Here is a 57,671-nt window from a genome sequence, read left to right as displayed (position 1 = left end):
ACTTTATGATAGTGAAATTGCTAGTATGTGCGGAATTAGTAACCCCAAACGGCTGTATTTCCTTAAGCAGGAGGTTAAGGAAGTATCTGCTAACTGTTTAAGTCGATCGCTCTCCATTTTGTTTGATTTAGAAATTGCCCTCAAAACCGGAGAAAAGTCTGACTCGATGTTGCCTGCTTTGCTCAGAATCACTCAACTCACTAAATAACAGAAAAGGCTGCCGAATTAAATTGGCAGCCTTTTACAGCGTATCCCAGATTTCTGGAGTGCAGTAGGGACACGGCAATGCCCATTGGTGTCAACTTAAGCTATCAGCCCGCCAAGTTCGTTAGTCATCCCGCCAGTCCGCCAGGGAATGAATTCCTGTCTAATAGCAAAAGTCCTCTCAAGAGGACTAATGAGTTCTTCAGTCCTCTTGAGAGGACTTTGGCTTTGAGGCAGGGGTTTCAACCCTTGCCGGACTATGGGTTTTACCTTAAGTTGACACCAATGGGCAATGCCGTGTCCCTACGTGGATTTATCGATCCGGGATGTACTTCATCAACGTGGAATCTGCTGTATTAGTCCTATTTTTTTTGTTTTGGGGTAACGTTCGCCACTCTAACATTCTTCCTTTCCTTCTGCTATATTTTTATGGATTTAATCCCAAACTTAACCTCACTTATTGCCGGACTTCTTTGCAAAATTTTAATGCTTGACGTGCTCCTTATCAGCAGAAGCCCCTGGATAACGATAAGCAACCGCAAAAGCAGTTAACGCTAAAAGTTTCTGGCGAAAAATATTATAATTAGGTTCAACAGGTAAAAGTAAATCCAATAAAAATGTCAAATTATGAGTTTTACTAAAACTAATTCCCGCTTCTTGTAAACGCCCTTTTAGATATTTCTCAACACATTGTTGAGCGTGAAAACACGCCGCATCATAGTTGGGAGATTTCCTCGCTCGTAATTCCCGCAAAGCCGTAGTAAAATCTCCTTCAGCTTTATCAACCCATTCAACTGTTAGCGGATTCATAAATCACCTTTCCTTTTTCTATAATTTCTCGCAAAAAAAAATCATTCCAGGCTAGGCGTTGCTCAATCTCTACAGGAGTTCGCACTAACAAATCTATGGCAAACTTTGGTTGAACTTTATTTAAAATTTCCCAAGTTTTGCGAAAATTGCTCCCTTTGTATGGCAAAATCACTAGCAGATCTACATCCGAGTCATTTTGAGGGTTTCCATAAGCATAGGAGCCAAATAAAATAATTTTTTCTGGCTGAGATTCATTGACAATAGCCTGACTTAATTGCATGATGTTCTCCCTTTCTATCATACTCAATCAATGCTCCTTTATTAATTTTTTTGTAATTAAGACCAGTCTCAAATAGGAATAAATTGCATTTGGTTTAATCAATTAAATTTATTCTAGCATAATTGTAAAGTCTGTCAAGATAGTCTTAAGTCTAAAAGGTTGTAACTCCTACCAAAAGCAGTCCGACTCCCAGTTGGTTTTTTGGGAATTTCCTTTCTCGTTCTTTTTTCTACCTATCGGTAGTAAGAGAGAAAAAATTCATTCATAGAGTGACCAATGCCTCCCAATTATATCAACCTTCTTTCCCAACTAATAGCCAGACATGATTTTCACCAAAATAACTTCCCAGAAGCAAGCCACTTGCAGCCAACTGCAACAGCCGATTTGTGTGAATTTTTAGGCGAAGAGGTTATTTATCAGACAATCGCTACTGCTACAACTCCTAAGCTCTACAAAATTCCTCAAGACTTGCCGCCTTCAATAATTTATGCTTTGCACCGCCAAGGCATTCAACAGCTTTATTCGCACCAAATTAAAACACTCAAAGCTGTGCGCCAGGGCAAAGATGTCATCCTCAGCACAGCAACAGCTTCTGGCAAATCTTTAAGTGCGTACTTGCCTATTTTAGAGGGCATTCTCCAACATCAATTTACTGCACTCTCTATTTATGGCTTGAAAGCTTTAACAGCCGACCAAAGTCAAAAACTTGCCGATTTGCTCCAACTGATTCCTGAGCCTGCGCGCCCGCGCCTTGCCCTTCTAACTGGGGATACTCCTCCACAAACCAGAGAACAATTATTAGCTGCAAATCCTAGCATAATCAGCGCAACACCAGAGTTAATTCACTATGCGCTGAAAGGGGTTCACTGGAGTCAGCCTTGGCAGCATTTTTTAAGTCGCCTCCGCTATATTGTCCTAGATGAAGCTCACACTTTTAACGGAGTTTATGGAGCTAACATGGCTAGCTTAATTCGCCGATTAAAATTGGCAGTAGACGAGCGCGGAGGTTGTTCTCAAAAACTGCAATTCCTGATGTTGAGTGCTACCGTTGGCAATCCAGTTCAATTAGCGAAGTTACTATCTGGTAGAAGTCGAAAGCGAAATATCAATAAACCCGAGCGGTTAGTTTGGATTAACTCTAGCGGAGCTGCTGTTCCAGAACGGCAATTAATTGTTACTAAACCGACTCATGATGCTAATTCCGATGTTGCTCGCATCATTATGTTTTTGTTGCAGCAAGGGAAAAGCGGAATTTGCTTCGGTAACGGCAGACAAGCAATTAAGAACTTGTGGGCAACTTTTAAGCAAGAAGCTATAGCTCAAACTAACTGTGGAATTGAGTCGCAAGTAGCAATTTTCTACGGCAGTTTAACAAGCGAGCGCCGCATGGGAATTATTAACTCTTTGAAGTCAGGAACAGTTAAGTGTATCCTCAGCACTAGCGCTCTCGAAGCGGGAATTGATTTGCCTCAACTTGATTTTGCTATTATTAGGGGATGGCCGGGAAGCTTGCAAGCTTTCAGGCAGAGGGCTGGCAGGGCCGGTCGGACCAAATCCGGTTTAATTATCTTCATTCCCATTGCACAATCACCTTTGGATAACTATTTTGCCGATCGCCCTGAATTGTTGCTGTCGGCCGAATCTGAATTGGTGAGCTTTAATGCCAATTATCCCATAGATATTGCCAAACATTTGATGTGCGCGGCTGTCGAAACAGGCATTCCTGCCAATAAGCTCAAGCACTACTTTGGCAAGAGCGCTCCTCAAATTGCAACGGCTTTAATTGAGCAAGGTGTTCTTCACAGAAGCCGGGAGAAATTATGGGCTAAGGGCTTTCCCCATAAAGATGTAAACTTTCGAGGGGGAACGGGTGCTAGTACGATACAACTGGTGGATGCGGAGACTCAAGAAGAGATTGAACTCCTCAGTGCGGAGATTGCTTATCGAGAGGTATTTCCTGGTGCTATTTACCGCACGCAAAACTCAGACGGCTGTTTGGTGACTTATACTTCGCGCTCACTCTTGAATGGCAAAGCTATTTTACAAAACATCCCTGAAACTCGACTGTTTACTGTAGCGATTAGCCACACTGATACCAGCCTCAAGCAGAATTTGAGTTTGCCTCAACAAATCCCGTTGGTCATTCCAGAAGTTGAAGGAAATGTTCAAACCAATTCAACGGATAGTAATGCAATTCCAGCTCAAGCTATTCTGGAACTGGTTTGGGGAGAAATTAGCCAACTCGTCACTGGTTATCAATTATTAACTCGCAATTACGAGTTAACTTGTCTCAATAGAAAGTGTGTCAATTACAAAGAGCATTTACCAAAATGTACTGCCTGTCCTGTTTGTGGCAAGAGAACTCGCTCTGCTGAGCTAACATCGGTTCTTAATGAGGTAAACTTTGAGCAACCTTACGAAATAAAATTTGCGACTCCTGTACTGCAAATTAGTTTTAATTCCCCGGTTGAATGTTATCTGCAACAGGTAGTAACAGCTACTCGCCAGGAATTGCTTCAATCTCAACAGGAGATGGAGCCCGGATATCAGCAGTTGTGGGAGTACCCCGCGAATTTGTTGGCTATTCACAGTTTCGGCCATCAAATTTTAGCAGCTTTACCTCTGACTATTTTGGCTTCACCTAATGATGTGAATTTTCTGGTAGAGAAGAGAGGTGCAAATGACTATGCAGGACTCTTTTACGATTTAGCAGAAGGAGGTTCGGGAACCTCGGAAGCTATTTTTCGTTCTCTCCCTCAATTAGCTCATGCGGCTGCTGAGTTAGCCCGCAGTTGTTCTTGCAGTTCTGGCTGTCCTAAATGTTTGATTCAGTCGGGATGCCCTGATGGGAATAAAGCTTTACTTAAGCAGGTGGGGATGTTGCTGTGTGAAGCATTTTAAGAAGGGGAAGGGTCGAAAAAGCTAATTATTTAGGGAGGAGAAAGGGGAGGGGAAAGGCTTCGCCGTGAACTCTGCTAAACGGAAAATTATCGGGTTTTTTTTCAATAAGGTTTAGTTAAGATTGACAGCATGATTGATGATCCGAATTTTTGGGCTTTTTAACTGAACCTTGTTGAGTCTTAACTGAACCGAATCTTATTGGGTTATTGTTAGCTTTTATTGATGAACAAATAAAAGCAAAAATTTATCCTTCTTCCCCTCCGCCTTCCCCCTCCCCTTCTTAAAATGTATGAACCGCGACTGCGGTTTTTAGGGGCGCATTTTTCATAATTACGCCCATGAAAAACACACTTGTGTTACCAATTATTGACTCACAAACTAGAGAGTCAATGCTGCTACATTTCAGAAAGCAACCATACAAACCCAAGAAAAAGCAAGCTCTAATTCCCAACCTTGAACGAGATTTAAAGCATGGTTGGCTGCTGAAAATACTCGCACAAATAGACCGATATTTATGGGGAAGATGGGATTATTGGGCTTTGTGTCAAGCTATTCCCGCTCATGCTTGGATGCGGTGGAAAATGGAGCCAATGTTAGCGATTCTGGAGAATAGAAAACCAGAAAAACTACCCAAGTTTGTAATTGAGGAAACTTTGCCAGCAGAACCGATTCCCCAAATTGAATGGCAGCATTCTCCTGCCGCAGAAGCCATGCTAGATAACACTCTCAATTGCATTCCTCAACATGGAGAATGGAAAACTTGGTCAGCTTGGGACTATTTGGAGTTTTTCTTGGACTGGGTTTTGTTCGCATTCGGACATCCAGCTTACAAGATTTTACCCAAAGAACCCGCCGGCTGTGAAGGTGCATCAATACGTCTTTATCAGATGTTTGACCTGTCAATTCTCATGCTGTATCCTGAAGATTATATGGGCAGACTGCTACCCCAAATTTGTGGAAAGACTGCTCAAAAAAGTTCAGGATTTTATCCGACACCCTTAGCTTTGTGCCAGTTGATATCTAAGTTGGTCAGTGGTGATAAGACAGAGCGAATTTCCAGCTTCAATGAACCTGCGTGCGGTACGGGTGCTTTAATGTTAACACAGTCGAATTACTGTCTGAGCGGTATCGGTCAAGATATAGACCCTACTCTGTTAAAATGCGCTTTGTTTCAGTTTTATCTGTTTTCACCTTGGCTGGCTGTTCCGATTTGGTGGTTGGTTGACACTCCCCGACCTGAAGGTGCGGGGATTCTAGTTTCACAGTCGTTGCTTGCCTTTGCAGGTCTTACGACCAACAGAGGTAGAGGCTACAACTCCACTAGCGTTACTTCCCGGATGCCCTCCGGTAGCGTTTGCACGACTTAAAATTACTTTGGCTGCATTCACATCTCTTTGCTCGATGTGTCCGCAGTGTGGACAGGAGTGGGTACGGGTACTCAAAGATTTTTGCACTCTAACACCACAGTTCGAGCATTCCTGACTTGTGAAATGTGGAGGGACTGCAATTATTTCCCTCCCAAATTTCGCCCCAAAGTATTCGAGCCATTGGCGGAAGTTGTACCAAGACGCATCAGAAATACTCTTGGCTAGTTTGTGGTTTCTTACCAAGCCGGAAATATTTAAATCTTCCAAGACGACAAGAGCGTTAGCTAGGCATAAGTTACGTGCGAGTCTCTTCGCATGTTCATTCCTTTGTCTTGTTACTTTCAAATGTTTCCGAGCATAAATACCACGTGCTTTTTTTCTGCCAGATGACCCCTTTTTCTTTTTGTATATTTTGCGTTGCACCCGTTTGATATCTTTCTCAGATGAGCGGAGATATCGCGGGTTCTCTTCATGATTGCCGTTGCTGTCGGAATAGAAATATTCCAAGCCAACATCAATCCCGACTTTAGATGTAGTTACGGGGCAAGATTGCTGGTTATCAACCTTGACGCAAAATTGCACGTAGTACCCATCAGCACGACGCACAATACGAACCCGTTTGATTAACTCAACTGGGTAGGTGTGAATATCCCATTTCCCCAGCAATTTAACCTCACCAATACCTTTTTTATCGATGAAGTTAATACGACGTTTTGATGGGTTCAACTTCCATCCCGATTGCTTGTACTCAACAGAACGACAATTCTTTTTGAACCTTGGATAACCTTTCTTTCCAGGTTTTTTCTTTTTGCAGTTATCTAAAAACCTGTTAATTGCGCGTTCTACATTCTCAACCGATGCTTGACAGGCATGGCTGTTTAAGTCCTTAACAAAGTCGAATTCTGCTCGTAGTTGAGTGTTGTACTGGTACAGTTCTTTTTTGCCAACACCGCGATTATCCATCCAATAACGCAATACCTTGTTACGCACAAACTGACTTGTACGAATAGCTTCGTCTATGAACTTGGATTGACTGGGTTTAACCACTGCTTTGTACTCCAGCACTAACACTCTTGAATCACCTCCTGAGAGTTTGATAGCATATATCTAGTATATACGGCATATCTAAATAGGGCAAGCAAAAAACGATTAAAAAATATACCTATTTTGCATGATGAGGTGAAAAAAAAACACAGTAGTATTAACCCCTACGGCTTGGAGACCATGAAAGTAGAAGCCCGCATTAGAGGTATTAGCATTAGTGAGTTGATAGAGGAGTTTGGGCGCAGTTTAATAAATAAAAAGCCGTCCTAAGACGGGGCTTGTATCCCATTATCTGGGTCAAACTGATTTGCTCCTCGGCAATACTTTAAGTAGCGATCGACCTCAATCAATGAACGCCACTTATTGGTACAATGAGTGGTTTGAGCCTGTCGAGTCTCCGGCTAAAAATCATACTGATTGTCCAGTCGAACATGAAATAAGTTCAGGAGAAAGCTCAGAAGTTATTGACTTGAATGATCAGACATCAATTCACTCAAATTCAGTAGTGCAAGAAGTTGTTAAGGGCAAACGCCGACCCAGAAAGACGACGATATCGCCTCACCAATTTACGCTATTTAATTTGGACGATTTCTAGTCCAATACTACTTACCAACTGCTGCTTGAAGGATTTGTGCTGCCCAATCTACTACAGCCAGCCCTTGAGTTTTAGCCACATCTTGCATCTGGGCTTGCAGGTGTATCGGGAGCTGTATAGTTAAAGTAAAAGTATCTCGTTGGGCTCGTTTTGCCTTTTTGACTAACTCTGGCTCGATCCATCGATCGAGCCACAATTTACATTTAGCTCCTCGTTCGTTACCATCTTTCTCAATAAAGCTTAGTTTGCCTAGCTTTTGACAATAAAAACTGTGAGGGTCGTCTTGAACAGGCTCAAAACTGCAATGATAGCAATTCCAGCAGCTTCGGCATGGAGTTTCTGTCTGACTGGATGTTGCTCCCAATTCCCCAGCATTCTTTTGAGTGGATGCTGAAATTTCACGGTTTGACGGATGATTGGCTGTTTGAGTTCGTTGGTTTTTGGAACTGTTCTCGTTGTTAGACTTATTCCTCGAAATTTTTTTCTGGTGTTCTTCAACAACTTGGGCAACGTGAAAAGCCGTAAGTTTGCCGTTCGGAGCAGTAGAAACGGCTTGGGCCCAAGCCCTAGGCTGCTCTTGGGAGGGTAGTGCTGTTAGAGGGCGAACTTGGCGCTCATTGGCGGGAAGGATTTGTGCGCCATGGCGCACATTTTCGTACACGGTTGCCGCCTCGATAAATTGGTAAGCTGAGCGACGAGACATTTCCCACCGATTAGTGCAATAGTCTTCAAAAGTCGAGAAGTCTTGTCGGTAGAGACGTCGATCCCGGATATGGCGCAAAGCTTGCCCTATTTCCCAAAAAGCTTTCAAGCTCCGTTCGACTGTAGCTTCCAAGCTGCTTAATTCTAATGCTTCAGCATCAGTGAGCGTGCTCTGGGCAGACAAATCTTTAGCGTCGGCTTTGTTTAGCTGGCAGTCCTGTGCAACTCTCGCAGTGAGTTCAGCGCTGCGAACAACAGAGAAGTTATGTGCATCAGAACCGCGAACTGTGTTGGAGGATGACATTGATGTTCCGTCCTTCTTGCGCGGTGCAATATTAAGTATTGCATAATGCAAGAATAGTTGTGTAATCGATTAAGGCCTTGATTGCTCAAAGTTTGTAGAAAGGGGGTAAAATAGCGAAAAACTATCGGTTTCAACGCAGCAAAAAGTAAAATAGTGTACGGTAAAAGCGTCAGTTGACATCCTCCGGGTGCGTTCGCGCACGGGGATTCCAAAGACCGCTCTTTAGGCTTCGTCTTTCCACGACTCGGCTTACACTCGGAGGAGTCTCCTCAGCCAAACTCTTGTCGATGTCTCGCAAGGGCGTTAGTTCCCGTGTGCCCCAGGACTTTAAACCTAAATTTTCGGTAAGCAATTGTGACTGTTAGCTCTGTATCTTCTCTTATACTCGATCGCCAAAAGCGGCTGACTCAGTTGATCGAGCTGCTGCTGAAAGAAGGCTGGACTCAAAGCGCTTTAGCGTCCGCTATCGGAGTAGATTTTTCAACTGTATATCGGTGGTTAAAGGGGAAAACGATACCCGAATCCGATTCTAAGAACTTTCGGCAACTGGCAAAGTTAAGCGGTGGCAGTACCAAGACTCTGCAACTTTATTTGGATGGAGAAATATCCCTATCAGTTTATCAACGCGGTTTGGATGAGGTGGCGATCGGTCAAGTGAGTGGCAGCAAGAGGATAGGCTCTGAAAAAATTAAAAAAGAAGTTTTAGCAAAGATTTATTCCCTCGATCCAGATGATATTGCCGATATCATTTCTTCATCAGTAGCATTTTTAGCCAAACTTGTATAGTTAAGTAACGAGCAGCCTGCACCCTTACGGTTTTCTGTTGAGAAACCGGAAAAATCACCGTCTCATTCCCCACTCCCCCCAATTGGTGACAACTTAAGTTAAGGAAGCATTTGTCAATCAGCAATTACGATCTGAATTGACTCGGATTTTGACTAGAAAACTCAAATCGGAGCGATCAAAAAATCGTTAAGTATCCGAATCCTGACTCCTGACTCCAGCGATCGGTCTTAAGTTGTCAGCAAAGACTCTCCCTGACTTCTGGCGATCGCCGCTATTGCTCAGTCTTTTATGCTCTGAGCAATGTACCTCCTTACTCTATCAGACCTCAATCAAACTATTCATACTAGCCCACTACAAGAGCCGCCTCTTGTTCCTTCCTATCTGCAAGAACGCTTGCAACTGCTTGTCAAGCAAAATTTAATGGGATTACCTGTCGAGCCAATTCTCAACAGTCACCCCCACTTCCAGCAGTGGGTTTTCCAACTTAAAGAACTATCGCCATCACTGTTTTTACCGCAGCGAAAACTGTTTGTTGACATTCCAATTCAAACAAAACTAGACCGAATAAAAAGGGGAGTGACAGAAGAAAACTCTTCCCCTTATCCTCCATTTAAAGTGATACAAGTCCGTACAAATGTGGGTTTAGTCAAAGGAACACCCAGACTATTTGAGTGGGCGATTCGCCATCCTGTACTGACTTGGCAAGACCGAGTTAAGTTATGGGTAGCTACCGAATTTTTCGAGATCGAGCCTCACAAGCTGCAACTGATTGTTTTGGCACTGCACCCGACTCAACCAGCAAAAAAAGTTCAGTTTGCTTGGGATAGCAAACAACACCGAAAAACTCAAAATTGGCTTTTGACTACCATTGAACGAGAGACAGAACAAACAGTTGTCAAACTCAAAGGTTATCTAACATCTCAACCGAAGGAAGTAGTAACAGCTATCAATTTGGATGAAATTAATTTGGATGAAATCAACGAAGTGTCGATCTAATTCGTTCAGACTGTATGGGTCTCCTGAATTTGTGGTGAAAACGGTAGTGTGAGGCACTCACGCGGGCTTTCCGGCCCGCATCACGAAAAATTTTATTATCACCTAAAACTCAGGAAAACGGACTTTATTGCCATCCTCCTATCGAGAGACCTCCACTCTATTCCAGACGAAATTGCCCAGAAGTTAATACTTTTATTCTCTCGATAGGAGGATGACACTCTTTAATATGAGGAAAAACAATATAGTATGGATAAAATGTAGTAGGAATGTTAGCCGTGACTGCAATTACCGCGACACAACCAAAAACAAGCCAACTAAAAACCATCCTGATAGTTGAAGATGACCCGATGATGCAGCTCGGTCTAAAGCATATCCTCAATCAGCAACCCCATTTAACAGTTGTCGCCCAAGCTGTTAACGGTAACGAAGCCGTCAGTGTCGCACTGCAACACCAACCAGACATTGTGCTGATGGACATTGACTTGCCCGGAATCGACGGTATTGCAGCCGCGCAGCAAATCAGAGCCGCACTGCCGCATACTCGCATCCTGATGCTCACCCACCACAGCAATCCAACTCAAGTTATGGCTGCTTTGTCAAGCGGCGCTCACGGTTACTGCGTTAAAGGCACTAACGCAGAACAACTTCTACTAGCGATTGCGACTGTGCAAGAAGGTGGCAGCTACCTGGACTCTAAGATTGCCGACTGCGTGCTGCAAAATCTCAAAACGCTGCCCGATAACTGTGCGAATGACGACATCAAGCTGACAGAAAGAGAAATGCAGGTTTTGCAGCAGCTAGTTGAGGGTAGAAGCAATAAACAAATCGCTGCTCAACTAGGAATGAGCGTCCACACCGCCAAAGGTCATCTAGAGATGATTCTAGCTAAATTTGAAGCGAGCGATCGCACCCAGGCAGCCATTAAAGCACTGCGCTTGGGGCTGGTTTAACCGTTAGAATAGAGAAAGTGACATTTTCCTACACCTGTAACCGAGTTACTAAACGGTTCAAAGATTACTGTTGCGGTTGCCATTTTTCCGAAAACTCCCAAGGTTTCTGCATATTCTGGAGTGACAGTCGGACTGAAGTAAACGTTAATTTCGCGTATTTAAGAAGTGATATCAATTCCGTTTATACCGGAATGATATCATTTCAGATTTGATAGAAATATGTCATTGCGAGCTCTTAGCGAAGCAATCGCAATCGCGATGTCATATCATTCCGATGCTGCCGGAAGTGATATGACATCGCGATCGACATTAACTGTTCCTAGTGGAGACAGCAGTTATTAGAGATATTCTTTGGCTTGCACGATAGTGAATAATAATACCAAATCCGGTTGGCTCGGAATGATTTAACCGCGAAGGCGCTAAGGATGCAGAGGAAGAGAGAGAGGAATAATTTCGAGGTCAACGGATTTGATATAAATCGGGTCAGTAATTTTTTTTTTATTGTTCTCAAATAGGCGTTCGTATTTTATAAATTTTAGTCGCAAAACAATTATAGTTTATGATATCTTGTCACTCTTCACACTTTGGCAATGTCAACCAAAACATCGCTCCTTTTCCCAATTCGCTATCAACGCCAATCTCTCCGCCGTGAGCCTCAACAATTTGCCTGCAAATGTAAAGTCCCAATCCCAATCCTTGCCTTAAACTAACTCCAACTCCCCTCGTATAAGGCTCGAATAATCTTGCACATTGCTGAGGAGAAATTCCGGCCCCATTGTCTGCAACCGTACAGCGAACCATCTTACCTTCCTTGTTAGCTTCTACAGTCAAAATAAACCCAGACTGATTGTATTTAACAGCATTGTCGATCAGATTGCCAAACACCCGCCATAGCTGCTGGGCATCAGCATTGACTAAAGGCAAATCTGCTGCAAAAAGCTGCTTAACCTTGACTCGATGCTGGTTGAGAATTGGTAATCTTTCAATAAGAATATTTTGGACTAAAGTAGCCAGTGACAGCGGCTTGATTGCTAAAGAATCACTTTTTATATCAAACTGTTGTGTTGCTGTTAATGACTCAATCAACTGGAGTTGGCGCGAACAACTTTGCACCATAACCTCCACAGTCCGCCTATCAATAGCAATGTTGCTGGCAGCATCATTCAGGCGACTTCGCAGCAGCAGCGACATTCCCGATAGAGGCGATCGCAAATCGTGAGAAACAGCGTGCAACAGCATTTTTAAATTAGCTTCTGCTTGCTGTCTTTCTTGAATTTCCTGGCTTAGCTGAACATTTTGTGCAGCCAATTGCACGTTAGCGCAGCGAAGTTGCTGCTGTAAACGCTGCATTTTAAGTTGAGCAGATACCCGCGCTAAGACTTCAACAGGCTCAAAAGGTTTTATAATGTAGTCAGCACCGCCCGCCTCAAACCCTTTTACTTTGTCAAATACGTCATCTAAAGCGCTGATGAAAATTACAGGAATAGCACAAGTAGCTTCAGATGCTTTAAGTTGACGGCAAACTTCATAGCCATCCATACCGGGCATTTTTATGTCGAGCAAAATCAAGTCTGGCACTTGCAACTCTACTGCTTTTAAAGCTCGCTCTCCACTAATCAGCTTCCTGACTTTGTACCCATGTTCAATGAGCACTTGAGACAGCAGTTGAATGTTGGCTGGAATATCGTCAACAATCAAAATGTCAGCCAAAAATTGTTCAGTTTGCTCCATTATCGATCGCCAAATGACAGATTTTTAAGTTTTTTCCGAATATTGTCAACCGCTATTTTTTCAGCCGCGCTGTTCGCACCAGCAGCATTAACAGGCGACTTAACATCAGCCACAGTCACGGGTTCTTCTGGATCATTCGGATGTGGCAGCAATTGGTAAGCGAATTGAATCCGCTGATCCAGCTCTTCATCTATATTGAGCAGTTTACCTGTCTGCTGCTCTACTGACAAAGCTTTCGCCCGCCTTTCAAGTTGCGGTCTGATGCTGCTGTCCCACAGTTCTTCAGACTCTTTGGCTCGCTTGATGTCGCCGGGCCGCACCGGAATCTTGAGAGGGTAGGGAAATAAAGCTTCCGTCCCCGTTGCGTAGGCCGGTGAAGTGATGACGCACTTGCCTTGAGGAAACCTCAGAATTTCGTCAGGACTAATCAGCGGTTTCTTTTGCAACTGTTCGCTCCAGTTGACAGAACGGCTCGTTTGCTGCCCCGTCGAGCTGCCGGTCGATCGATTTTTTACCAGCACTTCCACTTCCCCGTACCGCTTAGAATATTTCTCGGCTGTCTCAAAATCGCCGGGGTTGAAAAGGACATGAGTTGACAGAGCACTGGCGATCGCCGCCCCTTTTTTATCCCCATAGAGATTATAGAGTTGATTGAGCGATTGAATGCCAACAATCGGCACGCCGCCAGCAGAACGATATTCGTTAGCCCACTGATCCATTCTGTCAAACTTGAGAGACGGAAACTCGTCTAAGCAGTACAAAAATGGGTCAGAACGTACCCGACTCAAATTAGACACCACACATAAATGAATAGCAGCAGCTAACAGCGGCCCCACTACAGTGCGTCACTTGTTATTTAATTTGAAAATAATGCACTTTTTGCCTTCTAAAGCAATCGGAATGGTGCTGCGACCAATAAATGCCCGCAGCAAATCTTTTTGAATGAAACTGGAGTAGGTTGCCTCTGCGGTTGCCTTAATGCCCGCCACTGTTTTTTCAGCATCTTTTGAACTTAATAACTGCGAAAAACTAGAGGCAATCCACCTGTCCATTTTGAGGGGATGACCGTCGGGCCGATGAACGGCGTGGTCGATGCGCTTGACCAAATCTGGGAGTTGAATAATTGCGTACACAAAAGCTAAATCCGGGTAAGGACTGCTTTTTGCCAACTGCACTAAACCCTTCGCCATCAACTCGCCTGCTTTCTCGAAAAACTCATTGCCTTTGCTCTCCCCCGGACTAGCATTTCGAGCAATAACTTGTCCAATTTCTGCAATCGAATTATTCCTGAACTTTCCTAAGCAGATCCAATGCCGATTGGTATTTAGCCATATCCCCTTGTTCACGGAAAAGTTGTGCAGCTTTTTCTAAGTCTGCAACGGCCCCTTGACGATTTCCCAGTTGAGATTGAGCAATCCCCCTTATTTTGTAAGCGCAGGCAGTACAGATATTATCAGAACTAGGGCGCTCAATTGCCTGAGTCAAATCATTAATTGCTCCTGAATAATCATTCAAGCTAAATCTGGTTATCCCACGGTGCAAATAGGCTTCAGTTAAAAGTGAGTAAGCTGCAAACAAGTTGCGATTCAGGCTAATAGCCTTCGTCAAGCTAGTAATTGCCGCTTCTAGGTTTTCTGAGTCGAAGTAGTAACTACCTAGTGCTAAGTACGCCTCTGCATAGTTAGGCTTAAGTTTAATAGCTTTTTCATAATCAGCTAATGCTTCTTTCTTATTTTTTAGTTTAAAATGGACTGCACCTCGCCATACATAAACCTCTGCATAGTCAGGTTTAAGTTTAATAGCTTTTTCATAATCTTCTAATGCTCCTTGTGTATCTCCTAACTCAGAACGAATAACCCCTCGCCGATTATAAGCTTCAACCAAATCAGGGTCAAGTTTAATTGCTTCTGTATAGTCAGATAGCGCTCTTTTCTGATCTTTCTCTTTCTTGTAATCATATAGCAATCCTCGGATGAAATAAGCATACGAATTAGGCTGAAGTTCTATGGAGCGAGTGTAGGCAGCAATTGCTTTTTCATACTGCTTGATTTTTGTCAATAAATCACCTTTTAGCTGATGAAGTCTACTATCTTTAGAGTCTAAACTAATCCCTTCATTGATAGATTCTATTGCTTCTTCATATCGTTCTAATTCTTGTAAAAATATACCTTGCCATCGCCAAGCTGGGGAAAACTTAGGTTCAATAGAAGTTGCCCTAGAAAAAGATGCCAATATTTCTTGATTTGTTGGCTTTGATTTTTGTTTGTTAAACAGGGAACTCTGTTGTGCGTGAAGCACTAATCCTCGTAAATACCATGCTTGATATAGTTTGGGCTGTATTGAGATAGCTCTATTTAAAACTGCTAAGGCATCCTCATATTGCCCTATTCTCCACAGCCTATTTGCATAATTTGTCAATTCAATTGGATCGTTAAAAGTATCTAAGTGTTTTATTTTAAAAACAGCTATAACTAAGTTTAGTATATTTCGCGTACTCTTTTCTTGAGATAGAACACTCTTTTCGTCGGACAGCCGGTTTGGCAATACAGGATAATCAATTTTTAATTCACCAACTTTTACTCCTATTTGTGAGGTCATTCCTAAAAATTTATTAATTGGAACACCAAAACTATAACCTAACTGAATGGGACGGCGTTCACCAGCCTGATCTATTGTCTCTTCCCCATCAGCTCTTCCGTGAATTCCAACTACTTGTCCGTCAATGTCCAAGATTGGCCCACCACTAACTCCACCTGCTGTTATGTTGTAATAAACCATTTCATACCCGTCAGTCAAAGAGCTGGAATTCTTTCTGACCAGCTCTATCGAGTTGGGTCCAATAATTTCACCAACTGAAAATAAGCGACTAGGTTTATCTGCATTATTGTTTGAAACTGGCCATCCAGACACACAGACGAAAGTATTATTTTCTTTAAAGACGGAGTTACTAGCCAAACTTGCCACTCTGTAATTTTGATTGCTAGTAAACTGTAACACTGCCAAGTCCACTCCAGGTAAACGTTTCACAGTGCTATAATCTACTGAATGTCGCCTGCCATCCCGCGTAACAACCTGATATTTTACTGCTTCATCCACGACATGATAAGCAGTCAAAATGTAATAATTATTAGTAAAAAGTCCATTTTGTTTGGCAATAATTGCCCCAGAACCATTGCCATTAGGAAAATCAATACGAACCGTAATCTCTTCCGCAATCCTGTCTAATTCTTTCACTTGATTGGTTTCGACCAACTCAGGCGATAGCTCAACAGCACTCTTAATTGCTATTCCCCAGCTATAACGGCTCATCTTCTCACGTTCACTGCTATTAGGTTTTGAACCATCTTCAAACACATAAGGATCGCCCCAAATAGGATTGGCAATAATACCATTAATGCCTATTACTTCACCTCGCTGATTTAGAATCGGCCCCCCGCTCATTCCTTTTTGAACATTATTGGTATAACCAATTTGATAGCCATCCTGAAATGCCTTATCTGGCAACAGAGAAACTTCGCCACTTGTAAAAACCAGCTTCTTAATGTCAGAGACAAATCCAGCGGCAAATACTTGCTGATTCACAGCCAGTGTCGATACACTCATCAACTCAGCTAAAGTGTAATCTTGAGCCGAATTAAACTGTAGCAAAGCCAAATCGCTACCTTTAAAGTTAACATCCTTAACCACATTAGCTTGATGAATTTTACCGTCTGGTGTCTGGATGCGATAGGGTTCACCAGGAACCAAGACGTGCCGATTGGTTAAGACACTATAAATGTCTTCTTTTTGGCCATTCGCTCCTTTTTTGCCAACCAATATTCCCGACCCGCTAGTCTTGTTTGATAGGACTTTGACAGTAATCGAGCGAGCGATTTGCTGTACTTCTTCTGGAGAAAGTTGGTTTGTCAATGGTTGAACGCTCTCACTACGTCCAAAAACAGGAATATCCCAGATCCTTTTTCCTGTCATTCCCATTGTCACTGCGCCACCAATACAAGCAGTGGCGAACAATAGACTCACGGTAGTTAAGGTAAGATAACGACGATTGACTGACATTTGAGTACCCAGAGTTTTAGTTTTTCTCAGCAGGGATTTCCTCAGCAGGGAGTTTGCTAAGAAACTTTTTCACATCAATATAGATTTCAGAGTCATTAGAACCTTTTTCTGGCAGTGGTCCTGTTCCTAAATGGTCTGATAATAACTGGTTGACAACAAGTTTAGGGTTTGTTCCTGGCTTTAGCGTCCAGAGTAAAAGACAAGGGCGACCATGTTCTTTATCTTTAGCTACACAGATGGTGTCGAAACCCTTCTCTTTACCAGTTGTTATGTAATCCAGGAGTCCCTGATTACTATAATCTTGAAAACGGTTCGATACTTCTTCACAGCGTTGTTGCTGTGTATAGCCCACTTTATCACCAAAGTCAGAAACCCAGCGAATCACTGACTTTCTCTTTGGAATGCCCCCGTTTGTGAGCTCTCGTGCAAACGTAGTGGGTACATTGTCACGGCTCACACCGCAAATGAAAGTTACCGATTGAGGTTTGATAAGCGTGATACCACAGAACTGTAATATAGCGACTATGCCTGCTAAAGCACCTATAGTCGCTCCTAAAGCAACTAATACCGGGATGAGCTTGACCTTGATATTGCCTGGATTGTTCGTCATCATACTGTTTTGCTAAACTTTAGCTGCACAAAGGATCTGGATAACCCTACGCTTCCGATGAAATATCTGCTATTTACAGCCACACAACGCAGCCTAACCATTCCGCAAATCCGAGTTAGTTTGCTAACGCCTCCCCTAATGAAGCCACATCCACACCGTTTACGTAAGTCGCTGGGCGCGCGCACTCTCGCTTTGATTCAGGTACCGGCTGAGTTGGTAAAGCGTTTTTTTTAGCTTGATTTGAACTCAGCGGCTTTGAAGGTTTTGTTTCAGATGCGACGCCTTTGGAGCGAGAAATACTGTTAGAAGAACCGCCCTCCAATCGACCGACAAACATAGGCGAATTAACGCTGTAACTGAGAAACGGAACCGGGCCAATAATGTAAGGCGATTTGCCGCAGGGCAAACTAAACCTGAAGTACAGAGCCGTGTCAACAGTATCGCTGGTTTCTGACGGTTCCATTACCACTACTTTAAACACTTCCCCAAAAGGATGCCGGCCCGTCGGTTCCCAACCGCTCAAACAGCCAGAACCGCCTCGCACTTCCTGATATTTGCCGCTAATCCACTGCTTGCCTTCTAGCGGCCCTGTGGCGCGGCGACCGGCGTTTTCCATATCGTCGAGTTCGATATAAGCGCAATCTTTCTCGCAGGCTACCGCAAATCCTTCTACATCAGAACCGGAAATTGTGTTAGAGCGTTTGCTTTCGTACCGACTGTAGATCGTGTCAATTCGCATGATTGTGCTGCCAATGGACGCAATAGGAACAGGAAAATTAGAAAGCGGGACTTGATTGAGCAGGGGAATATTGCTGATGAGTTCCTCTGACCAGCCAGAGAACTGTTCTAAATTTACGCTGTTAAGGTTGGGGATTTGGGCGATCGCAAACTCAGATAGATCAATTTGGTTAAGTTTTGCCTGTGCTAGTTGAGGTACTTGTTTTACAGCTTGACCAATTGGCAATTGGCTGATGTTAGAGTTCACTCCAGCTATTTGAGAAGATAAAGAAGCAATTGGAGGAACATCGCTCAATCGAAATTGGCCCAGATTCGGAACAATTTCAGCCAAGTGACCAACTGTTTGCTTCCCAGCTAAGGGAAATGCTGATAAGCTAATATTCTCTAAATTGATACCCCCTAATGCCAATTGTTCAATTGCTTGCAAAGACAGAATTTCAGGTTTTACGTCGTTAATGTCACCCAGTTTCAAGATGTTGTCAACAGAAGTGCCGGCTTGCCAGCTTCGACCGCCAGAACTTCCAGAACTAGCAACGGCCGGCAGGGAACTAAAGGTGATCTGGCTCCAATCTGGTAGCAAAACTCTAGATTGTTCTTTTTCCCAAATTTTAGTAGGTAAGGAACTGGCGCTAGCAATTGATGGAAAGCTGAAGAAAGTAATGCAGATGAAAACAAAAATTAGGCAGAGTTTACTGGCAGCTATTAAAGCATATCCTACCTGATTTAATTTTTTTAACTGCTTTGGACTGTTCATTGGAATCCTATTTATGTTAACTAAAATCCGGTCAAAAAAGCTGCTCTATTGCCGATTTAAAAAACATTTTTACTGTCTTTAAAACATTACCAAAACTAGAGCAGCCTTGCAGAAATAACCAATCAGCTAAACCTCCCTATACCTCTCTCCCTTTCCTGCTCTCCCCTCTCCATTTTAGGACTTACCCAAAAACCCGGTTTTTGAGGGTAAGTTCGTCATTTTAGGTTGAGAATGAGAACAACAAACCGGGTTTTTTAGGTTGATGCGTCCAGGACTACATTTCTTTAATCAAGCTCCAGCTCCAACTGTGGATTCGGGCGGACTGCTGAATCTGTCCAAGGAGTATCTGCTAGGTTGGACAAGTCATAGACATTTTCTTGGTAAGCGTTGTCAAAATTACCTTGACGAACTTCTGTGGATGATGAGTAACCAACTGTCAAATCAGGTTCGGACTCGTAACCCGATTTGCTATAGCCAGAATTAGGTTCAGTCCATGAATTGTGCATGGTTTTTGTTATTTTATGTGGTAAACAATTCCAATTTAAATCGTATCTAGTTCCTGCAACTTCATTCCTGTGAGCGATTTTGTTCCGTAAAAATTACCCCCTCCACATGGAGGAGGCAGCTCTATGAAAGTTACCTAACGGCTCTCAGCACTGGGCAATTCTACGAAGTTGGTAAAAATGTCTTTTAAGAAAAACGATCGTTGCCATTACTGAGGTTTCCTCTGTCGGCGCTGCCGCGATGCGGCCTTGATTGCTGACATATCCAGCGGAGTTGCTTCACCACTGTCTAGCCCTACCTGAATTTCCTGCCGCAATTCCTGTAAGCGAGTTTGTTGGAATTGTTCCCGTTCTTTCAGCAGGCGCAACCCTTCACGGATTACCTCGCTAGCAGAATAATACAGTCCGCTTGAGACTTTCTCCTGGACATACTGCTCTAACTCCGGTGTCAAAGACACGTTCATGCCTGAGTCCTCCTGTAATTTGGGCTATTCCATTTTCGCTTTAATAACAGGGAATAGCAATTGTTGTTATTATTGCACTAAAAAACTCGCTCTTGTGTATAAGCGAGTTGAGCAATTGCTAAAGTAAATCTCGCGATCGGTCGAAATGAACCAATAGACATCTCCAAAAATGAATCTAAAACCCTTATCCTGCTTAGACTTATCTGTAATTTATGGAGATGTATAATCATGCCCCAAGTGGGTTTCCAACTAATCCGAATCTACAATGATTACCTACAGTTGACCTGGAGAGAGCGATCGTACCCAACATTTTGAGCAAGTTCATTTTTCCAACCGCGATCGCGCTCGCATCGCTGAAAACTTTTTGCGATCGTGCAATGAAACTGCTAACTGCACAAGACATCTTCCAGCGTTACTCAGAATACCGGACATATTCTGCATTTTTTATTAATTGTTCATTAAGTCCAAACAAATCACTTGGTTTGGTGCGAGAACACCTCCGACTTTTATTACTTGCAACTCTCCCGTTTCGTGGGAATATTGTGCTTTAACTTGGGCAATTGCTGCATCTAAACTAGATGCCTGAGCAATATACACCTTCTCAAGAGCACTTAGTACCCAAATAGGTTTGGGCCACTTATGTCGAGGTTGGAGAATTGAATAGTGAATCACTTGACCAGTATACTGAACAATTTGCTCGATCGCAGTTTCCGAACAAAACTCCCCCAATTCTGACTCAATACATTGTTTGAGTTCTTTCGCAGGAATTTGCTCAAAAACTGATTCTAAGAGCATTAATGCCGGTCTTGTCTGCTGTAATTGAGTGTGTTCCTGCACGACTAATGACTCTACGAAATGACTTACCTGATTGATTATTGAGTCAAAATCTAGCTCCATCAATAAATGACCTAAATACTCCCTTAACAAATTTCTTAGCTTTTCATCAGAGATATTGATACCGCAGGTTTTCATATAAACTGAAGGTTTATTACACAAATTCCAACCGCAGCCAACTTCTCCATTAGCTGCATCTTCTGCTTCTATCAGTTCCATCAAGTGCGGATAACTGGTTGTATCATCTATTGTGGATTGGGGCTGGGAGGGAATTGAGTTACTCATAAAAAAGCTCGGTAAGTGGGAAACTTAGTTACATTATAGTCATAATCTTTAAATTTAAATTCAAGCAGTATTTTCCCACCCACCTCCCTCTAAAAATGTTTTTCAAAATCTAATCGTTCCGAATTAAAGTCGCACTTAACAGTGCTGCATCGGTGAAGTTCATACATCTGAGCTAACCGTTATGAAAAAACTGCTCGCTATCGCTCTAACAAGCCTTTTGCTCTTAATGACAACAGATGCTAACGCAGCCGTTTGTAAAAAGATTACAGATGGCAAACCAGGCTGCGACCTTTTAGGCGGCACTTGGGATAGCCAAAACAACTGTTGCCGACTCTAAAGTTGGCAACTATTTTAAATCAAAACCAGGCAACAACTGGTTTTTTTTAGACCAACCGCCATCCTTTATGTCTCTTACCTTATTCCTAAAGTTCAGGACTTAAATTGATTTACAAAAAATAGACTTATAACTCGTATATTTCCCAAATAAAACTCATCATCCTCAAGCTACCTAATGTCTAAAACTTCTTAAGAATAGTAATATTTCGTGCATTATGGACACATTGATATTCTTGTACTATTTTTATAGACGGAACTAATTATGAAACCTAATCCGCTAAACAAGCAGAAAATGTCAACCGCTATCCCAACTTTTTTGACCCCCAATAAACTTAAAATAGCTCAGTTGCAACTTACACTTAAAACTCCTTACCAACTGATTGATACTGCTTTCAATCTTGAAACAGCCCTTCAACCATTTCAACAAGCAAAAATAATCGGTATAGACTGCGAAACGACAGGGCTTGACCCCTACCAAGCCAAAATTAGATTGTTACAACTTGCCATTCCCGGCCATCCAGCGATCGTTGTAGATTTATGGGCCATTGAACCGAGTTCCCTCGAACCATTACGCTTGCTCCTAGCCAGTCCTGCACTCAAAGTAGGTCACAACCTCAAATTTGAATGGCAAATGCTCGCTTCTGCCGGACTGGAACCATCCAAACCTTTTTTCGATACCTATCTGGCTTACCGAGTGCTGACGGCTGGACTAAAATGCCATTTGTCTCTAGAGGCTGTCACTGAGAATTTGTTGAAAGTAAAGCTAGACAAAACGCAGCAAGTTAGCGATTGGTCGGGAAATTTAACACTCGTTCAACTGCAATATGCTGCTACCGATGCTGCAATTTTACTCCCGCTGGCTGCTGCTTTGCAACAAAAATTGAAAGCTTCTAAGCTTTGGAAAACTGCTTTACTAGAGTTTTCCTGTCTGCCTGCGGTGGCTTCTATGGAACTCAACGGAATGCTTTTAGATAGAGAACAGTGGAGAGTTTTTGGAGTGAAACTCTGTCATCAACGCGACTCTCTTTTAAAACAAATTAATTTGCAACTCCATCGACCTAACCCTCATCAACAAATCTCTCTGCTGCCGGAATTTACGGATACAATTAATCCTCGCTCTCCCAAGCAAGTCTTAGCGGCTTTGCAAGAAAAAGGCATTCCTGTTACTTCCACTAACTCTCAACATTTAATTCCTTTGCAAAGCGAGTATCCCGTTATTCAAGCACTGTTAGAATATCGCAGCTTATCTACTCGTATCGACACTTTTACTCTGGGTTTACCAGAACACATTCACCCGATTACAGGACGCATTCATCCCAATTGGTTTCAGATTGGTGCTAGATCAGGACGGTTTAGTTGTCGAGAGCCAAATTTAACGAATATCCCCAGAGACAAGAAAACCCGACAGTGTTTTAAAGCTGCACCCGGTTACGTCCTGCTGAAAGCCGATTACAGCCAGATTGAACTGCGAATCATGGCGAAGGTTTCCGGCGACCGCACGATGGTGAAAGCCTATTCTCAAGGGGAAGATTTGCACTCTCTGACCGCTTCTTTGGTGCTGGCAAAACCCTTATCGGAAATTACTCTCGAAGACAGACAGCTCGGTAAAATTATTAACTTCGGTTTAATTTATGGCATGGGAGCACAGAAATTTAAGAATATGGCTCAAGCACAGCATGGAGTCACTTTAACGCTGCAACAAGCTTCACACTTTCGTAAGAAGTTCTTTGAATCCTATACAGGTATCAAACAATTTCACGGCAAAGTTCGGAACGCCTGGAGCCGAGGTATTCGAGAGAGTCGGACAGTCTTAGGCAGAAGGAGATTATGGTCAAAAGATACTAAACCGCTGCTTAATGAGATGCTAAATAACCCAATTCAAGGGATGAGTGCTGACATTACTAAACTCGCTCTTGCTCTACTTTTTCTGCCTCTGAGCAGCACTGGTGGTAAACTGATTTGTGTCGTTCACGATGAAATTTTAATAGAGTGTCCTCTTGAAGAAGTGAGGCCAGTTAAAGCCTTGCTTAAAAAATGTATGGTGAGAGCCGGGAATAAATTTCTCTCTCCGATTCCTTGCGAGGTAGAAATTAAGGTCATGGAAAGTTGGGGAGGGTAAGAGATTAACGGAGAAAGATTGGGAGTGGGGAGGGGAGAAGCCGCACCGCAGGCATTGCTGTGAAAATTCCACTTCCTCACCACTCCCCATTCCTCACTTCCCTAACAGTCGCGGCACGATTCTTTATCAATAAGAACAATTTGATATCCAAAAAATACCTGTATGTCCCATAAAATCATGAGATAAAATTTGTCGGAGAGCGTTAAATAAACCGTATTGGTTTATCATGCACTCAAGTTTTATCGTAAGCAGGTGGCTGATACTCGAATAATTCTTGCTCTCCCGCCGCAAATTTAGATCGATCGCCCCCAGAAGCAGGTCGAGCAAAGGACGCTTTGTTGCGAATCCCCTGGATATCTTCAGAAGAACGCTCAGACGACAGCACAAACTGAGTTCTCTGATAACGCAAATGGGCCAATTCAATTGAACCGGGTCGTCCTTCACAATAGGCTCGTTCAGCACAGCGTTTAACTGCGATCGCAATTTCAGCACTCGTTGCTCCGGCATAATCAGATAGTAGCGAATACCACTGCCGATCGGTCCAAAGGTTCTCTTTTCCTTCCCCAAACTGCTCTGGGAAATACTTAGCTAAGTGCAAATTGAAAATCTCATAGCGAGCGCCGCTGTGTGGCAAATCCACAAACCAAATTCCGCCGTCGTCAAATCTGCGGATAAGTTCAGCCGGCAGCATTTCTAAGCGGTTAACAGTAGCTAACATTAACACGGGGCTCTCATGTTCCTGCATCCAGGTGAGCAATTTCTGCGACAGTCGCCTAGCTACACCGCCATCAGCATTTGATTCCCAGCCAGAAAAACCCTTGTCAAAATCGTCAAAGAACAACACGCAGCCGCCCAAATTATCTGCTGTATCCAGCATTTTGTTGAGAGCGCGATCGGGATTAGAGGAACCTAGAATATTGCCCCAACTTGCTGCTAAAAGCGCATAACCTAGCTTCTTAGCAGCTAGCTTTGCACTCAAACTTTTGCCCGTCCCCGGCGGCCCCCACAGCAGCATTCCTTTGGGAGGTCTGAGGTGATATTTCTTGGCATCAGCTTCTGACAGCTTTACGACTTCGCTCAAATAAGCGTCTAATAAATCTAAACCGCCAGCATGAGGCACGTCTGGAGAAGCAATGAACTCCAACCCCTGGTCTCGAAGTTGCGATATCTTATGCTCTAATACCAACTCAGCGATATGGACAACTGAAGTAGTCACCGATAGCGATCGATCTAACACTAATTCAATTTCAGCCTGTGGCAGCCCTAGACTAGAAACAGCCAGCCGTTTTTTAGCAGCTACCGCATCTGAACCCCAATCAAGGGAACAATTGCGATCGCAAAACTTATTTACAAGAACTTCGACTTCAAAGCGATCGGGTAACGGACATTTTAGCAGAGGAATTAGTGGACTTAGCCTTGATGGCAATTGAATGTACTCGCCCAAAAGTATCCAATATTGGTTGGCCCAACGCCCTTTCAGCTCGGCTGAACGCCCTTTCAGCTCAAAAAATGCGTTAGCCAATTGAGAATAACGGCGGACAAGAGGCTGTTCGCTACTGCCTGACTCCAAAATGTCCTCTAACAAAAAGATACCGGGGCAGTCATTTTCCAGCAGAAATTGCAGGACATCATTCTCCACAGATAGCTCAGTTTTGCAGAGGACGCATTCACTATTATACATCTTTGAAAAAGCATCTGAAATGCTTGTCATGTTTGAGTGAAAACCTAAATTTGGGAGATGTTTATCGAAACACTGCACCTGTTGAAGAGTTGACTGCACCTGTTGAAGAGTTGACTGCACCTGTTGAAGAGTTGCATAGCCAGGATTCCAATAATAAACAGGTAAACAACACTCATTAGCGTACTGATGAAATGATGACAAGATTGTTTGGCGATCGGCACTGTAATATTCGAGGGCAATAATGGGAGTTTGAATAACTCTTAAGTTAGACCAGTTATTGAAAATCTTCATGCGTTATACACCACTACTTACAGGAGATTTAACATAAAATTTAACTAATGTAATTAAAATTTAACTTCCTGCTAATGAGCGAAATTCTCCCCCTCAACTGGAGGGGGTCATTGTGCCTAACGGCACTCATAAATTGATGTTATGTAAGTTAAATTGTCAATCATGGCCACAACTAAAAAACAAACAGCAGCCACTCCAAATCGCTCTCAGTCACCAGTGCCTGCTCAATCAAAACCGCCCGAAAAACAGAACAGTCAAACAGTCGGCAGTAACAATGGAGCTAAATCAAAACCTCAACCTAACCTCAGCTCCGAGCAACTTGCTGTCGAGCTAGTCAAACAGATTCGCAATACAATTCATAAGAAGTACGGTGTGACAATTCAGCGTCGCGATAGCCGTATTTCGACAAAGGTTGGCCACGCAATTCGCGAAAAACTGGGATTGGATATTCAAGCTCAGTTGAACAAGCGCAACGGCAATGGCAATGGTAAAAAGTTCGACTGGCAAGAGTGGAACAATACTGTGTTTCCCAAGCTAGTTGGCCGGCCCGATGAACTCAAGTATGATGTCGAAGTTGTTGCTTTAGCGATGAGCCAACTTTACGATACAATTGCTGACAATCCACAAGCTGCCATTGCCGATTTAATGGAGTTCAATGCTCAAAGCTTAAAGCGTCGCAACGAGTTAGCTAAATCCTCTGAAGAAGATACTGAAGAACTCGATGAGGATGACGATGATGACGATGAAGATGATGACATACTCGATGAAATTGATGAGGATGACGATGATGACGATGAAGATGAGGAAAGCGATGAGGATGACGATGAGGAGGATGATTTTAGTCTAGACGAAGACGAGGAATTTGAGGAAGACGACGAATAATCGCTAAAGTTTGATTAGAATGCTCTGCTGAAAAAGCAGAGCATTTTTTTGCCTCTATCGAGGCCTTTTCCACGAATTGCGATTGAGGGTAATGATTGTCGCCACCGTCCGAATCAGGACGCTCTGGGAAGCAGACCCAACAAATTCACAATCAAGGAAGTTTTGACCTTGATTGTGAATTTAATTTTACCCACTCACCCACCCACTAATTTTTTTGAATTAATTGTAATTAGCAGACTGCCGTCGCTTTAGTTGTGAAGAAAAAACACGCTTGAGGGTTAATCATGGCTAATCGCAAATCAGCTCCAACTCCGATGCAAAAGCAATTTGCAGAAACTCTTGAAGAACAGCGCTTCGAGATGTTTTTGCACGTTGCCCGCGAGTTAACGGGACGTGCCAAACAACGACAGTTGCAGAAAGGTAAAGCTCTTGACTGGGAAGCGTTCAATACTTGGTTTAACAAGCAATATGAAGGCTACTCGGCTGACGAGATGCTTGAAGAAATCTTGAGCAACGTTTACTGGCTTTCATCTGAGCAAGCAGTGATTGACTTGCACTTCCGTTATATCGAATCGGCAGTCAAAGCTTCTCACAAGAAAAAGGCAACTGACGATAATGAAGAGATTGATGATTTTGTCAAGTAATCAATGATGACCCCCCATAAAGGGGATAAAATCCTGCTCAGAGCAGGATTTTATTTGCCCGCCCACCCACCGCATCAGTTCGATTTGCGACATTTATGATCGCATTCTCAGAAGGATTTAGTTAACAATACTCCGGACAGTTTTGGAATAGAGACGCGAGCGACCGTCCACAAAAAAGTCAGTGGAATTTAAATCCTCAAAGCAGAAAAAAAGACACTCTTTAAGTTAAGCTTAAAAAAAGTGAGCTTAACAGACTGCCTAATGAATATTATTGAATCCATCTTACAACAAATGTCAGGGGTTAGTCAAGCCCAAAAGAAGTTTATGGTGATTTTATTTTCCACCATTTTACTTGTTTATGGTAAAGTGAATTTTACCAATCTGGCCCGTTACAGCTCATTGAGTGAAAAGACCTATCGCCGCCACTTTTTGAAAAACTTTGATTTTCCCGAATTTCACAAATAGTTTATCAAGAAAGCCTTGAATCCTGAACGAACAATTATTGCTGTAATCGATTGTTCATTTATCAAAAAAAGTGGCAAAAAAACCGAAGGAAAAGCTACTTTTTATAATGGTGTGGCTGGCAGACCAGAAGAGGGATTAGAAATTTCCGTAATTTCTGTGGTCGAAGTTGAAACTCATTTATCTTATAGTGTGAGTGTCAAACAAACACCCTGGCGTCCACCCACAGAACTACCCAAAAATCCCCTCACTGTTAGAGGAAAAAACAACTCAAAAAAACCGACTAAAAAAGAGGCGTCCCAAAGCTCAACGCCTGAATTAACAAGAGTTGACGACTATGTTCAGCATTTAAAAGAAACTCGTTCTTTATTGCCAGAATCTGTACGTTATTTGGTAGCTGACGGTTATTATTACCGCGCTAAGTTCTGGGATGCTGTCAGAAGTTCTAATTTAAATTTTATTAGCAAATTACGGTCTGACGCTAACTTAAATTACCTCTATACAGGTGAAAGAAATAAACGGGGTGCTCCTCGCAAATATGATGGGAAAGTAGACTGTAAAAACTTAAAAGATTTAACTTTTATCAAAGAAGTTAAGCCGGGGGTTAAGCTTTATTCATTAGTAGTATGGAGTGTTTGTTTAAAATGTAAAATACGTTTAGCTTGCCTTGGAGAAGTTCAACCTAACGGTAAAACTAAAAATATTTTATTGTTTAGCACTGATCTTGAGCTGACAGGTGAGCAAATACTTGAGTATGATCAGGCTCGTTTTCAAATTGAGTTTATTTTTCGTGACGCCAAACAATTTACGGGTTTATCCTCTGCTCAATGTCGTAGTAGTCAACGGCTTGATTTTCATTTTAATGCCAGTCTAATTGCTTTGAATTTAGCCAAATATGAAGCTTATAATCGTCACTCGTCTCCGGCTCCCTTCGTGTTTTCAATGGCCTCTTATAAACGCCGGGAATTCAATATACATCTACTTTACACCTTTATTAACAAGTTAGATTTAGACCCTAACTTAATTTTAAATCACCCTAACCTCCCCTCCGTCCTATCCTATGGTACTCTCGCTGCTTAAAAACTGTCCGAAGTATTGAGTTAATAGCGCTTGGAGTAATAACTTAAATGTCATTCTGAACCATTGACGGAGTTTACCATCGAGCGTAGGAAAGCTTCCGCAAGTAAGGCGAATAATCTCAAACCTTTGCAACACAGTTACAAAGCGTAAGTTATGGTTAATTGGTTTTATCCGAGAATGTAGGTTGCTCAATAAGTCAGCGTAAAACCGTTTGGCAATAAATTAAATGACTGTTTTTGTTAAAAGGCTTTGATATTAAACGCGAGCGCGTTTGAGAGATGTTCCACTTGCAAATTATCATCATCAGAAATTTGGGTTTGAAACCCCGTCCTTCGCTTGACGGCTTTACAAAGATTTTACATTGAGTCTAGCACAATATCACAATCGAAGTGTTAGACTGTGAGCATGACACTCAAAGCCTTCAGCTATCGATTCTACCCAACTCCGGAACAAGAGAGTTTGTTGCGACGGACAATGGGTTGCGCTCGTTTAGTATACAACCTTGCCTTAGCCGTAAGAACCGAGGCATGGTACAAAGACCAAAAACGGGTAGGGTATGCTGAAACCTCTTCAATGCTAACCGAATGGAAGAAAACAGAAGAGTTAGATTTTCTGTCGGAAGTTAGCTGCGTACCGTTACAGCAATGCTTGCGACATTTACAAACGGCTTACACCAATTTTTTTGATGGGCGGGCGAAATATCCCAATTTCAAGAAAAAACGCAATGGTGGTAGCGCAGAGTTTACCAAATCTGCTTTCAAGTTTAAGGATGGACAAGTTTACTTAGCAAAGTGTGCCGACCCGTTGCCAATTCGTTGGAGCCGGATGCTACCTGTCGGTTGCCGACCATCAACCATTACGGTGAAGCTTTCACCCTCTGGTAGGTGGTCAGTTTCCCTGTTGGTGAATGTTGAAATTGAAGCATTACCTCAGTCAGGCAGTCAAGTTGGTATTGACTTGGGCATTACAACTTTACTCGCTCTTAGCACTGGTGAAAAGATTGCCAATCCCAAAGGATTCAAGGCAAAATATCGCAAATTTAGAAGAGCGCAGAAAGCTTTAAGCCGGAAACAGAAAGGGTCAAACAACCGTTACAAAGCACGACTCAAAGTAGCGAAAGTACATCAAGAAATTGCTGATGCAAGAAAAGATAACCTTCACAAGTTAACAACGCGGTTGGTGCGCGAAAACCAAACCATCGCCGTCGAGAATTTGGCTGTGAAAAACATGATTAAAAATCCCAAACTTGCCCTTGCCATAAGTGATGCAAGTTGGGGCGAATTGGTCAGGCAACTTGAATACAAGTGTGAGTGGTACGGTCGTACTTTAATTAAGATTGACCGATGGTTTCCGAGTTCAAAACGGTGTGGTAATTGCGGACACATCGTTGACAAGATGCCGTTGAATATCCGGGAATGGGATTGTCCTAATTGCGGGACACACCATGACCGAGACATCAACGCGGCAAAGAATATTTTGGCGGCAGGGCTTGCCGTGTCAGTCTGTGGAGCGACCGTAAGACCTGAACAGAGTAAATCTGTTAAGGCAGGTGCGAAACCCCGTAAGGGACAGAAGCAGAAACCTAAATCGTGAGGTTTGGGAATCCTCGCCGTTCTACGGCGGGGTGGATGTCAAGTACGAACGTATTCAGCATTTTCTCACCCTCACAATTGAAACTGTGGTAATTTTTGGTTACGGTGGCTTAATTGTTCACTATCTCGCTACGCTGTTAGCATCGAAGCGGATGAATCCTTCTGAAAAACTCTCAGCAGAACTTGCCCCAGATTTTGTGCCTCTTCTCAATGAAATTGTTTCCTTTCCTGCTGTTGCCGAATGTGGAGCAACTCCAGAACCCACAGAAGAACAGCGCCTCACCTCTTCGCTACAAGTTCAAGCCGAATTTGCTTCTAATATTCAACTCGATACCGACACATTAAATCTACCCTTCATTCAAGTCGATAGCCTGACTCTTCGACAATGCCGCACCGTTATTCGAGCGCTCAATTCCACTCTCCCACGAAGTGAGCATATTCGCATTAAACTCAACAAAAAAGATGTGCCAGCAGATTCGTTAAAATTTCAAATTAAGAAGCACTTTGAGCATCGACCGCAGCAAGTTGTCTCCCTAATTGAGCAAATTTTGAGAGTTAGTTAGCACGCTCGGAGAATCAACGACTAAATTAGTGTTCTTTTTCAAAAAAACTTCTGGTAACGAGTTGATAGAAAGTTTTTTTGAATGCACCCTCCTTTTCCTGACCAAGCTATTAGTTACTTTCTTCAGCGCCAATGGGAATCAGACCCTTGCCAATCTGTTCGCTCAACTCGTTGAGACTCAATCCCCGTTCAATTGTGAGCGCACGAATTTCCTCCATCCTACCGACATTACCTAGATATAAGCTACATAGCAGCATATCTGCCGGCAGCGAAGATTTTTTGTGCGGTTAATTGCAAGTCAGGAAAGATTGATGAAATAAGCCGATCGTCATTTTGAAACAACTGTTTTTGATACTCGTCCTCTCGCAACGTACAAATTGTAAGTGTCGGCTGTTTTGGTTTGCCAATATATTCTCTGCCACCAATACCCAGATAGTCAACAATCCAATACTCAGGCACTCCTAGCAAAGCGTAATCTTCAACGAAAGCGGGCGTAATCGTTCTGCCAGTTGGTGCTAACGACTTCAGCAATCAGTTTAATTGAAGAACCTGATGTAATTACAGGTTCTTGTTGCCACAAAGGTTCATTAATTAGTCGAGTTTCATCTAATACCAGCACATCGGGGCGAAAAGCTGTTGCTGTTCCTAATAATTTGATGAGACAGCGAGGGGGGATAAAGTAGGGTAGATCCAGTCTGTCAATTTCTACATTCAGTTTTCGTCCCAAAAACCCGGATACTTGTTCGTGTGGCCCTGTTGGTTCCATTTCGGTTAATTCACCATCAATCAGTTCGTAGCAATCGCTGTCGCCGTAGTTTTTAATAAATTCATCAACAGTTATAGGTTTTGGAGGTGATTGAACCATTGTGTTTGTTCCTCATCCGACGGCAATGTACATCTTTATTCAAAGCCTCGCTATACCTGAAAGGTTGGCTGTGGGTTGTTTGCGACTTTGTTCCTCAGCATCAGTCAAAGTAATCGTGCGCCTGCCAATCTGCTCGATCAACTCGCTCAAACTCAATCCGCGCTCTCTGGCAATAGCGCGAAAACCTTCCCACCCCGCAGATGTTACTTGAATGTTCCTTTGCTTCTTTGGCTCCTCATATCGAGGTTCGCCTCCGCCTAACTTCAAATTAGCCAGAGAGTTGGGGTGGAGCTGCGTTCCTTTTCTTGGGGGCATTTGGCAACATTATCCTTTCGACTTTTTTTTTATTATCCCACATTATTAATTTGTTTCCATGTTACTATATAAAGTATGGAATAAACCTATACCAGCAAAACCCTTCAAGCTGGTGTCTGGCTTTATTGCTGGCAAGTTAAGGGCTGACTTATTTCAGGAGGCACAAGGAAATGCACCCAACTCAGGAGACATCGGACAACGAGCAGCGTCAACCGTTCGTAGTTTTGCTCGGCCCTACTTCCAAGCGCCGCCACACTGTTGCGGATTCGCTGCGGATTGACCCAGAATTTAAAGCGCTTATCCCTCCTTTGAGTGCGATCGAGTTTTCTACCTTAGAAGCCAGCATTCAAGAGAAAGGATGTCGGGACCCGTTAGTAGTCTGGACTGAGGAAAAAATTCTCATCGACGGTCATCACCGCTATGCTATTTGTACGGCGCGCGACATCCCCTACCAAACCGTAGAGATGTCTTTCGAGGACCGGAATGCAGTCAAAGCCTGGATGCTCCTCAATCAACTGGGCCGTCGCAATCTCACGTCTGAGTCAGTCAGCTATTTGCGCGGCACTTGGTACGAGCTCGCCAAACAGTCCCGCGGCGGAGACAGAAAATCAAGTGGTCATTTTGACCACTTGAAAACAGAAGAAAAGTTGGGGGCGCTTTTCTTGGCATCCCCAAAGACAATTCGCAGGGACGCTGAGTTTGCTAAAGCAGTAGACACCCTGAGTTTTATTGGAGGAGAGGATATGAAGCGGAAAATACTGACTCGCTCTGCGGGGATGACCAAGAAGCAGGTCATCGCTTTGGCAAATGACGCTCGCAGCCGTCCGGCTAAGGTTGCCAAAACTTTACAGGAGTTTGAGAACAGGCGCGACCGACAAGTAAAACCTGAAGGCGAACCCGCCATCGCCCACCACCTGACGCTCAAAATTGGTTCTTTAGTCGAAGTGTACGCGCCAGATCGCGAAGATGTTAACGGCAGGTTAGGCCGCATTCAGTCAGTCGGGGAGAAAACTGCCACTGTGTGGATGCGACACATCCCTACCATTACCATGCAGTTATACACCTTCAAGCACTCGGCTCTCACTGCTGTACCGCTAGACAATCAACCGGGACTTCAAGAAATTTGCGATCGCACTGACCGACTTCACAAATTAGGAAATCTAGATCCGTTTGAAGTCTAAATTTTGAACTTGTTAGAAAGAGCAACGGTTCTTACTCCCACCGAATTGCAGTATTTAGAACAGATTGAGGATAGACACAAACTTGATTGAGTGCCTCATGGTGTTGCTGAATCAAATATTCGGGGAGATTTGCAGGCGGGGCTTCGTCGTAATAGTAGATAAATAGATAACCGATGATGCTGTCGCTGTGTTCTAATAACCAGCAGAAAGAAAGGGGTTTTTTGATTTAATTGATGACGTATTTTTCAAATTCAAAGTTAGGTTTGACTAGCATTGAGGGGTCGATCGATTCGCGTTCAGCAGCGAATGCTTGCCAGAGGGGGGCGAGATCCTTTGCGTCGGTTGCGGTGGCTCTTCCGGTGGCTGTAAGGGGCGATCTGGCGATCGGCATAGTTGTGGCTGTCATAGTTTTTGGGGAGTGAATTTGCTCCGAAGGTGAAAGCCTTCTATTGTGTATTGGGATTTTGCAGGGTATTTTTACGCAAAATCGGAGTTTTTGTAATAAAAGTTAATATATAGGACTCAAAGAGGAGGGCCCAGAAACCGGGGTTTTTACGAAAATACTGAATTACAGTGTTGAATCTGCTGAAAAACCCGGTTTCTTTAGTTGGCGGGTGCAGGAGTGGAAAGCAGGCTATCTCCTCAATCAAGGAGAGGATGGAGGAATAGAATCAATATTTGCCAAAGCAAAGTTGAGCATTTCTTCTGCCCGATCTATTGTTTGCACTGCGTCTGTTTGTGAGATTTGTATATCAGCGTTATAATCAGCTTCTAATCGAGTTTTTTGAGCATCTATTAGGTAACGATGGAACTGCACCGGAACCCGCCCCGAACGAGCAAATTTTTGACCGAAACCGGCGATGACAGCGGAGTGGTGAGAATAAGATAATTTCTCTGACTCTAAAAATGCAGTGACTGTGTAAAACATCACATAATAAGCGCGGGAAGCGGCAGAATCAAAAAAGCCTTGCTCACATAAAACCCGTGCAGCCTGCAAAGTTCTATCAGCTTTATCAAGTAACCTTTGTTGCTCTGGGTTCATATTGGGACTCCTTCGCGACGGATATTGCGAAAGAAACCGCTTTCATAGTCTTGGTACTTCTGAAGGGTGGCAAACATACAGCTAATCACGACGGTATGTTCTAAGCATATATCGGCAATCAAAACAGAAATACGCTCGCTTTCTTGGGAGTAATTGAAGGGTTCTTTGAGAAGGATTAATATATCAATATCGGAGTCCGGTCTAGCATCGCCTCTGGCTTGGGAACCATAGAGAATGATTCGGATTAACTGTTCGCCATAAAGATTTTCTAATCCCTGGCGGATTTGGGCAATAATTTCTTTGAGTTGAACATTGATCGTTGAAGTTGGCATAGTTGTTTATAAGCCAATCGATGATTTTTTTAGCTAAGATGTTGGCAATATACCAATTATACTGGCAAATGATGCTCGCAGTCGTCCGGCTCAAGTTACCAAAACTTTACAGGGGCGGTGCCGTTCGGTAAAACCTGAAAAGCAAGCTGCCATCGCCCACCACCTGACGCTCAAAATTGGTTCCTTAGTAGAGGTGTACGCGCCAGATCGCGAAGATGTTAACGGCAGGTTGGGGCGCATTCAGTCAGTGGGCGAGAAAACGGCTACCGTGTGGATGCGGCACATCCCTACTCTTGCCATGAATTTGCATACCTTCAAACACTCAGCTCTCACTGTTGTACCGCTCGAAAATCAACCGGGACTTCAAGAAATTTGCGATCGCATCTCCCTGCTCTTTGAATCAGGGAACCTCGACCCATTTGAAGTAGAAATTCTGAATTTGCTCGAACAGCGCGTTGTTCACACACCTTGTGAAATGCAATATTTGGAACAGATTGAAAAAAAAATTTGATATCAAATGGTTAGATTTGATTAGATGAGGCATAACACAATTCTAAAATAACTCAATGACTCTAAAAGTTTACAGCTCAGCAATCGTTTCTCTCCCCTGACATTGGCAGTTTTCCCGACCCTATAAAAAAAGCGCGGAAAACGCATTTTGCTTTGACCGGAACTCGGCAATAATTGTTACCAATAAAAGCAATTACTCAGGGAGCGAAAACTCGCTCTTTCGGATTTCTAGTCCACAAAGTACAAAATCCTTTTTGTGCAGGTTTACCCTCTACTGTCAGCGTCACCCCCAATCGATTTATCTCAGTTTCACACAGTTTTTTGCCACCTTTCTCGCTCAACAAAGCTTGATTCCAGCTCATAAATTGGCGAGCATATTTCCCTTCATTGCTTGTTGCCCACTGAATTGTATCCGCGTTCTTGCGAGCAAACTGACCCTCTTTGCTCAGCCCCCATTCGAGCGCTACGGCTTGTTCTAAAGTGAGCTGGCGCGGCCCTTTTGGGTCGAGTTCAGGCGCTGGAATGAACCGGGGCAGCGCTAACCCGATAAACGCGCCAATCGCCATTGCCCCTAACACTACCCCGCTTCCAAAAATCACCGACCAAATATCATGAGCAACTTTCTCTAAAGCTGCTTGTCGCACTAGGGTGTAAACTGAGTTGGAAATGTGGCGATGTTGCACCTTAACAGCCGCTTTTCCCTGCCGTTCTAAAAACTCTCTGCTTTCTTTTTCCCAATTTTCAGTAAGTTGGCGAACTTGTTCCAATTCTTGAGAGATGACAGCTTGAGAATCTTTCAAATCACCTTGCCATTTAGATTGCCAATTCTTAAAAAACTGATCAATCTCTTGCGGTTTTTTTTCTAGCAGCAGTTCGAGTTGACCTGTCGCCAGCAATACGATAAAAAGTGGGTCATTTTTATTCAGGCCGTATCGGTAAGCTGTCTGAATGACGTGAGAGCGAAATTTGGAGTCTTTGCCCTTGAGTACCTGGCTGATTAGTGACTCAGTATCTCTCTCGTACATGGGAGGGGCAGATAAAGGATCTCTGTTCAGAGCTTCTCTTTCCCTCGAATCATCGTCTATGAGTTCCCAAAACTCCTCTTCATTTAGCTTACTCCCATCTGATTTCAACTTTTCTTCTACTGCATCTTCTGGGAATGTATCTGGAGAATCTGACAAACTTTGCGAATTTTCAGCGGATTGTATGGAGTTATTTTTGGTATTATTAAGTCTGCCCTCTTCCGTTGGCGTTTCCAATATCTCGCCAAACTCTTCAGAGTCAACTTCGGAAAGTTCTTCTAAAAGTCGATCGGACATTTAACCTCCTACCTAATCAAAATCCTAATCTTTATGCTGTTCTGCATCGCGCATTCTCTAGTCTAATAGGCTTGGGATAAGAACAATCTGACTTCCTTTCACAAGTCTCTATCTCCTAAAAATTAGTGAAATTCGTCTGAAAGCGCTAACCCAAGCGTATTGTTTTATAGTCTGAATTCACATTCTGTCCCTCCCATAACGAGTTCATTACACATCGACTGTAAAATTTACCGTCCAAGACGTAAATTATCGGTTTAGACACTACCTGTAGTATTAAGATCTGTTTCCGCACACCCTATCAATAGAGTCTGTGTGTAAGTCCTAATTTAGATTCTTAAAAGCTTACGATATAGCCTTTCTTACCCTAGTGAAGTATGCTGAATCCCTCGATTGTCAAGCTTTTGAGCTTCAAGGATATACCTCACCTGACCAAGAACCGCTATACCTTTTTTTAAATTACAGCCTCCTGAGACTTTACAACCTGTTGCTTATTTTGTTACTCATTTGGTTGTTCATTTTCTGTCTGCATTTCCTCATTTATTTTTCGTTCGTAGGCACCGATAACCTCTTTTTTATTGCGATTGGGTGCGTTGTTAAACAAGCCTACATCTTCTATCAGACGGAAACAGTCTTCCAGAAAAGTATGCAATCGCTGCTGACTAATCAAGAAAAATTCAGAGTGTTTCATTGCTTGAGAAAATGACAACCGCTTCGTATCAATAAACTTGCGCTCTCTTGCACTCAGCGCCGGCAAGTCTACGACAGGAATTCGATAATTATTAATGAGCTTGTTCATTTCCTTATGGCTTTGTACGTGCGACCAATCTTTGCAAACTCCAAAATTACGAACAAAAATGTGATTGAGCTTACCTTCAAAGTAGTTGAAAGAGTCAATAAACATTTCAATGCTGTCAGTCGTGCCGCCGCAAATAAACCACTTGCAAACATCAACTCCTGACTGCTCTTTAAAATCAGGAGAAGTTAAATTAGCTTCGTCAATCCATTTGTTGATAATGCCGTAAACCCGAGCTGGTAAATTGACAATAACAGGAGTCTCCACTGCCGTTTCAAAAATAATGTCGATCTCGAAAAACTTCTCTTCATCCTCAACTAAAGCTACAATTTTTGCATTGTGTTCAGGATAGCGCTGCTGCACGTCAGGATTTTGAAAATCGCCATCAATTAAGGTGTACAGTAGTTCATACTTCTGATTGAATTCAACCAGAAGCCGAGTTAGCATCGACTTGCCAACGCCACCTTTCTCGCCGTCAACCAAGTGAATCATGTTAGTCATTTCATTCCTCCTTGCTGGATGCCTATTAAAGACTTAATAATTTTTAACTAAAGCTAGGCCCGACCATTGCGGGATCGAAACCAGCTAAGTTAAATGCGCTGTTTTCAAACTCAAGTTCTCCCGAAAAGTCCTCTGGTTCTTTTTCTTCGGATAAACTTGCTGGCTTTGAACACTCAGTGGTAGTTAATTCCGTAGCAATAGATGCACCTGGATTCGACAATTGAGAGAAAGTAGCTAAAGGAATTAAACCCGAAGAAATACCAGGGGCAATTGCTCCTAACTCGGTACAGTTAAATCCCACATCTCGGCAAACTTCATCTATCTGTCTGAGCAAAAAATTAATGCTTTCTCGCCTCAAATACTCTAAGTCTGTACTAGAATGATTACCGCTATTGCGTAGAGCTGCTAACAACCACCGCGCTTTTATAAGAGGTAAAATCGTTTCCTTTAAACTAAAAAAAGGATGATTTTGCAGATAAGAGAGCAAGATAGCGTCTTCGGAATCTGGCAAAATTTGACAGCGCCAGCAAAATTCCTTGTAGCGTTTTCTAGGCATAATTCCTCACCTTCTTTCCAGAACCTCGGTAGGGCCCTCCCAATAAGAGAGCTGCATCTAAGTTTGCTTCAGATTCCTCTAATGAAGGTTCTGTATTCGACTCATCACTCAATTTATTAGAATCATCTAAGCAGCTATCTTTGATACTTGAATCAGCCTTTTGTTTAGCACATTGTTCAGTGTTTAGTTCAGTAATATCTTCAGTCTTTTGTTCAGCGGGTTCCTCAATTTTTTGTTGAGTAATATCTTCAGTCTTTTGTTCAGTAGATTCCTCAATTTTTTGTTCAGTAGATTGCTCGGATTTAGCGTGAGTAAATTGCTCAAATTTTAATTTAGTAGGTTGCTCGGATTTTGGGTGAGTAGGTTGTTCAGATTTTGGCTTGGTAGATTGTTCAGATTTTGGCTTGGTAGATTGTTCAGCACATTCTTTTACACTCTGTATATCAGTCGTAGGGACTGGAGCTTCTCCTGAACTGGAAGTTGTATCTTCTGCCCTCTGAGAAGTTGTCGCAACAGACCTTTGCCTCAGTACCTCAAACTGAGATTTGAAGTAAGAAAATAGTCCGTAAACATCAGCTATGCGACAACCTAAGCCATCAGGGTCAAGTGTTTTTGGCACTGTTATACCTGCGTGCCAAGACAGTGAATAATGAGAAAACTGATTTCGCAGTTCGGGCTTCATATATTCAGAAGTACCCCCGCAAAATACAATTTCATCTAAATCGGGCGGCAGCACTTCATTAATCCAATGAGATAACATTCGAGCGTAGTCAAAGCGAGACAGCTTGACTGCTTCAATCAATTGGTCAACTTCTCGATCTTTCGCTGCATCCTCTCGATTTCGAGCAATTCGGTAAAAGTAAGGGCGGTTGTAGCTTACACCTGAAGAAGCGATCGATAAAGCCAAACGGGAAGCATCGTAGTTAGAGGTTCGCTCTTGAACTAGATCCACCAACTTTACCATTCCTAAGTCTGAAGTTTTGCCTTTACCGACAGCACCGCGTGCCGAAACTATTATCGAAGCATTGCGAAATCCTACCATCACAAAGGCAGTTACCCGCTGCTTGAAGGCTGAACCTAAATTGCTGTTGTGGATCAAAGCAATGCCGCCGCCTTCTTGCAAAGCTTGGGTTTTGTCCAGGGTGACGGATAGCTTACCGGTGGGTGTTTCAAATGAAGCAGAGTATTGACTTAATAGCTCAAAAAATTGTTTGGAGTCATTAAATTCACCTGGGGGCAAGAAAACGGAGATCGCAGCATTGAATTGATTGCCTAAATCTAACTTCCGCGACACTACCCACAAAGCTGCTAGAGCTTTGTACAAAGCACTACTGTACTTCAGTCCTGTCAAACCGATATGAGCATTGAATTGTGCTGCTGCTAGGTAGCCAACGGCTCGGCATTCATTACCAATTGCCACCCAAGCAATATTTTCGGGAGATGCCGATGCAAGGTTAGGTTTGGTGAAACAATTGGCTATGTCTTGGCTCACCGGCCCCACCTGCGATTCCATTACAAAGGAGCTTGCTTTACTGCCTGCTTGCGAGCCAATGCAAAAAACTCTAGTAGATAAGCCGCCAAAATCTATAGCCAGAATTGCATCTGGTATTGATGGTTTTTTCTTCATAAACGCTGGCTTTTATTACGTTATAAAATGATAGTATTGGCTTCGATTTAAGTTTGACCTCACCAATTTCGGTGGTTTAGGATAGTTAAAATAGCCCCCTCCAAATGGCGGGGGACAGACTGCCTTTCAAGGAAAACATCTCGTTTGTGTTGGTTGCTTTGCGCTTCCTACAAAGAGCAACTATGTCAAGGTTGCGCTAAGATGAAAGGCCAAGGATTAATTTTGATAACTATCCTGTCTTCGTTTAACTCAAGTTGAGCCGGGATTTCTGGAGCTTCAAAGAAATAAATTGGGTACGGTAATCTTCGGGTAGCTTGATTTGATGTTTCCGCTCGAAACTCTGCAACTCTGCTTCCGCAAGCGTTTGCCTCAGTTTGTATTGGTGAGAATCTGCGCGTGTTCCGTGCAGATTTTTATCTTCTTGCTGCAAGGGTTGAAGCAGGTCTGCTAATTCTTTAATATTCTTTGATATTTTCAATTGCCGATTCCAGAGAGCAATCCATCATATCCCAGTCAATGCCATCATCGGGGAACAGCGATAATTGTCCAGGCGAGACGTTTGATTGGCCGCGATTGTGATAAGAAAGGTGGCAGGCGGTACAAAGAGCAATTAAGTTTTCTGGGCGATTATCCTCTGGTATCCGATTGCGGTGGTGCACTGTTAAAGTTAAGGAACAACGTTCGGATTTGGTTAAGCCGCTTTGTTTACCGGGTCTGAGGCATTGTTGGTTGCACTTAGCGCAGCGCCAGAGCGCACTTTCTTTCACGGATAACGCAATCTCTCGCCAATTCTTTGGATACCTTTTGGGTTTTACCATAAACGTCAAAGCTCATCTTTCTATAGGGCGATCGCTTTTGTTGCCATTACTCAGAATACTGCCTTATCCGAGCATAAAAGCGATCTCATTTTCGGAGTTAGATAGATTTTCAAGAGTATTGTATTTTGAAAAAATAACTCTGTTTATGAAATTTACTCGCTGCGCGAGTAAAAAAAAATGATAAAAGAGCGATAATCAAAAATAAATACCTTCATAGCAATGTTTACCCGCACCACCGCTCTTACCCCATCCGAACTGAAGTCGGCGATCGTGCGCGACCCTCTCATCGTTAAACCAGATACGACGGTGATAGAAGCGATCGCCCAAATGAGCGGTATGCGAGCTATCTGTGACACTACTAAAACTACAAACGGGCAACTGGACGAACTGCATCTAGAAGCGCGGTCAAGCTGCGTGTTGGTCGTAGAAAATGGTCATTTGGTAGGTATTTTGACTGAGCGGGATGTGGTGCGCCTGAGTGCCCAGCAGCGTTCTTTGGAGACTTTGGCAATGCGAGAGGTGATGGCACATCCAGTCATCACCATGTACGAGTCTGCTTTGACCGATTTATTGTCTACGATTAATATGCTCCAACAGTACCAGATTCGCCACTTACCCATTCTGGGAGAGTCCGAGCGCTTAGTGGGGTTACTGACCCATGAAAGTTTGCGACAAACCAGTCGCCCTGTAGATCTTTTGCGGTTGCGACTGGTATCAGAGGTGATGACGAGTCAGGTGATTTGTGCCGAGTCAGATGTATTGATGTTGGCGATCGCCCAACTGATGGCAAAACACCGGGTTAGTTCCGTAATGATAGTGGAAATCAGTCGAAGTGAATCGGAATCCTGGCAAATTCCGGTGGGGATTGTCACCGAGCGAGACATTGTGCAGTTTCAGGCATTGGGCTTGAACTTGGAAACCTGTAAAGCCGAGACGGTGATGAGCCGACCGATTTTTGCCGTTCGACCTGACGATTCGCTGTGGGTGGTGCACTCCATCATGGAACAGCGCTTGATTCATCGGTTGGCGGTGACGGGCCTCCGGGGACAGCTATTGGGCATCATCACCCAGACCAGCTTGCTACAAGCCCTCAATCCATTGGAGCTATACAAGCTGGCAGAGGTCATGGAACAGAAGGTAGTGGTATTAGAAGCAGAGAAAATTGAATTATTACAAACCCGCACCGTTGAACTAGAAAAACAAGTACAAACCCGGACGACAGCCCTGAAAGCTCAAGCAGAAAGGGAAAAATTGGTGGCTGCAATTGCCACGCAAATTCGCTCGTCCTTGAGTTTGCAAAGCATCTTAGATACGACTGTGGCCCAGGTACGCCAAGTGCTGGGGTGTGATCGCGTGAACATTTGGCAGTTTGAAGCGGATTGGCAAACCATTGCCGTTGCCGAATCTACTGACTCGGCCCTGTCTTTAGTGAACGAGCGGATTAACGACACCTGTTTTAGCCAAGACTGTACGGAGATTTACCGCCAGGGGCGAATTAGGGTCGTACCCGATATCTACACTACCCCCATGTCAGATTGCCACCGCGAGATGCTGATCCGCCTCCAGACGCGGGCGAAAATCTTGGTGCCGCTGCTGTGTGGAGATGAATTGTGGGGCTTGCTCAATGTCACTGAAAGCCAGAACGCCCGCGAGTGGCAACCGGAAGAAGTCGAACTGTTGCAAGCTTTGTCGGTACAACTGGCGATTGCCATCCAGCAAGCCACCACTCACCAAAAATTGCAAGCTCAACTGAGCGAACGCCAGCAAGCAGAAGCTCGGTTACTCGAAAGTGAAGAGCGCTACATCACATTAACCGCAGCCGCTCCCGTGGGGATTTTCCGTACCGATGCTGAAGGTAAATGTACCTATGTCAACGATCGATGGTGTCAGATAGCCGGACTGACTCCAGAATCCTCAGCCGGAGATGGATGGCGGCAAAGATTGCACCCAGAGGATCGAGACAAAATAGCGACAGAGTGGTATCAATCGGCCCAAGAAAACCGCCCCTTTAGCCTGGAGTATCGCTTCCAACGCACCGATGGTGTTGTGACTTGGGTGTACGGGCAATCGGTGGCAGAGCATGATGCCGCTGGGCGGGTTATAGGTTATGTGGGGACGATTACTGATATTAGCGATCGCAAACGAGCTGAATTAACCCTACAAAAACTGGTAACAGGAACTGCTGCCGTCACGGGAAAAGACTTTTTTCTCGCCCTAGTGCGCCACATTTCCGAAGCGTTGGATATCGGCTGTGCCATCGTTACCGAGCTGGTGGGCGACGAACTCCATACCCTTGGATTCTGGGCAAATGGAGCTTTGCAGCCCGAAAAATCCTATCATCCAGCTCGCACTCCCTGCGAATATGCTTTGAAAAATGGGGAATTTTACAGCCCCAGCCAAGTGCAAAGCATCTTTCCTGATGATTTATACTTGGCGACGATGCAGGCAGATAGCTATTTGGGCATTGCCTTAAAAGACGATATCGGCAAGGCGATTGGCAACCTTTGCATTTTAGACAAACAGCCCTTACCAGCCGAAAAACGTGCCGAAGCAATCGCCATTCTTCAGGTCTTTGCAGCACGGGCAGCCACAGAATTACAGCGGAAAGCCGCCAACGATGCGTTGCACCGCTTGAATCAGGACTTGGAAGCGAGGGTCGAACAGCGGACGCGCGAACTACAAGCACGCGAGGCTCAACTGCGCGATCTCTTCGACAACGCCACCGATCTCATTCAAAGCATTGCTCCCGACGGTCGGATTCTATTTGTAAATGCTGCGTGGAAAGAAACGCTGGGATACAACGATGCTGACCTCCTTCAACTGTCCCTTTTCCAAATTATCCATCCCGATGAATTAGTACATTGTCAGACTGCGATGCAAAGCTTATTTGCTGGTGCGCTCTGTTTGGGTATCGAAACCAGATTCCTGACCAAAGATGGCAGAGAAATCATCGTCGAGGGGAATGTGAATTGTCAGTTTCAAGATGGCAGAGCGATCGCGACGCGGGGTATTTTTCGGAATATTACCCAGCGCAAACAAGCGGAAGTGAGGTTGCAACAACAGGCAGAACAGCAGCGGTTGTTAGGATCGGTTACTCAACGGATGCGGTCATCGTTGAATCTGGACGAGATTCTCAATGCCACCGTTGAGGAAGTCCATCAAGTATTAAAGTCAGACCGAGTATTGGTATATCGTGTGTTTCCCGGAGGTACGGGGGCAGCCATTGCCGAATCTGTTTTAGCAAATTGGCCGAAGATTCTGAATATTGTCTTCCCGGAAGAGGTTTTTCCTGAAGAAAACTATGCTCGTTATCTACAGGGAAGAATATATGCCCTAAGCGATCGCGAAAACGAACAGCAATCAGTCTTGCCCTGTTTGGTCGAATTCCTAGCAGAAATCCAGGTTCGAGCTAAATTAGTAGTTCCAATTATTCAAAATCAAACCCTTTGGGGATTGTTGATTGCCCATCAATGCGATCGTCCGCGCCAATGGCAACAACGGGAAATCAATTTACTTCAACAAACAGCTAATCAGTTAGCAATTGCCATTCAGCAAGCGAATCTTTTTGAGCAATTACAGAAAGAACTAGCCGAACGACAAGAGGCAGAGGCAAAGCTCACTGATAGCAATCAACAACTGGCAGTTTCCAACCAAGAACTCGCCCGCGCCACTCGCCTCAAGGATGAATTTCTTGCCAACATGAGTCACGAACTTCGGACTCCCTTGAACGCGATTCTGGGCATGACCGAAGGACTACAAGAAGGAGTCTTTGGCAGTGTCAACGAGAAACAACTCAAGGCCTTACAAACTGTGGAACGAAGCGGCTCCCATTTGCTAGAGTTGATCGATGATATCCTCGATGTAGCAAAAATAGAAGCCGGACAGGTCGAACTCGACTGTACTTCAATTTCTGTCTCTCATATTTGTCAGTCTAGTTTAGCGTTTATTAAACAGCAATCTCTCAAGAAACGCATCCAACTTGAGATGAAAATTCCAGCAAATCTACCAGATTTGTTAGTGGATGAACGACGCATTCGTCAGGTATTAATTAACCTACTCAACAATGCAGTTAAATTCACTCCCTCAGGCGGCTCTATCACTGTAGAGGTATCTCCAGTCCGCCAACTGAATTCCGATGCAACTGTTAGTAATTCTTCCCCAAAAAACTTCTTGCGAATTGCCGTAATCGATACGGGCATTGGCATAGCACCAGAAAATATCAAGAAACTATTTCAGCCTTTCATCCAAATCGATACTGCCTTAAACCGTCAATATGCAGGAACGGGCTTGGGGCTGGCATTGGTGAAGCGAATTGTCGAACTCCACGGTGGTAGGGTGGAACTCACCAGCGAACTAGGTACGGGCAGTTGCTTTGCGATCGACCTACCCTGTACGATTGGTTTTCCCCTCTCACCTGAAATGACAGCAGGCGAGCAACTAGCCAATACTCTCGAACAAGACTCTCCACCCACCAGCTTCGCCACCAACGAAGCCACCAGCCAAACGCCTCTGATTTTGCTCGTAGAAGATAACGAAGCCAATATCAGTACGGTTTCTAGCTACCTCGGAGCCAAGGGTTATCGCATTATCTTGGCAAAAGATGGGCAACAGGCGATCGACATGGCCAAAACTCACCAGCCTAACTTGATTTTGATGGATATCCAAATGTCGGGAATGGATGGACTAGAGGCAATGAGACAGATTCGCCTCGCTCCTAACTTGGTTGATATTCCGATTGTTGCACTCACGGCTCTGGCGATGACTGGCGATCGAGATCGTTGCTTGGAAGCCGGGGCAAATTATTATTTAACTAAGCCAGTGAAGCTCAAGCAACTGGTTGCCACTATCCAACAGCTTTTAACCCCAACACAAGATAACGAATGAATATGCCCTCTATTTTAGTGATTGACGATGAACCCGACAACTTTGATGTTATTGAAACACTCTTAAACGAGCCAGATTATGTACTACACTACGCCGCCAGTGGTAGTAGTGCGATCGCATCCCTCAAACTGTTTGACCCAGATGTGATTTTACTGGACGTGATGATGCCAGAAATAGATGGTATTGAGGTCTGCAAACAAATTAAAGCTATGCCGCAATGGGAACCCGTACCGATTATTATGGTAACGGCTCTCACTACTAAAGAAGACCTGGCTCGTTGCCTGGAAGCTGGTGCAGATGACTTCATTAGCAAGCCAGTCAATGGCATTGAACTTCGCGCCAGACTCAAATCTATGCTGCGCGTTAAACAACAATACGATCGGATAGAGAGTTTATCCAAATTACAAGAAAATACGATTCAGTTATTGCAAAATAATTTGGATGAATTGTGCGGTAATTTAGTTTCTACACTGCCCCACGAACTCAACACTCCCCTCAATGGAATTTTTGGCGTAATTGGTTTGCTGGTTGATGAATATCAAGACATGAGTTCAGAGGAAGTTAATGAGTTGTTGGTAATAGCCCAAAAATCTGCATTGAGACTGCAAAAATTAACCAAAAGATTTTTGCACTACGCGCAGTTGGAGATGTTTACTAGCAATCCTGACTTTGCTGAAACTAGAAACACGCATCAGCCACACATCTCAACTCAACTTCTTATTGAAAATGCTATCAAAGCCCAAGCTGAAACTGTTAATCGTGTAAATGACTTGGTTTGGGAACTTGAAAATGTAGAAATTACTATGAGCGAACGAGATTTTACTTGCACGCTCGATGAGTTGCTAGAAAATGCTTTTAAATTTTCTAAACCTGGTACGCCCGTCCAAGTCAGCAGTCAATTAAAAAATGAAACATTTTATCTATCTATCTCGGATAGAGGACGAGGGATGACAGCAGAACAAATTGCACAAATCGGAGCGTTTACACAATTTGAACGCAATTATTACCAGCAACAAGGCATCGGATTGGGATTGAAAATAGTTAAGAAAATCGTGGAACTGTATGGAGGTAATTTCGGAATTTCAAGTGTTGTCAATGAATGGACGACGGTTCATATTGAATTGTCTATTAAACAGTTGACAGTTGATAGTTGACAGCAAACAAGTTGACAGTTGATAGTTGACCTGGGACAGTAAACAAGTTGACAGTTGTAGGGTGCGTCGCCACCGGGATCATCTCATATTTGTAAAAACACTTCTTTTGGCTCCTTCCTTCTGCCTCGCAGCAAGAGAGCCTTCTGCCTCAAAACTTAGATTTCTAGCTTGGCTGCAAAAGTGAGATGCTCCCTCGCCACCAACCATCGCAAACAAAAATCGACCATCTTACAGTGACGCACCTTACAGTGGACAGTTGACAGCATACAGGTTGACCGCTTTACAGTTAACATCTAGGTTTTTAGAATGATGATTTAAACTCCACTATAAAAACATTCCACCGTCATGTGGGCGTTTTAACCCCCTGAATTTTGATAAATAATTCGGATGCCAACGGGATTGATATTCGCCATTCCCCATTCGCCATTCCCCATTCCCCATTCCCCATTCCCCATTCCCCATTCCCATAATATTTTTATGAATAATCCTGCCATTCTAATTATTGACGACGAACCAGATAACTTTGATGTAATTGAAACCCTGTTGAGCGATCGAGACTATCAGTTACATTATGCTGCAAATGGGGAAGAGGCGATCGATTCCCTAGACCTTTTTCGGCCAGATTTAATTTTACTGGATGTGATGATGGCTGGAATAGATGGCATAGAAGTATGTCGGCGGATTAAAGCTATGCCACAATGGGAATCTGTGCCAATCGTTATGGTGACAGCCCTCATCACCAAAACGGATTTAGCTAGATGCTTCGCGGCTGGAGCGGATGACTTTATTAGCAAACCGATTAATCGCTTGGAGTTAAGAGCAAGGGTGCGCTCTATGTTACGCATCCACCAGCAATATCAGCAATTAGCTACTTTCAATACCCGATTGGAAACAACGGTGCAACAACGCACGGCTCAGTTGCAAACCATGATTTTTCAGGATGCACTCACAACGCTACCCAGCCGAACTTTCTTGCTTCAAAAGTTGGCTGAGCTTCTACAAACAGGAAAATTCTCCTTTGCAGTAGTTTATCTAGACTGCGATCAATTTAAACTGGTGAATAGTTCCTTTGGTTATGTCGTCGGCAATCAATTACTCCTTGCAGTCGCACAAAGGTTACAAGACTATCTTCGCCCCGGTGATGTTCTAGCACGGGTAGGTGAGGATGAGTTTTGCTTTTTATTGTATCAAATCGATGGCGAGAAAGTCCTGGAGTCATTTATTGAATCGATTCTGCGGAGCTTTGACGCATCTTTTTTGCTGGCTGATTGTGAAATATTTATGACAGCTTGTATCGGCATTGCTTTAGGTAGCAGCGCTTATCAACAACCGGAAGAACCTCTACAAGATGCTGATACAGCAATGTACAAAGCTAAACTTCGCGGGAAAGGTTGCTATCAAATATTCGAGCGTGAAATGTCTTTGGCAATGCTGAATCGCCTGACGCTGGAAAATGATTTGCAACGGGCGCTGAAACATCAAGAGTTTGTCACCTACTATCAGCCGATTGTCAATCTACAAACCGAACAAGTTTGCGGTTTTGAAGCGTTGGTGCGCTGGAAACATCCGGTTCTGGGTATGGTTTCACCGGGAGAATTTATTCCCTGCATGGAAGAAACAGGGCTGATTGTACCAGTGGGAATGGTGGTGTTGCAGCAGGCGTGTGAGCAACTTCGCGCATGGGAGCAACAGGGCCAGTCGGAGTTGACGATGAGCGTCAACCTCTCTGTGCGACAATTTGCTTGCCCAACTCTTTTATCTGATATCGATCGGGTGTTGGCAGAAACTCAAGTCAACCCCGCTCGCCTGAAACTGGAAATTACCGAAAGTGCGATTATGGAAAATGCGATTGCGGCAATCGCGCTGACCGAACAATTGCGGTCGCGACAAATTCAGATTAGCATTGATGATTTTGGTACAGGATATTCTTCCTTGGGTTATCTGCACCGTTTTCCAGTGGACAACCTCAAAATCGATCGCTCTTTTGTCAATGAAATCCTTGCCGGGAATCGTAACTATCAAGTTGTGAACACTATTATTGCTCTGAGCAATCAACTTGAACTCGTGGTTATTGCCGAAGGTATTGAAACAACTGAGCAACTGAGCTGGCTGCAACAACTTGGCTGCGAGTTTGGACAGGGCTATTTATTTTCCAAGCCTTTGCCCGCGACTGAAATAGAAAGAATTTATTTGGCACAAACAAGCTGAAAAATCTTGCCGTCCCTGCTGTATAAGATGAACAAATTCCATAAACTAGCTCTGTTGTAGGAGCGATCGCACGAATGCTCAATTAATCCCTTCTGGCAAGTACAAATCGTCACCCGGAAGTCGCCGCTCGATCAGTTCTTGCCGATTCTCCAACATAACTGACTCAACGAATTTACCAAACCGCAGATTATACTCTGGTTCAGTACGCTTGATGCTGAATGCTGCGTCCGCCCGCCGTTCGATGGATTCTGCCATGCTAGCTTGAACCAAAGCTTGAGCTTTCACGTTGCCTTTGCTTACTTCATGCAACCAGTATGCCGTAGCTAATGCAATGGGAACGGGCTTGATTAATTGAGCGTTACCTTCCACTGGAATGCTTTGAGCTTGTGTAAAATTGTATCCGCCAAAAGGCAGAGCTCAAGCCGATTTCCCAGCGAGAAACTTAGTTAATGCGCTGCCCTTTTTGTCCACCGCACCCATAACCCCAATCGCATCGACTTTGTAGCCGCCGTCGGGTAGTTGATAAACATGAAGTGGAATTGCACCTAAAAGGATGGTGGCGGAAATAGCTTTAACTGTCATTTGTTACTTCAAATAAATTACAATTGCCAAAGATTAGCCTGTTTTTGACTAATTAATTAACGATATCTCTGAGCAAATAATTTAGTTTGCGGACTACCGAACCTAGCAAGTAGTGTTTGCTCTACATAGAGCAATCCACCGCAGAAAGCGATGACTTAGAACTTGGTATTGGCTGTCCTAGGTCGTAGGAATTCGACATTCAGCTCTAGTTTCTCTCCTAGCCACAAAGAATGTAGAGTATGGTCTGCCACATCATCCCCTGTTTCGGGATGGACGAGAATATCTAACCCCTCGCGGTGGAGCATCAACCAAGGAACTACCATGCCAAACTGCGTGGGTAAAAAAGCAACTTGATACATCGCTTGGGGGTGGGGGCCAATGGGTTTGTCGTGCCAACGGCCTAGCTGCACCTCGAACTGAGCCAATCCTTCACGTACACGCGCAGCAGCATCACGGCGATCGGTGTCGAAGTAAATATGGGCATGAAAACCAACAATTTCGATGGTGTCTTCTTTCATCATTTTCAGTGGGGTATTGAGCCGACATTTAGACAAAACGGCTGTTAACTTCAGGCTAACTTGGTGAACGCCACTTAGGAGGTAGGGGTTATGCGCGTAGTACAAGATGCAGCGAACGCACTCTGAGGGATTTTGGGCATGACAGGCGTGTTGGGATTTGGTTCGAGTTCTCTCCAAATCGGGGTGTTGGTGGCGATCGGCAACAAGTTCCAGGGAAGGTAGTGAAAACCGACTCTCAGCTATACGGACAACTCTAATCAGCCTGTTAAAAGCAAACGCTACATTTAATAAATTCATTCCCTCATAAAATTAACGATGTACATAGACCACAAAATCGGTGACTTTGTTGTCGAGCAAGGCAAAAATGACGGTTATATCAACGCAACTAAGCTAACTAAAGCTTACGAACAAAAAACCGGAACTCGCAAGAAGGCTGCAAAGTGGTTTGAAAACGATCGGACTAATCAATATATAGAGCTGCTATCGGATAAAACAGGGCTTGAGGTATACGACCTAGTACAAAAAAAAGGAAGCGGGAGAAACCAAGAGACTTGGATTCATCCAAAATTAGCTATCTCTTTTGCTATGTGGCTCTCGCCTGAATTTGAGATGATAGTCTCTGAATGGGTAGAAAAATGGCTGACAACGGGTCTAACTCCCGTCTACGAGACTGTTCAATTGCATCCTTACCAACGGGTTTGGTATCAACGATTAACTTTGTTTGAACAAAATACCAAACTGCCTCGGGGTAAGTGGTGTATTTTTGAGCAGATAGCCGGACTAATGAGAGATTTAGAGGCTAAAGGCGTTTTACTGCCCGACACAGCTACTATAGATATTTCAGTAGGTCGAGCGTGGTGTCATTGGCTGAGGGAACAAGGACACAATACCGCTGATTTTGAGCAGTACATCCATTATTATCCCGACCGCAGGGGGGAGCAACTTGCAAACGTTTATCCCTTCAACTTGCTCGGAGAGTTTCATCAGTGGCTGCAAGATACATACATTCCCGACAAATTCCCTGAATATGTCAGAAAATTCTGTACGGCAGAAGAATGCAAATTAATTTCAGATGCTATCGGATGCGAGGTGAAACCTATTCAAAAAAGGCTCAAAACAAATCAGTCTTAGCTTGCTTCTAAGTAACTTTATCACTACTCTCAAACAATTTGGCGGTACACCCGAGATAACCGCTTTCTGAGGACATGAGGTAAAGAAAGATTAAGCAACACCCGGTAGAGACTGGGTTATTGGAATCAAAACGCCAGCACCCCATCTAAAGTTTGCAACGAGAGTGCGGGCATTGGAGCGATCGCCAATCCTCATCCGGTTCGCAGACTCAATGAAATTGGTGCCGACAAGCGTGAAATATTTTGGCAGACTAACTGAAATCACTGCGGGTTCAGGACAGTTGTAGGTGGTTTTTCGCTCGGCTTTCCCAAATAAAGAATACCGAGACAAGCTGACTATCTTGGTAGGGTGCGTGGATACAACAGCCGGGAGAGCGGCAATTAACCAGGTTCTTGAGTTAAACCAATTTTACAGCCGTTCTGAAATCCCCCGCGTGTGGTATTTGGATTGCGGAAATCATGCCGCAGCCGGACAAATTTTGCTGGGCAGTTCTTTGGAAACTAACCCGGAGTTCTATAATTTTGGGGGGCTGGGATGTGCGAGGTTGCCATCTCCGATGCTTCAGGCTCCTGACCTTTTGAAGCCGAAACCTGAAGAGTTGACAAATAATCTATCTTGTGCTGAGATGGCAGTGCTGAATGTGCAGAGCGAGAGCGTGAATGTTCGGGTGGCGGCTGAGGCGGCGGATTATTTGTATCGGATGGCTGCGGGGAGTCTCAAACGGTTTGCGACTTATTTTGATTTGGAGAGTGGGACGGCGCGATCGCTTTACATTACTCAGCAGTCTGTGTGCGCGGTGGTAAAAGCGATCGCAAGTGAACCAATAACACCATGCTAACCTGATATTAAGCTTTTAAAAAATGTAGCTTTAGCAATTGAATCTACTATGAGCAATATCACGATTCAAAACTTTATCGCCTGTCGATCAAATAATTTCAGTTGTCCATGTTTGTCAGCAAATCTCTAAAGTCTGCTATTCCCCGAGCTAATAAACGGTTGATCAAATCCTCTGCTAACCTATGACTGGCCTCATCTCCGCTTTGAAGAGCGGTCAATAGAATAGTGCCGCTGTCTTCCTGATAATAGGAAAAAGACCAGTCCTCGCTTCGGAGTTCATCAGCCATCAAACTCAAGCACTCAACTACAGAGAGCGGCATTAAGGGAGCAAGTGCAACCAAATGAGGTAGCAGCTGGTCATCGTAGTCTATATCTTTAACCAATCTGATAACGTCTTTTAGTTGAGCGATAGCCCAATTGCTCTCAAACTTTCCTGAAGCGAACCACCAGCTAAAAAATCTCAAATCTAATGCTTGTAAGTTACTTGCTGTTGCATTCTTGACTTGGCTAACACGCCATTCCCAAAGTCTTTTCAATCGTTGGAGCAAATCAACTTCAACCTCAGAATTTCCATAACGTAGCTGCTCTCCAATCTGTCTCATGAACTCTTCATGATGTTGGCCTGAAGCTTTTGCAAAGAATTTTTCTAGCAACATATCAGACTCACCAAGCTCTAAATCCCCATTCCAGTAGAGATATTGTAGGTTTGCAGCTAAAGCTTCATCCGTTCTTGAGGGATTTGGCGATTCGGGAGTAGCAGCACCAATTTGCTCAATGGCATAGTTGTACTCTTTTCTGAGAATTACAAAGATTATAGAGTTAGCATACCAGGAAGTAATGTAACCTTCCCAAGCCGCATCCCACAACTCTTGGAAAACCTCGTCTCTAGGAAAAATCCTATTCAAGTTGCGAGTAGTCCAGTTTGAATCGAGATTTATTAGCTGCGGAAACCATGCGCCGTAAACAGAGCGAATTGTGACGGAAGGATCGTGTGCTGGATTCAGATGGCGCTCAAAAACTTCCCGTACTTCAGGAATTTTGTCAAAGTTTAATTCTGCCTGCTCCTCTTGGTTTTTATCTGCCTTTGTATGCCGATTTATCCATAGAGCATATTGGAAAACTGCGTGCATTGCTTTGCCCCTAACAGTATTAATAGCAGCCTCAGCATTTGTGGCATTTGAGTAACGATAGTGTGCCTCAAAACCAGGTGTAACGGAATGATCGTCAGTCAGCTGTTCTAGTATTATCCAAACCAGATTGCAGAATTCAATAGGAATTTCATTTACCCCTATTGGTTGCAGACCACTTTTGATAAGCGTCACTACTTTGTCGCAGATGTAATTCCAGCCCTGATGCCAATCTGTAACCTGGTCTCGACTTCCAAGTATTTCTGACTTTTGTGTTAGTATCCAAGCGCAAAATTCAAGCGGTTGTAACCAAGAGAATGCCTGCCGTTGTCCGTTAATTGACAACGCATGAGTCAGACCATTTAAGAATCCGCCCCTATATTGCAAGTCCACTTCTTTGAACTGTTCGATTTCGCTTACAAAAAATTCTGGATTTTGAGCAATAGTTTTAGAAAGCTCCATCGACAGACCCGGATGGGATGGTGTGAATAATCTTCCAGAAGGTTCCCATTCCCTCAAAAAATCGAATAGCTCTGAAATAGTCATGAAAGATAGTTCTTCAGCAGACTTGGGGCTGGTAGGCCCTTGCCATACCCCAGTACCTCTAACAGCCTCTAAAGGCGCAGGAGAACCAAGTTCTGTAACCAACTGCTCATATTGCAATTGCCACTCGCTTGAAAGACTACCACTTAAAATTCCTAGCCTGTCTCGCTGCCATTGTTTTACGTAACCAGTTGTGTCCTCTTCACAAACCTCTAATTGATTGGTTGGCCCTTCTGCAATCCAACTTAGAATTGTCTCCTGTACTTCAGAACCAATGTCAGCAAAACGCTCTCTGAGCAAAAGTGCATATTCATGGCAGTAAAGTATCGGCTCATTCAAGCGCGGTTTGTCAGCTAAAGCTTGTGCCATCATGTCGGGAAACTGGTTAGGAAAGCGGCGAAGTAGGTTAAGTCTGATACGATGAAAAATTCGCCAATGATAGCCATCAATAACTTGCAGCAGTGGCGACAATTGCTCGGGAGGATTTCTAGCAATTTGTTCTATAGTCTCCCATACCGCAGTTGCTAAAAAGTTCCTTACGTCATAGGGAACATTTGGCTGATTACTTTCAAAACTGGGATACCAATTATATGAGTAATCTTCAAAAGTTCCCGCCTGGCGAGGTATCTGCGAGAAGACAATAGTATCATTTAGTAAATTGCAGAGAAGTTGGAATGTTTCATTGGCGGCTACTGTTACTAACTTTGGTATGTATTCTGTAAGAATTTTTTTATAAGGGTAGTCATCGCAGCGCTTGCGTATTCCTAGAAGCAGACCATTGCCTTGAGGATTTGGCTGTACATTTAGAAGTTCGCGAACCAATCGGATTGCCGCATCAAGCTGGTGATTGTTTCCAAGATAAACAATCAATTTACCAAATTTTTCTGGTAATCGAAAGTACAGATAATCCTGCTCTTTGAGCCATTCTATTTCTTGCTCTACCCAACGAGCTGCCAGAGCAAGTGGCATTGCAAGGGCTGCTTCAGCCAAATCTTCGTGTACGAAAGCATTTTTTGTCCCTGTTTTTAGAATCTCTAGTGCAATATCTAGAACTTTTGCTGGTTCTTGAGAAGCCATCCGTGCTAAGTAGCGGGACTGAGGCCATTGCCTAAAAAGAATCCTTCCTGTATCTGTATCAACTTCTGGCTCAGGTGGACTTTTGAAAAAATCTTTGTCCCGAAGTTTGTCGATCCATCCTGGGAAAGACAACCGTTCAAAAAAGTAGCTGATAGCTACAAAGCTATTAGGAACATTAAGGCGAAGGTTTTTTAAATCATCTTTTGTAGGTTCAGGCTTGGATAAAAGCTCATTTAGAAGAATATAGACTCTCGAATAGCGAGTTTCAAATTTGTCAAGGATAATATACAATACTGTCTGAATTTCCCTCCAAAATTGTTTGAATCTTTCATCAAGTGGACGTGGCGGGCCAAGATCGTTACGATGTGCGCGACCATGCAAACCATATTCATTTTGTCTACCTGCTAACTTCAGCCAAGTTTGAGCTACTGTCTCTGTTTCAGGAATGCCCAGTGCTTGCAAAATAGCACTAATTTCATCTTTATGAGAAGGAGCCTGATTAGATTGTGAAAATTTATCCCCGCAGCTTGGACACTTAGACAAATTGGGGTTGCTTACCACAGGTTTTGCTAATGGCTCTAACACATCGCGTAACGCACTCTCAATTTCTCGCAATGAGTGAGCTACATAATGTGTTGTGGACTCTAACGGCGACTCCATTTCCATAAGGCGACAGGCATCGCGGTAGAAGGCAGCAGAACCAGGCCCTACAAGGGAGTTTAGCCAGTGGTATATTTGCTCTTGCTGTTGATTGTTAAGGGGATAGGGGCTCATTCTTTACTGTATGCTACTTGTATTATATTTTGTATTATAAAGGGTTTTCCATTAAGGATAGGTCAAAACTAAAAGATATTAAACGTTTAAAGGGCGGCTACCGCCGCCCCATCGAACCAAACACCCCATGCCTCTGCTATGTGTCCCCCTACGCCTAAACCCTATCTATATATGTAGGGTCAGCCTGAACTCGCTCATCAAAGTCCATATTCTCCCATTCTGTAATAACTCTCCCCGGTCTGTCCATCAAATCCGCAGGAGCACTGCTGGGACGCACGAATGGGTATTTATCCTCATCTTCAGGAGCGATCGCCAACTCCACAAGCCCAGTATCCTCCTCTTCAAACGAAACTGGACTAGCGATCGCATCAACCTTTAGATTTATTTCAATCACCTCAAAAACACTTCCAACGGTCAACACTTAACCAAGTTTCAACCTGTTAACGCTTAGATAGTCCCGCCATACCTTTTCAACAATTCCTACTCTCACACTTCAAATATTAGGATACATCAACTCATAGTCGCCACAATTGCCACCGAAGAAGGACTCAAGATTCCCGTTTTCGATGCCGCTTACACTGATGCCAAAGGTCGAAATGCAGGCAAATTTTTCAACAATCCAGAAATCCTGCGCCACTCTATTCTGCAAGCAATGTTTCAACCAGAGGAACTGAAGTCATTAACGATCGTCAAACTCGACAAATCAAATCCAGATCCTCGCCAATTACGCGCCAGCATTCATGACCCAGAAGATGGCATCAAGTTGCCTAACAAATCTTACCAGCACAAGACGGGTTATTTGATTTCGGGGAAGTAGCACAAGTTGAGAACATCCACCTCAACCTCACTCAGCATTTTGGCTTCCATCCCGTACAAATCTTGCAGCACCGCCTTGACGTTCGGAAGCAGATTGAGTCGAGGGGGGATATTATTCCCCGCCCCTCTCAGTTAATTAGAGTCGAATAAGTCGGGTTTAACCCGCTGTTCGGACTCTCACCTGACCATGAACGGTCTGATGCTGGTGACATTCACGATGTAGAACTTCCAAATTTATAGGTTTGTCGGGTGAGGTTCGAGAGTCACCTCTGTCCCCTCCCCTAAGAACGCAGCATGAGAGTTTCCAACTCACTGCGCTCAAGCCTTACTTCAAGCGAGATTTGACTTGGGTTTTATGTACCTGCTTGTGGCACGGGCTGTGCAGGTGCTGAAGATTTTCCGTATCGTCCGTTCCACCTTCAGTAACAGGCACTATATGATGGGTTTCGATTTCCTCTCCGTTGAATAGTGCTTCGCCACATTTAGGACATTTCCAGCCTTGGTTTTCTGCTATCGTATAAAGTTTAATACCTTTATTGAAGCGGGTTTTCCCAAGCTTCTGGTGGCGTTTATCCCAATACTCTTTTAACGAGGGGTCATCTGGGCTAGCGTCACCTTTGACTTTTATATGACGCTCTATGGGGGTGTATGCGATTTGGTATAGAGCAAGTTCTTTGTCCTTACCTCGTCTGTCGCTTGTGGTACAAGCAAAAACCCATTGATTACCCTTAGTAGTCTGGAAGTAACGCTTACGAACCCATCTTTTGCTCTTGTTGGGATGTCTACGCTTCGCCCAACGCCAAAGGTGTTGCCATATCCTGTGAGAGATATATCCAAAGGTTTCTTTGCTTACCACTCCTTTGTAGTAGTTAGCAAAACCCCTGAGAATTGGATTGAACCTCTTAATTAGGACTTCCTGTTCTACGCTACTTAGGCTTTTTATCTCCTCTCCCAAGCGCTTACAGAAGGCTAAAACCTTCTTTTTAGATGGCTTGATGAGAAGTTTACCGTTGTAGTGTCGGGAGTTAAACCCCAAGAAGTCGAAGCCATCTTCCATTGACGTGATTACCGTCTTCTCAGTGCTAAGTTCAAGACCTCGTTTTGACATCCATGCTTGAATCAGGTTCTGGGCAGTTTCGAGACTTTCTCGGTCTCTCGCCGTTACGATGAAATCGTCGGCGTATCGCACCACGCCAAACTTGGGATTGGTGGCTTTTATGTAGGTTTCTAAGCCATGCAAGCCAATGTTGGCAAGTAACGGTGATATTACGCCGCCCTGTGGTGTGCCTTGTTCCGTGGGATTAAGTTTCCCTTGGAACACAAAACCCGCTTTTAACCATCCTTTGATAAGCTCACGTTTGGGAAAATTAGCCATCATGGACAGGATGGATTCATGGGCGATGTTGTCAAAGAATCCCTTGATATCAGCTTCTAGAACCCACTTGTCTCTGCCATTTTGCACCCTTATAAAGCATTGAGCTATGGCATCATGACAGCTTCTATTAAAGTCGGCGACCCTCTCACGAGAGCCGCCGCTCTCCAAAACCGTGCGTGAAAATTTCTCTTCACACGGCTCCTCAGTGACTTGGTGCTTGTCA

At 43.8% G+C, this 57,671-nt stretch carries 53 protein-coding genes and 1 pseudogene (1 of these 54 running past the window's edge); 22 read left to right on the top strand and 32 right to left on the bottom strand.

Annotation, left to right across the window (positions count from 1 at the left end):
- Positions 1 to 208: the 3' end of a DNA polymerase III subunit delta gene (holA, locus tag JGK20_RS00270; RefSeq protein WP_293228683.1), read on the top strand. It extends 743 nt beyond the left edge of the window; the window shows 208 of its 951 coding nt (coding positions 744-951); its start codon lies off the left edge, out of view; it ends in the stop codon at positions 206 to 208.
- Positions 209 to 687: 479 nt separating this feature from the next.
- On the opposite strand, the gene JGK20_RS00265 is transcribed toward holA, so the two are convergent.
- Positions 688 to 1,014, bottom strand: a complete 327-nt coding sequence (locus JGK20_RS00265; protein WP_293228680.1) for a HEPN domain-containing protein — start codon at positions 1,012 to 1,014, stop codon at positions 688 to 690.
- Positions 995 to 1,294 carry a nucleotidyltransferase domain-containing protein gene (locus tag JGK20_RS00260; RefSeq protein WP_293228677.1) on the bottom strand — a complete coding sequence of 100 codons (300 nt, stop codon included), beginning with the start codon at positions 1,292 to 1,294 and terminating at the stop codon, positions 995 to 997. Before JGK20_RS00260 ends, JGK20_RS00265 begins: the two co-directional genes overlap by 20 nt.
- A 276-nt stretch (positions 1,295 to 1,570) precedes the next feature.
- On the opposite strand from JGK20_RS00260, the gene JGK20_RS00255 reads away from it, so the two are divergent.
- A complete protein-coding gene (locus JGK20_RS00255) occupies positions 1,571 to 4,195 on the top strand; it encodes a DEAD/DEAH box helicase (RefSeq protein ID WP_293228675.1) in 2,625 nt (874 codons plus the stop codon).
- Between the two features lie 338 nt (positions 4,196 to 4,533).
- A complete protein-coding gene (locus JGK20_RS00250; RefSeq protein ID WP_293228673.1) occupies positions 4,534 to 5,562 on the top strand; it encodes an SAM-dependent DNA methyltransferase in 1,029 nt (342 codons plus the stop codon).
- Here JGK20_RS00250 and JGK20_RS00245 read toward each other — a convergent pair.
- Positions 5,455 to 6,633 (bottom strand): transposase, encoded by a 1,179-nt coding sequence (locus tag JGK20_RS00245; RefSeq protein WP_293228670.1) that lies wholly within the window; start codon positions 6,631 to 6,633, stop codon positions 5,455 to 5,457. The genes JGK20_RS00250 and JGK20_RS00245 overlap by 108 nt on opposite strands.
- Positions 6,634 to 6,955: 322 nt before the next feature.
- On the opposite strand from JGK20_RS00245, the gene JGK20_RS00240 reads away from it, so the two are divergent.
- Positions 6,956 to 7,201, top strand: coding sequence for a hypothetical protein (locus JGK20_RS00240; protein WP_293228668.1), 246 nt, complete (start codon positions 6,956 to 6,958; stop codon positions 7,199 to 7,201).
- A 7-nt stretch (positions 7,202 to 7,208) separates the two neighbouring features.
- On the opposite strand, the gene JGK20_RS00235 is transcribed toward JGK20_RS00240, so the two are convergent.
- Positions 7,209 to 8,207 carry a hypothetical protein gene (locus tag JGK20_RS00235; RefSeq protein ID WP_293228665.1) on the bottom strand — a complete coding sequence of 333 codons (999 nt, stop codon included), beginning with the start codon at positions 8,205 to 8,207 and terminating at the stop codon, positions 7,209 to 7,211.
- A gap of 354 nt (positions 8,208 to 8,561) precedes the next feature.
- On the opposite strand from JGK20_RS00235, the gene JGK20_RS00230 reads away from it, so the two are divergent.
- The 3 genes from JGK20_RS00230 to JGK20_RS00220 all read left to right on the top strand — a co-directional run bounded on the left by JGK20_RS00230 (position 8,562) and on the right by JGK20_RS00220 (position 10,939).
- Entirely contained in the window at positions 8,562 to 8,993 is a 432-nt protein-coding gene (locus JGK20_RS00230) for a helix-turn-helix transcriptional regulator (protein ID WP_193975537.1), read from the top strand.
- A gap of 300 nt (positions 8,994 to 9,293) precedes the next feature.
- Positions 9,294 to 9,989: a hypothetical protein gene (locus JGK20_RS00225; protein ID WP_293228659.1), complete on the top strand. Its 696-nt coding sequence runs from the start codon at positions 9,294 to 9,296 to the stop codon at positions 9,987 to 9,989.
- A gap of 275 nt (positions 9,990 to 10,264) precedes the next feature.
- Positions 10,265 to 10,939 (top strand): response regulator transcription factor, encoded by a 675-nt coding sequence (locus JGK20_RS00220; protein WP_293228657.1) that lies wholly within the window; start codon positions 10,265 to 10,267, stop codon positions 10,937 to 10,939.
- A gap of 570 nt (positions 10,940 to 11,509) precedes the next feature.
- Here the strand turns inward: JGK20_RS00220 and JGK20_RS00215 are convergent.
- From JGK20_RS00215 to JGK20_RS00175, 9 genes are all read right to left on the bottom strand, one after another.
- On the bottom strand, positions 11,510 to 12,670 hold the full coding sequence (locus JGK20_RS00215) for a hybrid sensor histidine kinase/response regulator (protein ID WP_293228654.1): 1,161 nt from the start codon (positions 12,668 to 12,670) through the stop codon (positions 11,510 to 11,512).
- Positions 12,670 to 13,506, bottom strand: a complete 837-nt coding sequence (locus tag JGK20_RS00210; RefSeq protein WP_293228651.1) for a TraG/TraD/VirD4 family protein — start codon at positions 13,504 to 13,506, stop codon at positions 12,670 to 12,672. The genes JGK20_RS00215 and JGK20_RS00210 overlap by 1 nt, the downstream gene beginning before the upstream one ends.
- 9 nt (positions 13,507 to 13,515) lie before the next feature.
- Positions 13,516 to 13,860, bottom strand: coding sequence for a hypothetical protein (locus JGK20_RS00205; RefSeq protein WP_293228648.1), 345 nt, complete (start codon positions 13,858 to 13,860; stop codon positions 13,516 to 13,518).
- A 91-nt stretch (positions 13,861 to 13,951) separates the two neighbouring features.
- Positions 13,952 to 16,726, bottom strand: a complete 2,775-nt coding sequence (locus JGK20_RS00200; RefSeq protein WP_293228645.1) for a tetratricopeptide repeat protein — start codon at positions 16,724 to 16,726, stop codon at positions 13,952 to 13,954.
- Positions 16,727 to 16,742: 16 nt separating this feature from the next.
- Positions 16,743 to 17,339: a COP23 domain-containing protein gene (locus JGK20_RS00195; RefSeq protein ID WP_293228642.1), complete on the bottom strand. Its 597-nt coding sequence runs from the start codon at positions 17,337 to 17,339 to the stop codon at positions 16,743 to 16,745.
- Between the two features lie 112 nt (positions 17,340 to 17,451).
- Entirely contained in the window at positions 17,452 to 18,828 is a 1,377-nt protein-coding gene (locus JGK20_RS00190; protein ID WP_293228638.1) for a hypothetical protein, read from the bottom strand.
- 284 nt (positions 18,829 to 19,112) lie between these two features.
- Entirely contained in the window at positions 19,113 to 19,334 is a 222-nt protein-coding gene (locus JGK20_RS00185) for a hypothetical protein (RefSeq protein WP_293228635.1), read from the bottom strand.
- Between the two features lie 206 nt (positions 19,335 to 19,540).
- Positions 19,541 to 19,795, bottom strand: a complete 255-nt coding sequence (locus JGK20_RS00180; protein WP_293228632.1) for a type II toxin-antitoxin system ParD family antitoxin — start codon at positions 19,793 to 19,795, stop codon at positions 19,541 to 19,543.
- Positions 19,796 to 20,242: 447 nt separating this feature from the next.
- Positions 20,243 to 20,914: a hypothetical protein gene (locus JGK20_RS00175; protein WP_293228629.1), complete on the bottom strand. Its 672-nt coding sequence runs from the start codon at positions 20,912 to 20,914 to the stop codon at positions 20,243 to 20,245.
- Between the two features lie 598 nt (positions 20,915 to 21,512).
- Between JGK20_RS00175 and JGK20_RS00170 the strand changes: the two genes are divergently transcribed.
- Entirely contained in the window at positions 21,513 to 23,369 is a 1,857-nt protein-coding gene (locus JGK20_RS00170; protein ID WP_293228626.1) for a bifunctional 3'-5' exonuclease/DNA polymerase, read from the top strand.
- A 232-nt stretch (positions 23,370 to 23,601) separates the two neighbouring features.
- Here JGK20_RS00170 and JGK20_RS00165 read toward each other — a convergent pair whose 3' ends face one another.
- Positions 23,602 to 25,341, bottom strand: a complete 1,740-nt coding sequence (locus tag JGK20_RS00165; RefSeq protein WP_293228623.1) for an ATP-binding protein — start codon at positions 25,339 to 25,341, stop codon at positions 23,602 to 23,604.
- Between the two features lie 162 nt (positions 25,342 to 25,503).
- Here JGK20_RS00165 and JGK20_RS00160 point away from each other — a divergent pair, with 162 nt between their 5' ends.
- From JGK20_RS00160 to JGK20_RS00135, 6 genes are all read left to right on the top strand, one after another.
- Positions 25,504 to 26,223: a hypothetical protein gene (locus JGK20_RS00160; protein ID WP_293228620.1), complete on the top strand. Its 720-nt coding sequence runs from the start codon at positions 25,504 to 25,506 to the stop codon at positions 26,221 to 26,223.
- A gap of 284 nt (positions 26,224 to 26,507) precedes the next feature.
- Positions 26,508 to 26,867 (top strand): hypothetical protein, encoded by a 360-nt coding sequence (locus JGK20_RS00155; protein ID WP_015179737.1) that lies wholly within the window; start codon positions 26,508 to 26,510, stop codon positions 26,865 to 26,867.
- Between the two features lie 261 nt (positions 26,868 to 27,128).
- A complete protein-coding gene (locus tag JGK20_RS00150) occupies positions 27,129 to 27,332 on the top strand; it encodes a hypothetical protein (protein ID WP_293228612.1) in 204 nt (67 codons plus the stop codon).
- A gap of 15 nt (positions 27,333 to 27,347) precedes the next feature.
- Positions 27,348 to 28,409, top strand: a complete 1,062-nt coding sequence (locus JGK20_RS00145) for a transposase (RefSeq protein WP_293228609.1) — start codon at positions 27,348 to 27,350, stop codon at positions 28,407 to 28,409.
- A 405-nt stretch (positions 28,410 to 28,814) separates the two neighbouring features.
- Complete coding sequence (locus tag JGK20_RS00140) at positions 28,815 to 30,002, top strand: RNA-guided endonuclease TnpB family protein (RefSeq protein ID WP_293228606.1); 1,188 nt, start codon at positions 28,815 to 28,817, stop codon at positions 30,000 to 30,002.
- Positions 29,959 to 30,564, top strand: coding sequence for a hypothetical protein (locus JGK20_RS00135; RefSeq protein ID WP_293228603.1), 606 nt, complete (start codon positions 29,959 to 29,961; stop codon positions 30,562 to 30,564). Before JGK20_RS00140 ends, JGK20_RS00135 begins: the two co-directional genes overlap by 44 nt.
- A 109-nt stretch (positions 30,565 to 30,673) precedes the next feature.
- Here the strand turns inward: JGK20_RS00135 and JGK20_RS00130 are convergent, their stop codons facing one another.
- From JGK20_RS00130 to JGK20_RS00120, 3 genes and pseudogenes are all read right to left on the bottom strand, one after another.
- Positions 30,674 to 30,820, bottom strand: a complete 147-nt coding sequence (locus tag JGK20_RS00130) for a hypothetical protein (RefSeq protein WP_293228600.1) — start codon at positions 30,818 to 30,820, stop codon at positions 30,674 to 30,676.
- Positions 30,807 to 31,428: pseudogene (locus JGK20_RS00125) on the bottom strand (Uma2 family endonuclease). Before JGK20_RS00125 ends, JGK20_RS00130 begins: the two are co-directional and overlap by 14 nt.
- 39 nt (positions 31,429 to 31,467) lie before the next feature.
- A complete protein-coding gene (locus JGK20_RS00120; protein WP_293228597.1) occupies positions 31,468 to 31,743 on the bottom strand; it encodes a hypothetical protein in 276 nt (91 codons plus the stop codon).
- Positions 31,744 to 31,913: 170 nt separating this feature from the next.
- On the opposite strand from JGK20_RS00120, the gene JGK20_RS00115 reads away from it, so the two are divergent.
- Entirely contained in the window at positions 31,914 to 32,924 is a 1,011-nt protein-coding gene (locus JGK20_RS00115) for a ParB/RepB/Spo0J family partition protein (protein ID WP_293228594.1), read from the top strand.
- 226 nt (positions 32,925 to 33,150) lie between these two features.
- Here the strand turns inward: JGK20_RS00115 and JGK20_RS00110 are convergent, their stop codons facing one another.
- The 3 genes from JGK20_RS00110 to JGK20_RS00100 form a co-directional block, all read right to left on the bottom strand.
- Positions 33,151 to 33,330, bottom strand: coding sequence for a hypothetical protein (locus JGK20_RS00110; protein ID WP_293228592.1), 180 nt, complete (start codon positions 33,328 to 33,330; stop codon positions 33,151 to 33,153).
- 240 nt (positions 33,331 to 33,570) lie between these two features.
- On the bottom strand, positions 33,571 to 33,966 hold the full coding sequence (locus tag JGK20_RS00105) for a HEPN domain-containing protein (protein WP_293228589.1): 396 nt from the start codon (positions 33,964 to 33,966) through the stop codon (positions 33,571 to 33,573).
- Entirely contained in the window at positions 33,963 to 34,298 is a 336-nt protein-coding gene (locus JGK20_RS00100) for a nucleotidyltransferase domain-containing protein (RefSeq protein WP_293228586.1), read from the bottom strand. Before JGK20_RS00100 ends, JGK20_RS00105 begins: the two co-directional genes overlap by 4 nt.
- Positions 34,299 to 34,491: 193 nt before the next feature.
- Between JGK20_RS00100 and JGK20_RS00095 the strand changes: the two genes are divergently transcribed.
- Positions 34,492 to 34,809 carry a hypothetical protein gene (locus JGK20_RS00095; protein WP_293228583.1) on the top strand — a complete coding sequence of 106 codons (318 nt, stop codon included), beginning with the start codon at positions 34,492 to 34,494 and terminating at the stop codon, positions 34,807 to 34,809.
- 196 nt (positions 34,810 to 35,005) lie between these two features.
- Here the strand turns inward: JGK20_RS00095 and JGK20_RS00090 are convergent, their stop codons facing one another.
- The 5 genes from JGK20_RS00090 to JGK20_RS00070 form a co-directional block, all read right to left on the bottom strand.
- Positions 35,006 to 36,127, bottom strand: a complete 1,122-nt coding sequence (locus JGK20_RS00090; RefSeq protein WP_293228580.1) for a DUF6753 family protein — start codon at positions 36,125 to 36,127, stop codon at positions 35,006 to 35,008.
- Positions 36,128 to 36,623: 496 nt separating this feature from the next.
- On the bottom strand, positions 36,624 to 37,421 hold the full coding sequence (locus JGK20_RS00085; protein WP_293228578.1) for a mobilization protein MobD-like protein: 798 nt from the start codon (positions 37,419 to 37,421) through the stop codon (positions 36,624 to 36,626).
- Positions 37,422 to 37,464: 43 nt separating this feature from the next.
- Entirely contained in the window at positions 37,465 to 37,977 is a 513-nt protein-coding gene (locus JGK20_RS00080) for a hypothetical protein (protein WP_293228575.1), read from the bottom strand.
- Entirely contained in the window at positions 37,970 to 39,604 is a 1,635-nt protein-coding gene (locus tag JGK20_RS00075; RefSeq protein ID WP_293228572.1) for a hypothetical protein, read from the bottom strand. The genes JGK20_RS00080 and JGK20_RS00075 overlap by 8 nt, the downstream gene beginning before the upstream one ends.
- A gap of 455 nt (positions 39,605 to 40,059) precedes the next feature.
- Positions 40,060 to 40,422 carry an HNH endonuclease gene (locus JGK20_RS00070; protein WP_293228570.1) on the bottom strand — a complete coding sequence of 121 codons (363 nt, stop codon included), beginning with the start codon at positions 40,420 to 40,422 and terminating at the stop codon, positions 40,060 to 40,062.
- 219 nt (positions 40,423 to 40,641) lie between these two features.
- On the opposite strand from JGK20_RS00070, the gene JGK20_RS00065 reads away from it, so the two are divergent.
- The gene (locus JGK20_RS00065) at positions 40,642 to 45,306 is read left to right on the top strand and encodes a GAF domain-containing protein (protein WP_293228568.1); all 4,665 of its coding nucleotides are present in this window, start codon (positions 40,642 to 40,644) and stop codon (positions 45,304 to 45,306) included.
- Positions 45,303 to 46,460: a hybrid sensor histidine kinase/response regulator gene (locus JGK20_RS00060; protein WP_293228566.1), complete on the top strand. Its 1,158-nt coding sequence runs from the start codon at positions 45,303 to 45,305 to the stop codon at positions 46,458 to 46,460. Before JGK20_RS00065 ends, JGK20_RS00060 begins: the two co-directional genes overlap by 4 nt.
- A gap of 356 nt (positions 46,461 to 46,816) precedes the next feature.
- On the opposite strand, the gene JGK20_RS00055 is transcribed toward JGK20_RS00060, so the two are convergent.
- Positions 46,817 to 46,954 (bottom strand): hypothetical protein, encoded by a 138-nt coding sequence (locus JGK20_RS00055; protein ID WP_293228563.1) that lies wholly within the window; start codon positions 46,952 to 46,954, stop codon positions 46,817 to 46,819.
- Here JGK20_RS00055 and JGK20_RS00050 point away from each other — a divergent pair.
- Positions 46,938 to 48,668, top strand: a complete 1,731-nt coding sequence (locus JGK20_RS00050; RefSeq protein WP_293228561.1) for an EAL domain-containing protein — start codon at positions 46,938 to 46,940, stop codon at positions 48,666 to 48,668. The genes JGK20_RS00055 and JGK20_RS00050 overlap by 17 nt on opposite strands.
- 78 nt (positions 48,669 to 48,746) lie before the next feature.
- On the opposite strand, the gene JGK20_RS00045 is transcribed toward JGK20_RS00050, so the two are convergent.
- The 3 genes from JGK20_RS00045 to JGK20_RS00035 all read right to left on the bottom strand — a co-directional run bounded on the left by JGK20_RS00045 (position 48,747) and on the right by JGK20_RS00035 (position 50,065).
- Positions 48,747 to 49,037, bottom strand: a complete 291-nt coding sequence (locus JGK20_RS00045; protein WP_293228559.1) for a hypothetical protein — start codon at positions 49,035 to 49,037, stop codon at positions 48,747 to 48,749.
- 48 nt (positions 49,038 to 49,085) lie between these two features.
- Positions 49,086 to 49,250: a hypothetical protein gene (locus tag JGK20_RS00040; protein ID WP_293228556.1), complete on the bottom strand. Its 165-nt coding sequence runs from the start codon at positions 49,248 to 49,250 to the stop codon at positions 49,086 to 49,088.
- Positions 49,251 to 49,405: 155 nt separating this feature from the next.
- On the bottom strand, positions 49,406 to 50,065 hold the full coding sequence (locus JGK20_RS00035) for a DOPA 4,5-dioxygenase family protein (RefSeq protein ID WP_293228554.1): 660 nt from the start codon (positions 50,063 to 50,065) through the stop codon (positions 49,406 to 49,408).
- Positions 50,066 to 50,083: 18 nt separating this feature from the next.
- Here JGK20_RS00035 and JGK20_RS00030 point away from each other — a divergent pair, with 18 nt between their 5' ends.
- Both JGK20_RS00030 and JGK20_RS00025 read left to right on the top strand, forming a co-directional pair.
- Positions 50,084 to 50,899, top strand: a complete 816-nt coding sequence (locus JGK20_RS00030; RefSeq protein WP_293228552.1) for a KilA-N domain-containing protein — start codon at positions 50,084 to 50,086, stop codon at positions 50,897 to 50,899.
- Between the two features lie 286 nt (positions 50,900 to 51,185).
- A complete protein-coding gene (locus tag JGK20_RS00025; RefSeq protein WP_293228550.1) occupies positions 51,186 to 51,737 on the top strand; it encodes a hypothetical protein in 552 nt (183 codons plus the stop codon).
- A 97-nt stretch (positions 51,738 to 51,834) separates the two neighbouring features.
- On the opposite strand, the gene JGK20_RS00020 is transcribed toward JGK20_RS00025, so the two are convergent.
- Positions 51,835 to 55,098 (bottom strand): hypothetical protein, encoded by a 3,264-nt coding sequence (locus tag JGK20_RS00020; RefSeq protein WP_293228548.1) that lies wholly within the window; start codon positions 55,096 to 55,098, stop codon positions 51,835 to 51,837.
- Positions 55,099 to 55,411: 313 nt separating this feature from the next.
- The gene (locus JGK20_RS00015; protein ID WP_293228545.1) at positions 55,412 to 55,651 is read right to left on the bottom strand and encodes a hypothetical protein; all 240 of its coding nucleotides are present in this window, start codon (positions 55,649 to 55,651) and stop codon (positions 55,412 to 55,414) included.
- Between the two features lie 258 nt (positions 55,652 to 55,909).
- On the opposite strand from JGK20_RS00015, the gene JGK20_RS00010 reads away from it, so the two are divergent.
- The gene (locus JGK20_RS00010) at positions 55,910 to 56,074 is read left to right on the top strand and encodes a hypothetical protein (protein WP_293228542.1); all 165 of its coding nucleotides are present in this window, start codon (positions 55,910 to 55,912) and stop codon (positions 56,072 to 56,074) included.
- Between the two features lie 324 nt (positions 56,075 to 56,398).
- Here JGK20_RS00010 and JGK20_RS00005 read toward each other — a convergent pair.
- The coding region (locus JGK20_RS00005) for a reverse transcriptase domain-containing protein (protein WP_293228540.1) at positions 56,399 to 57,671 on the bottom strand (1,273 nt) is incomplete at its 5' end.

Origin of the sequence: Microcoleus sp. PH2017_05_CCC_O_A, from assembly GCF_020738785.1 — a bacterium.
Classification (GTDB): Bacteria; Cyanobacteriota; Cyanobacteriia; order Cyanobacteriales; family Microcoleaceae; genus Microcoleus.
The sequence above is the reverse complement of the archived record's forward strand: the minus strand, read 5'-3'. Positions and strand labels throughout refer to the sequence as shown.

Excerpts from the sequence above, each read along its gene's own strand:
- JGK20_RS00260 (WP_293228677.1), bottom strand. The coding sequence starts at position 1,294 with ATGCAATTAAGTCAGGCTATTGTCAATGAATCTCAGCCAGAAAAAATT.
- JGK20_RS00110 (WP_293228592.1), bottom strand. The coding sequence starts at position 33,330 with ATGACAGCCACAACTATGCCGATCGCCAGATCGCCCCTTACAGCCACC.
- JGK20_RS00215 (WP_293228654.1), bottom strand. The coding sequence starts at position 12,670 with ATGGAGCAAACTGAACAATTTTTGGCTGACATTTTGATTGTTGACGAT.
- JGK20_RS00180 (WP_293228632.1), bottom strand. The coding sequence starts at position 19,795 with ATGAACGTGTCTTTGACACCGGAGTTAGAGCAGTATGTCCAGGAGAAA.
- JGK20_RS00035 (WP_293228554.1), bottom strand. The coding sequence starts at position 50,065 with ATGAATTTATTAAATGTAGCGTTTGCTTTTAACAGGCTGATTAGAGTT.
- JGK20_RS00030 (WP_293228552.1), top strand. The coding sequence starts at position 50,084 with ATGTACATAGACCACAAAATCGGTGACTTTGTTGTCGAGCAAGGCAAA.
- JGK20_RS00060 (WP_293228566.1), top strand. The coding sequence starts at position 45,303 with ATGAATATGCCCTCTATTTTAGTGATTGACGATGAACCCGACAACTTT.
- JGK20_RS00140 (WP_293228606.1), top strand. The coding sequence starts at position 28,815 with ATGACACTCAAAGCCTTCAGCTATCGATTCTACCCAACTCCGGAACAA.
- JGK20_RS00250 (WP_293228673.1), top strand. The coding sequence starts at position 4,534 with ATGAAAAACACACTTGTGTTACCAATTATTGACTCACAAACTAGAGAG.
- JGK20_RS00265 (WP_293228680.1), bottom strand. The coding sequence starts at position 1,014 with ATGAATCCGCTAACAGTTGAATGGGTTGATAAAGCTGAAGGAGATTTT.
- JGK20_RS00075 (WP_293228572.1), bottom strand. The coding sequence starts at position 39,604 with ATGAAGAAAAAACCATCAATACCAGATGCAATTCTGGCTATAGATTTT.
- JGK20_RS00170 (WP_293228626.1), top strand. The coding sequence starts at position 21,513 with ATGAAACCTAATCCGCTAAACAAGCAGAAAATGTCAACCGCTATCCCA.
- JGK20_RS00225 (WP_293228659.1), top strand. The coding sequence starts at position 9,294 with ATGTACCTCCTTACTCTATCAGACCTCAATCAAACTATTCATACTAGC.
- JGK20_RS00100 (WP_293228586.1), bottom strand. The coding sequence starts at position 34,298 with ATGCCAACTTCAACGATCAATGTTCAACTCAAAGAAATTATTGCCCAA.
- JGK20_RS00175 (WP_293228629.1), bottom strand. The coding sequence starts at position 20,914 with ATGAGTAACTCAATTCCCTCCCAGCCCCAATCCACAATAGATGATACA.
- JGK20_RS00130 (WP_293228600.1), bottom strand. The coding sequence starts at position 30,820 with ATGCTGCTATGTAGCTTATATCTAGGTAATGTCGGTAGGATGGAGGAA.
- JGK20_RS00195 (WP_293228642.1), bottom strand. The coding sequence starts at position 17,339 with ATGATGACGAACAATCCAGGCAATATCAAGGTCAAGCTCATCCCGGTA.
- JGK20_RS00080 (WP_293228575.1), bottom strand. The coding sequence starts at position 37,977 with ATGCCTAGAAAACGCTACAAGGAATTTTGCTGGCGCTGTCAAATTTTG.
- JGK20_RS00010 (WP_293228542.1), top strand. The coding sequence starts at position 55,910 with ATGTTTCAACCAGAGGAACTGAAGTCATTAACGATCGTCAAACTCGAC.
- JGK20_RS00070 (WP_293228570.1), bottom strand. The coding sequence starts at position 40,422 with ATGGTAAAACCCAAAAGGTATCCAAAGAATTGGCGAGAGATTGCGTTA.
- JGK20_RS00115 (WP_293228594.1), top strand. The coding sequence starts at position 31,914 with ATGCACCCAACTCAGGAGACATCGGACAACGAGCAGCGTCAACCGTTC.
- JGK20_RS00040 (WP_293228556.1), bottom strand. The coding sequence starts at position 49,250 with ATGACAGTTAAAGCTATTTCCGCCACCATCCTTTTAGGTGCAATTCCA.
- JGK20_RS00105 (WP_293228589.1), bottom strand. The coding sequence starts at position 33,966 with ATGAACCCAGAGCAACAAAGGTTACTTGATAAAGCTGATAGAACTTTG.
- JGK20_RS00090 (WP_293228580.1), bottom strand. The coding sequence starts at position 36,127 with ATGTCCGATCGACTTTTAGAAGAACTTTCCGAAGTTGACTCTGAAGAG.
- JGK20_RS00050 (WP_293228561.1), top strand. The coding sequence starts at position 46,938 with ATGAATAATCCTGCCATTCTAATTATTGACGACGAACCAGATAACTTT.
- JGK20_RS00065 (WP_293228568.1), top strand. The coding sequence starts at position 40,642 with ATGTTTACCCGCACCACCGCTCTTACCCCATCCGAACTGAAGTCGGCG.
- JGK20_RS00055 (WP_293228563.1), bottom strand. The coding sequence starts at position 46,954 with ATGGCAGGATTATTCATAAAAATATTATGGGAATGGGGAATGGGGAAT.
- JGK20_RS00240 (WP_293228668.1), top strand. The coding sequence starts at position 6,956 with ATGAACGCCACTTATTGGTACAATGAGTGGTTTGAGCCTGTCGAGTCT.
- JGK20_RS00155 (WP_015179737.1), top strand. The coding sequence starts at position 26,508 with ATGGCTAATCGCAAATCAGCTCCAACTCCGATGCAAAAGCAATTTGCA.
- JGK20_RS00160 (WP_293228620.1), top strand. The coding sequence starts at position 25,504 with ATGGCCACAACTAAAAAACAAACAGCAGCCACTCCAAATCGCTCTCAG.
- JGK20_RS00165 (WP_293228623.1), bottom strand. The coding sequence starts at position 25,341 with ATGAAGATTTTCAATAACTGGTCTAACTTAAGAGTTATTCAAACTCCC.
- JGK20_RS00150 (WP_293228612.1), top strand. The coding sequence starts at position 27,129 with ATGAATATTATTGAATCCATCTTACAACAAATGTCAGGGGTTAGTCAA.
- JGK20_RS00190 (WP_293228638.1), bottom strand. The coding sequence starts at position 18,828 with ATGAACAGTCCAAAGCAGTTAAAAAAATTAAATCAGGTAGGATATGCT.
- JGK20_RS00200 (WP_293228645.1), bottom strand. The coding sequence starts at position 16,726 with ATGTCAGTCAATCGTCGTTATCTTACCTTAACTACCGTGAGTCTATTG.
- JGK20_RS00255 (WP_293228675.1), top strand. The coding sequence starts at position 1,571 with ATGCCTCCCAATTATATCAACCTTCTTTCCCAACTAATAGCCAGACAT.
- JGK20_RS00205 (WP_293228648.1), bottom strand. The coding sequence starts at position 13,860 with ATGGCGAAGGGTTTAGTGCAGTTGGCAAAAAGCAGTCCTTACCCGGAT.
- JGK20_RS00185 (WP_293228635.1), bottom strand. The coding sequence starts at position 19,334 with ATGCACAATTCATGGACTGAACCTAATTCTGGCTATAGCAAATCGGGT.
- JGK20_RS00235 (WP_293228665.1), bottom strand. The coding sequence starts at position 8,207 with ATGTCATCCTCCAACACAGTTCGCGGTTCTGATGCACATAACTTCTCT.
- JGK20_RS00120 (WP_293228597.1), bottom strand. The coding sequence starts at position 31,743 with ATGCCCCCAAGAAAAGGAACGCAGCTCCACCCCAACTCTCTGGCTAAT.
- JGK20_RS00085 (WP_293228578.1), bottom strand. The coding sequence starts at position 37,421 with ATGACTAACATGATTCACTTGGTTGACGGCGAGAAAGGTGGCGTTGGC.